At 68.0% G+C, this 56,464-nt stretch carries 53 protein-coding genes and 1 pseudogene; 40 read left to right on the top strand and 14 right to left on the bottom strand.

Features of this window, described 5'->3' with window-relative positions:
• Positions 1-51: 51 nt before the first annotated feature.
• Both V3B41_RS05795 and V3B41_RS05790 read right to left on the bottom strand, forming a co-directional pair.
• The gene (locus V3B41_RS05795) at positions 52-384 is read right to left on the bottom strand and encodes a hypothetical protein (RefSeq protein ID WP_049427242.1); all 333 of its coding nucleotides are present in this window, start codon (positions 382-384) and stop codon (positions 52-54) included.
• A 187-nt stretch (positions 385-571) separates the two neighbouring features.
• A complete protein-coding gene (locus V3B41_RS05790; RefSeq protein WP_197632586.1) occupies positions 572-961 on the bottom strand; it encodes a RidA family protein in 390 nt (129 codons plus the stop codon).
• Positions 962-1,070: 109 nt separating this feature from the next.
• Here V3B41_RS05790 and V3B41_RS05785 point away from each other — a divergent pair, with 109 nt between their 5' ends.
• The 9 genes from V3B41_RS05785 (at position 1,071) to V3B41_RS05745 (ending at position 9,680) form a co-directional block, all read left to right on the top strand.
• Positions 1,071-1,964, top strand: a complete 894-nt coding sequence (locus V3B41_RS05785) for a LysR family transcriptional regulator (RefSeq protein ID WP_197632587.1) — start codon at positions 1,071-1,073, stop codon at positions 1,962-1,964.
• Between the two features lie 56 nt (positions 1,965-2,020).
• Entirely contained in the window at positions 2,021-2,530 is a 510-nt protein-coding gene (dnaQ, locus tag V3B41_RS05780; protein ID WP_197619337.1) for a DNA polymerase III subunit epsilon, read from the top strand.
• Positions 2,531-2,854: 324 nt separating this feature from the next.
• The gene (rpmB, locus tag V3B41_RS05775) at positions 2,855-3,091 is read left to right on the top strand and encodes a 50S ribosomal protein L28 (RefSeq protein WP_005411638.1); all 237 of its coding nucleotides are present in this window, start codon (positions 2,855-2,857) and stop codon (positions 3,089-3,091) included.
• Between the two features lie 10 nt (positions 3,092-3,101).
• Complete coding sequence (gene rpmG, locus V3B41_RS05770) at positions 3,102-3,269, top strand: 50S ribosomal protein L33 (RefSeq protein WP_169411268.1); 168 nt, start codon at positions 3,102-3,104, stop codon at positions 3,267-3,269.
• A 231-nt stretch (positions 3,270-3,500) separates the two neighbouring features.
• Entirely contained in the window at positions 3,501-4,919 is a 1,419-nt protein-coding gene (gene cls / locus V3B41_RS05765; RefSeq protein WP_197632611.1) for a cardiolipin synthase, read from the top strand.
• 45 nt (positions 4,920-4,964) lie between these two features.
• Positions 4,965-6,386 carry an FAD/NAD(P)-binding protein gene (locus V3B41_RS05760; protein WP_329860396.1) on the top strand — a complete coding sequence of 474 codons (1,422 nt, stop codon included), beginning with the start codon at positions 4,965-4,967 and terminating at the stop codon, positions 6,384-6,386.
• Between the two features lie 9 nt (positions 6,387-6,395).
• A complete protein-coding gene (gene uvrD, locus V3B41_RS05755; RefSeq protein ID WP_197632590.1) occupies positions 6,396-8,588 on the top strand; it encodes a DNA helicase II in 2,193 nt (730 codons plus the stop codon).
• Between the two features lie 104 nt (positions 8,589-8,692).
• Positions 8,693-9,019: a low molecular weight protein tyrosine phosphatase family protein gene (locus tag V3B41_RS05750; RefSeq protein WP_329860393.1), complete on the top strand. Its 327-nt coding sequence runs from the start codon at positions 8,693-8,695 to the stop codon at positions 9,017-9,019.
• Positions 9,020-9,125: 106 nt separating this feature from the next.
• Positions 9,126-9,680, top strand: a complete 555-nt coding sequence (locus tag V3B41_RS05745) for a hypothetical protein (RefSeq protein ID WP_043399601.1) — start codon at positions 9,126-9,128, stop codon at positions 9,678-9,680.
• Between the two features lie 81 nt (positions 9,681-9,761).
• Here V3B41_RS05745 and V3B41_RS05740 read toward each other — a convergent pair whose 3' ends face one another.
• Positions 9,762-9,908, bottom strand: coding sequence for a hypothetical protein (locus tag V3B41_RS05740; RefSeq protein ID WP_180849133.1), 147 nt, complete (start codon positions 9,906-9,908; stop codon positions 9,762-9,764).
• Positions 9,909-10,091: 183 nt separating this feature from the next.
• Here V3B41_RS05740 and V3B41_RS05735 point away from each other — a divergent pair, with 183 nt between their 5' ends.
• Positions 10,092-10,538 carry a universal stress protein gene (locus tag V3B41_RS05735; RefSeq protein WP_049427255.1) on the top strand — a complete coding sequence of 149 codons (447 nt, stop codon included), beginning with the start codon at positions 10,092-10,094 and terminating at the stop codon, positions 10,536-10,538.
• 149 nt (positions 10,539-10,687) lie between these two features.
• Here the strand turns inward: V3B41_RS05735 and V3B41_RS05730 are convergent, their stop codons facing one another.
• Positions 10,688-10,972 (bottom strand): DUF2782 domain-containing protein, encoded by a 285-nt coding sequence (locus tag V3B41_RS05730; protein ID WP_005411628.1) that lies wholly within the window; start codon positions 10,970-10,972, stop codon positions 10,688-10,690.
• A 98-nt stretch (positions 10,973-11,070) separates the two neighbouring features.
• Here V3B41_RS05730 and polA point away from each other — a divergent pair, with 98 nt between their 5' ends.
• Together polA and V3B41_RS05720 are read left to right on the top strand one after the other, a co-directional pair.
• Complete coding sequence (polA, locus tag V3B41_RS05725) at positions 11,071-13,845, top strand: DNA polymerase I (RefSeq protein ID WP_329860390.1); 2,775 nt, start codon at positions 11,071-11,073, stop codon at positions 13,843-13,845.
• Between the two features lie 372 nt (positions 13,846-14,217).
• Entirely contained in the window at positions 14,218-14,697 is a 480-nt protein-coding gene (locus tag V3B41_RS05720; RefSeq protein WP_032129193.1) for a YetF domain-containing protein, read from the top strand.
• A gap of 75 nt (positions 14,698-14,772) precedes the next feature.
• Here the strand turns inward: V3B41_RS05720 and V3B41_RS05715 are convergent, their stop codons facing one another.
• From V3B41_RS05715 to V3B41_RS05680, 8 genes are all read right to left on the bottom strand, one after another.
• Positions 14,773-15,936, bottom strand: a complete 1,164-nt coding sequence (locus V3B41_RS05715; RefSeq protein WP_329860388.1) for a hypothetical protein — start codon at positions 15,934-15,936, stop codon at positions 14,773-14,775.
• A 94-nt stretch (positions 15,937-16,030) separates the two neighbouring features.
• Positions 16,031-16,927, bottom strand: coding sequence for an oxygen-dependent coproporphyrinogen oxidase (hemF, locus tag V3B41_RS05710; protein ID WP_329860386.1), 897 nt, complete (start codon positions 16,925-16,927; stop codon positions 16,031-16,033).
• A 74-nt stretch (positions 16,928-17,001) separates the two neighbouring features.
• Positions 17,002-18,267 carry a hypothetical protein gene (locus V3B41_RS05705; protein ID WP_329860384.1) on the bottom strand — a complete coding sequence of 422 codons (1,266 nt, stop codon included), beginning with the start codon at positions 18,265-18,267 and terminating at the stop codon, positions 17,002-17,004.
• A 132-nt stretch (positions 18,268-18,399) separates the two neighbouring features.
• The gene (locus tag V3B41_RS05700; protein WP_329860382.1) at positions 18,400-20,016 is read right to left on the bottom strand and encodes a hypothetical protein; all 1,617 of its coding nucleotides are present in this window, start codon (positions 20,014-20,016) and stop codon (positions 18,400-18,402) included.
• Between the two features lie 37 nt (positions 20,017-20,053).
• Positions 20,054-21,172, bottom strand: coding sequence for a hypothetical protein (locus tag V3B41_RS05695; protein ID WP_329860380.1), 1,119 nt, complete (start codon positions 21,170-21,172; stop codon positions 20,054-20,056).
• Between the two features lie 35 nt (positions 21,173-21,207).
• A complete protein-coding gene (locus V3B41_RS05690) occupies positions 21,208-21,765 on the bottom strand; it encodes a hypothetical protein (RefSeq protein WP_049431640.1) in 558 nt (185 codons plus the stop codon).
• A gap of 30 nt (positions 21,766-21,795) precedes the next feature.
• A complete protein-coding gene (locus V3B41_RS05685) occupies positions 21,796-22,215 on the bottom strand; it encodes an NUDIX domain-containing protein (protein ID WP_329860377.1) in 420 nt (139 codons plus the stop codon).
• The gene (locus V3B41_RS05680) at positions 22,212-24,581 is read right to left on the bottom strand and encodes a S9 family peptidase (protein ID WP_197619357.1); all 2,370 of its coding nucleotides are present in this window, start codon (positions 24,579-24,581) and stop codon (positions 22,212-22,214) included. Before V3B41_RS05680 ends, V3B41_RS05685 begins: the two co-directional genes overlap by 4 nt.
• A gap of 167 nt (positions 24,582-24,748) precedes the next feature.
• Here V3B41_RS05680 and V3B41_RS05675 point away from each other — a divergent pair, with 167 nt between their 5' ends.
• The 26 genes from V3B41_RS05675 (at position 24,749) to V3B41_RS05550 (ending at position 49,492) form a co-directional block, all read left to right on the top strand.
• On the top strand, positions 24,749-25,078 hold the full coding sequence (locus V3B41_RS05675; protein WP_049431652.1) for a hypothetical protein: 330 nt from the start codon (positions 24,749-24,751) through the stop codon (positions 25,076-25,078).
• Positions 25,079-25,114: 36 nt separating this feature from the next.
• The gene (locus V3B41_RS05670; RefSeq protein WP_049431655.1) at positions 25,115-25,759 is read left to right on the top strand and encodes a sigma-70 family RNA polymerase sigma factor; all 645 of its coding nucleotides are present in this window, start codon (positions 25,115-25,117) and stop codon (positions 25,757-25,759) included.
• Positions 25,756-25,971 (top strand): hypothetical protein, encoded by a 216-nt coding sequence (locus V3B41_RS05665; protein ID WP_049431658.1) that lies wholly within the window; start codon positions 25,756-25,758, stop codon positions 25,969-25,971. Before V3B41_RS05670 ends, V3B41_RS05665 begins: the two co-directional genes overlap by 4 nt.
• 250 nt (positions 25,972-26,221) lie before the next feature.
• Complete coding sequence (locus V3B41_RS05660; RefSeq protein ID WP_049431660.1) at positions 26,222-27,619, top strand: cytochrome ubiquinol oxidase subunit I; 1,398 nt, start codon at positions 26,222-26,224, stop codon at positions 27,617-27,619.
• Position 27,620: 1 nt separating this feature from the next.
• Entirely contained in the window at positions 27,621-28,634 is a 1,014-nt protein-coding gene (cydB, locus tag V3B41_RS05655; protein ID WP_197619359.1) for a cytochrome d ubiquinol oxidase subunit II, read from the top strand.
• 216 nt (positions 28,635-28,850) lie between these two features.
• The gene (locus V3B41_RS05650) at positions 28,851-29,594 is read left to right on the top strand and encodes a beta-ketoacyl synthase chain length factor (RefSeq protein ID WP_049431668.1); all 744 of its coding nucleotides are present in this window, start codon (positions 28,851-28,853) and stop codon (positions 29,592-29,594) included.
• Positions 29,587-30,384, top strand: a complete 798-nt coding sequence (locus tag V3B41_RS05645) for a lysophospholipid acyltransferase family protein (RefSeq protein WP_049431672.1) — start codon at positions 29,587-29,589, stop codon at positions 30,382-30,384. Before V3B41_RS05650 ends, V3B41_RS05645 begins: the two co-directional genes overlap by 8 nt.
• The gene (locus V3B41_RS05640; RefSeq protein WP_005411610.1) at positions 30,371-30,628 is read left to right on the top strand and encodes a phosphopantetheine-binding protein; all 258 of its coding nucleotides are present in this window, start codon (positions 30,371-30,373) and stop codon (positions 30,626-30,628) included. The genes V3B41_RS05645 and V3B41_RS05640 overlap by 14 nt, the downstream gene beginning before the upstream one ends.
• Positions 30,629-30,645: 17 nt before the next feature.
• The gene (locus V3B41_RS05635; RefSeq protein WP_005411609.1) at positions 30,646-30,903 is read left to right on the top strand and encodes an acyl carrier protein; all 258 of its coding nucleotides are present in this window, start codon (positions 30,646-30,648) and stop codon (positions 30,901-30,903) included.
• Positions 30,904-30,925: 22 nt separating this feature from the next.
• Positions 30,926-31,477, top strand: a complete 552-nt coding sequence (locus V3B41_RS05630) for a membrane protein (protein ID WP_049431675.1) — start codon at positions 30,926-30,928, stop codon at positions 31,475-31,477.
• Positions 31,470-33,155 (top strand): AMP-binding protein, encoded by a 1,686-nt coding sequence (locus V3B41_RS05625; protein ID WP_049431678.1) that lies wholly within the window; start codon positions 31,470-31,472, stop codon positions 33,153-33,155. The genes V3B41_RS05630 and V3B41_RS05625 overlap by 8 nt, the downstream gene beginning before the upstream one ends.
• Entirely contained in the window at positions 33,145-33,915 is a 771-nt protein-coding gene (locus V3B41_RS05620; protein ID WP_049431681.1) for a glycosyltransferase family 2 protein, read from the top strand. The genes V3B41_RS05625 and V3B41_RS05620 overlap by 11 nt, the downstream gene beginning before the upstream one ends.
• A 1-nt stretch (position 33,916) precedes the next feature.
• On the top strand, positions 33,917-34,858 hold the full coding sequence (locus V3B41_RS05615; RefSeq protein ID WP_295550318.1) for an acyltransferase: 942 nt from the start codon (positions 33,917-33,919) through the stop codon (positions 34,856-34,858).
• Entirely contained in the window at positions 34,848-36,398 is a 1,551-nt protein-coding gene (locus V3B41_RS05610) for an aromatic amino acid ammonia-lyase (RefSeq protein ID WP_106549976.1), read from the top strand. The genes V3B41_RS05615 and V3B41_RS05610 overlap by 11 nt, the downstream gene beginning before the upstream one ends.
• Entirely contained in the window at positions 36,385-36,816 is a 432-nt protein-coding gene (locus V3B41_RS05605) for an acyl-CoA thioesterase (RefSeq protein WP_197632603.1), read from the top strand. Before V3B41_RS05610 ends, V3B41_RS05605 begins: the two co-directional genes overlap by 14 nt.
• A 2-nt stretch (positions 36,817-36,818) precedes the next feature.
• A complete protein-coding gene (locus V3B41_RS05600) occupies positions 36,819-37,442 on the top strand; it encodes an outer membrane lipoprotein carrier protein LolA (RefSeq protein ID WP_329860444.1) in 624 nt (207 codons plus the stop codon).
• Positions 37,420-39,789 carry an MMPL family transporter gene (locus V3B41_RS05595; RefSeq protein ID WP_329860369.1) on the top strand — a complete coding sequence of 790 codons (2,370 nt, stop codon included), beginning with the start codon at positions 37,420-37,422 and terminating at the stop codon, positions 39,787-39,789. The genes V3B41_RS05600 and V3B41_RS05595 overlap by 23 nt, the downstream gene beginning before the upstream one ends.
• A gap of 53 nt (positions 39,790-39,842) precedes the next feature.
• Complete coding sequence (locus tag V3B41_RS05590) at positions 39,843-41,093, top strand: NAD(P)/FAD-dependent oxidoreductase (protein ID WP_049431695.1); 1,251 nt, start codon at positions 39,843-39,845, stop codon at positions 41,091-41,093.
• Complete coding sequence (locus V3B41_RS05585; RefSeq protein ID WP_049431699.1) at positions 41,081-41,638, top strand: DUF3261 domain-containing protein; 558 nt, start codon at positions 41,081-41,083, stop codon at positions 41,636-41,638. The genes V3B41_RS05590 and V3B41_RS05585 overlap by 13 nt, the downstream gene beginning before the upstream one ends.
• Positions 41,635-42,819 (top strand): beta-ketoacyl-[acyl-carrier-protein] synthase family protein, encoded by a 1,185-nt coding sequence (locus V3B41_RS05580; RefSeq protein WP_049431701.1) that lies wholly within the window; start codon positions 41,635-41,637, stop codon positions 42,817-42,819. Before V3B41_RS05585 ends, V3B41_RS05580 begins: the two co-directional genes overlap by 4 nt.
• Positions 42,816-43,271: a hotdog family protein gene (locus V3B41_RS05575; RefSeq protein WP_049431704.1), complete on the top strand. Its 456-nt coding sequence runs from the start codon at positions 42,816-42,818 to the stop codon at positions 43,269-43,271. The genes V3B41_RS05580 and V3B41_RS05575 overlap by 4 nt, the downstream gene beginning before the upstream one ends.
• Positions 43,268-43,999 (top strand): 3-ketoacyl-ACP reductase FabG2, encoded by a 732-nt coding sequence (locus V3B41_RS05570; protein WP_049431705.1) that lies wholly within the window; start codon positions 43,268-43,270, stop codon positions 43,997-43,999. The genes V3B41_RS05575 and V3B41_RS05570 overlap by 4 nt, the downstream gene beginning before the upstream one ends.
• On the top strand, positions 43,999-45,237 hold the full coding sequence (locus V3B41_RS05565; protein ID WP_100443721.1) for a beta-ketoacyl-ACP synthase: 1,239 nt from the start codon (positions 43,999-44,001) through the stop codon (positions 45,235-45,237). The genes V3B41_RS05570 and V3B41_RS05565 overlap by 1 nt, the downstream gene beginning before the upstream one ends.
• Positions 45,238-45,299: 62 nt before the next feature.
• On the top strand, positions 45,300-45,740 hold the full coding sequence (locus V3B41_RS05560; protein WP_049431708.1) for a hypothetical protein: 441 nt from the start codon (positions 45,300-45,302) through the stop codon (positions 45,738-45,740).
• A 160-nt stretch (positions 45,741-45,900) separates the two neighbouring features.
• On the top strand, positions 45,901-46,161 hold the full coding sequence (locus V3B41_RS05555) for a YcgL domain-containing protein (RefSeq protein ID WP_049431711.1): 261 nt from the start codon (positions 45,901-45,903) through the stop codon (positions 46,159-46,161).
• Positions 46,154-49,492, top strand: coding sequence for an ankyrin repeat domain-containing protein (locus V3B41_RS05550; protein ID WP_329860365.1), 3,339 nt, complete (start codon positions 46,154-46,156; stop codon positions 49,490-49,492). The genes V3B41_RS05555 and V3B41_RS05550 overlap by 8 nt, the downstream gene beginning before the upstream one ends.
• Before the next feature lie 95 nt (positions 49,493-49,587).
• Here the strand turns inward: V3B41_RS05550 and V3B41_RS05545 are convergent, their stop codons facing one another.
• Positions 49,588-51,366 (bottom strand): monovalent cation:proton antiporter-2 (CPA2) family protein, encoded by a 1,779-nt coding sequence (locus tag V3B41_RS05545; RefSeq protein ID WP_049431716.1) that lies wholly within the window; start codon positions 51,364-51,366, stop codon positions 49,588-49,590.
• Positions 51,367-51,710: 344 nt separating this feature from the next.
• On the opposite strand from V3B41_RS05545, the pseudogene mgtE reads away from it, so the two are divergent.
• Both mgtE and V3B41_RS05535 read left to right on the top strand, forming a co-directional pair.
• Positions 51,711-53,057 (top strand): annotated as a pseudogene (gene mgtE, locus V3B41_RS05540) (magnesium transporter); the annotation flags it as partial.
• Between the two features lie 141 nt (positions 53,058-53,198).
• Positions 53,199-55,919 (top strand): bifunctional acetate--CoA ligase family protein/GNAT family N-acetyltransferase, encoded by a 2,721-nt coding sequence (locus tag V3B41_RS05535; RefSeq protein ID WP_049426730.1) that lies wholly within the window; start codon positions 53,199-53,201, stop codon positions 55,917-55,919.
• Between the two features lie 60 nt (positions 55,920-55,979).
• On the opposite strand, the gene V3B41_RS05530 is transcribed toward V3B41_RS05535, so the two are convergent.
• Positions 55,980-56,360 carry a YbjQ family protein gene (locus V3B41_RS05530; protein WP_049426729.1) on the bottom strand — a complete coding sequence of 127 codons (381 nt, stop codon included), beginning with the start codon at positions 56,358-56,360 and terminating at the stop codon, positions 55,980-55,982.
• Positions 56,361-56,464 lie beyond the last annotated feature (104 nt).

Here is a 56,464-nt window from a genome sequence, read left to right as displayed (position 1 = left end):
GATTCCGGTTGTGAGTGAAACGGGAGCCCGCAATCGCGGGACGCGCTCAACTCACGCCCGGGGTGGACGCGTCAATTCATCCTGGGCAACCGCATAGGCCGCCGCATCGCCCGCACTCATCCAGCGCGCCGGCAGTGGCGCCCCGAACGCGGCCAGCGTGTGTGCCGGCAGGCTCAGGTTGGAATGGTGGCAGTGGTTGTGGCCACAGGCACCGACATGCTTGCCGTCGCTGTCGCCATCGGAATCCGGTGCGGACTCCACATGCACCGTGCTGGCGTGCGGTTCCACCGTGCACGCCAGCGCGTCGGCCACCGGCACGACCACGAATGCCGCCATCAGCAGCATCAGCAGGGTCGAACGGAGGTGGCGGGTGATCCAGCGCATGAAGGGGAGGCTAGCAAGCGGTTTTCGCCGGATACAATATCAATGGCCGCTTCGGGAATTCGTCGGAATCTCCCGTTCAGGTGGGGCGGCCCTTTCGGCCCACCGGGCTGCGCTTCTGTAGAGCCGAGCCCATGCTCGGCTGCTGTTGCGCGCTCAGCCGAGCATGGGCTCGGCTCTACAGCGAAGGTCACGGCAGCTTCGCGATCACCTTGATCTCGAACTGGAACCCGTACAGCCAGGTCACACCGATGCCGGTCAGGGTCGGGTGCGGCGCCTGGCCCCAGTACTCGGGCACGATCGCCCAGGCCTTCTCGAAGTTCTTCTCCGGATCGACCAGGAACACGGTCACGTCGATCACGTCATCGAACGTGCAGCCTGCGGCAGCCAACACCGCATTGAGATTCTCGAAGGCGCGGCGCACCTGGGTTTCGAAGTCCGGCTCGGGCGAACCGTCCTCGCGGCTGCCGACCTGGCCGGAAACGAACAGGAAGCCATCGGACCGGATCGCCGGCGAGTAGCGGTTGTGCGCGTACAGGGCCTGCCGCCCGGCGGGGAAAACGACATCACGCTGTGACATGGGGAAGATCCCGTGGGAGAGAACGCCATCCTCCGCGCCAGCGCTGTCTGGATAAACCGCGATGATCGGCCTAGATTGATTGTCAATTCCAAACAATCATGGCAGTTCGATGGACCGCTTCGAGGCGATGCGGGCGTTTGCCCGGGTGGTGGAAACCGGCAGCTTCACCCGTGCGGCGCACACGCTGCAGATCAGCCGCACCACGGTCACCCAGCTGGTGCAGCAGCTGGAGGCACACCTGCGGCTGCGCCTGCTCAACCGCACCACGCGCCGGGTCAGCGTCACCGCCGACGGCGCGGCCTACTACCCGCGCATCGCCCGCCTGCTGGCCGAGCTGGAAGAGGTGGAGGGCGGGCTGGGCGACGCGGCCGCCCAGCCGCGCGGGCGCCTGCGCGTGGATGTGCCCGGACCCTACGCGCGACTACGGCTGGTGCCGGCGCTGCCGGAGTTCCAGGCGCGCTACCCGGAGATCCAGCTGGACGTCGGCGTGAGCGACCGCGAAGTTGATGTCATCGCCGACAACGTCGACTGTGTGATCCGGGGTGGCACCCCGACCGACCCGGCACTGGTGGCGCGACCGCTGGCGGCGCTGCCGATTGGTTTCCACGCCAGCCCCGGGTATGTGCAGCGTTTCGGCCTGCCGACCGATCCGCGCGCGCTGCAAGGGCCCGATCACCACATGGTCGGCTTTCTCAGCCCGCGCAGTGGCCGGGCGCGGGTGTTCAGCGCGCAGCGCGGCGATGAACGCGTTGAGGTGCAGGGCCGCTATACGGTCGGCTTCGATGACGGAAACGCCTATCTGGCCGCTGCGTTGGCCGGACTCGGCGTGGTGGCGCTGCCCAGCTACATGGCCGAACCGCACGTGGCGCGCGGCGAGTTGCTGCCGCTACTGGAGGACTGGCAACTGCCGTCGATGCCGATGCACGTGATGTTCCCGCCGAACCGGCACATGAGCCAGCGGTTGCGGGTGTTCATTGATTGGGTGGTGGAAGCGCTGGGGTGAGTGCATCGGTCGCGTGCGAAAATCACCACCGCACGTAACAGGAAACATCGCCACGCATGAGCCGCATCGTTGCACTGGATACCGAAACCACCGGCATCTCCCACCGCCTGGGGCACCGGGTGATCGAAATCGGTGCCGTCGAACTGATCGACGGCCAGCTCACCGGGCGCCAGTTCCACACCTACCTGCAACCGCAGCGCAGGGTCGACTGGGGCGCACAGCGCGTGCATGGCATCAGCGATGCGATGCTGGTGGGCAAGCCGCTGTTCGCCAGCAAGGCCGCCGAACTGCTGGAATTCCTGCGCGGCAGCGAGATGGTCGCGCACAACGCCACGTTCGATGTGGGTTTCCTCGACAACGAGCTGCGCCTGGCCGGCATTCCCGCCACGCTGGCCCAGCACTGCCGCATCACCTGCAGCCTGAAGCTGGCGCGCGGGCGCTGGCCGGGGCAGGGCAACAAGCTGGACGATGTACTGCAGCGACTGCGTATTCCCGGCAATCGGGGCCTGCACGGTGCATTGAAGGATGCCCATCTGCTGGCCCAGGTCATCCCGCACCTGCGCTGAGCCGGCCCGGTCGTTGTTGTAGAGCTGAGCCCATGCTCGGCTGCTGTGTCCCGGAATGCCAGAGCCGAGCGTGGGCTCGGCTCTACAAGGGCTCCCGCCGCCGTGTTCAGCCGCAGCCTGTGGGTAACTTGCGCAAGTGCTTGAGCCCGTGCATAATGCGCGGCTCGCTGTGTCCGGTTTTCTACCGGGCGGCGCCCCCGGGAGCACGTCCCCGGCCGCCCAACGCCAGCGTAACCCTTTGATTCTCTTGACGTGTGGTGGGCAACCATCGAGGCCGCCGTCTCCCGGGCTACGGGCTGACAACTACTACTATCGAGGTGCGCAATGTCCCGCGTATGCCAGGTTTCCGGCAAGCGAGTGCAGACGGGTAACAACGTCTCGCACGCCAACAACAAGACCCGTCGTCGTTTCCTGCCGAATCTGCACGAGCGCCGTTTCTGGGTGGCCAGCGAGAACCGCTGGGTCAAGCTTCGTGTTTCCGCGCATGCACTGCGCACCATCGACAAGAACGGCATTGATTCCGTTCTGGCTGAGCTGCGTGCGCGCGGCGAAAAGGTCTGAGGAGTAAAGCATCATGGCAGGCAAGCGCGATAAGGTCCGTATGATTTCCTCGGCCGGTACCGGCCACTTCTACACGACCGACAAGAACAAGAAGAACACCCCGGGGAAGATGGAATTCCTGAAGTACGATCCGGTCGTGCGCAAGCACGTCCTGTACAAGGAAGGCAAGATCAAGTAATCCGCAAGGATTGCTGGTCCCCGCGAAGAAACCCGCCCATGTGGCGGGTTTTTTCATGCCCGATGTTCCCGTGGTGGGTGCCTGTGGGTTCCGACCGTGGGTCGGCGCGCTGTCCCCGCGCCTGGTAGGTGTCGACCTTGGTCGACACGCTGGTTCAAGGCCGTCCAGCGCGGCTCGACTCTACACACCCTGCTGGGCAGAATGGCCCATCACCTCCCGACGGGCGACGCGATGCTGTTCGAGTGGTTGCTGGGTTCGTATCTGCTGCTGATCGACTGGCTGATCCGGCTGGTCGCGCTGTGCTGGATTCCCACCCGCACCACGCCGGGGGCGGCGCGCAGCTGGCTGCTGCTGGTCGGCTTCGTGCCGCTGCTGGGCCTGCCGCTGTACCTGCTGTTCGGCCACCCGTGGCTGTCGCGCGAGCGCATCCGCCGCCAGGCCGAAGCCTCGCAGGTGATCCGCGAGGAACAGGCGCTGCAGCACCGCCTGCGCTGGACCCCGCAGCCGGACACCGCCAGCGCCGAGATCGTGCCGCTGGTGCAGCGCCAGGGCGATTTCATGCCGGTGCACGGCAATGCGGTCGATCTGCTGACCGACTACGACGAATCGCTGCACACGCTCATCGCCGACATCGACCAGGCCGAAGACCGCGTGCACCTGCTGTACTACCTGATGTTCGACGATGCGGTGGGCGAGGCGATCGTCGAGGCATTGCAGCGCGCTGCCGCGCGTGGCGTGCAGTGCCGCGTGCTGCTCGATGCGGTGGGCGCCAAGCGCGGTCTGCGCGCCTACCGCAAGCGCCTGGAAGCGCGCGACATCGAAGTGCGCGCAATGCTGCCCGGTGGCCTGCGCTGGCGCCGCAGCGGGCGCATGGACCTGCGCAACCACCGCAAGATCGCGGTGATCGACAACGAAGTGGCCTATGTCGGTTCGCAGAACCTGGCCGGCCCGCAGTTCGTGCCCGGCCACCCGAACCGCGAGCTGGTGGCGCGCGTGCGTGGCCCGGCGGTGGCGCATCTGGAAGCGGTGTTCGCCAGCGACTGGTACATGGAAACCGGCCAGCGCCTGGACGTGATTGCCGATGTGCCCGAGTGCAGCGACGACATCGCCACCCAGCTGCTGCCCAGTGGCCCGGCCTACCCGTACAGCAACGCGCGCGATGCGGTGGCGGCGCTGATCCACCTGGCACGGCGACGGCTGGTGATGGTCACGCCGTACTTCGTGCCCGACGAGGCCACGCTGAGCGCGCTGCGCATTGCCGCGTTGTCCGGCGTGGAGGTGCAGCTGATCCTGTCGGCCAGCAACAACCAGCGGCTGACCTCGTGGGCACAGGAGGCCTACTACGACGAGCTGCTGCGCTGTGGCGTACGCATCGCGTTGTACGAGCCGCAGTTCCTGCATGCCAAGCACATGAGCGTGGACGAGGACATCGCCGTACTCGGTTCGATCAACATGGATATCCGCTCGTTTGCGCTGAATGCCGAAATCGGCCTGATCTGCTACGACCGCGCGCTGGTGCAGCAGCTGTATGCGATCGAGGATGGCTATCTGCGTGAATCGCGGCAGCTGGATCTGCAGCAATGGCGCAAACGGCCTGCCTGGTGGCGCAGCCGCGAGGGCATCGCACGCTTGGCCGATGCGTTGATGTAAGGCAATGCCGGCCGCCCGTTTCGGCAATCCGGCCTGTCATCGCCGATGGCCTACAATCGGCGCATGACTGATTCACCGCGTAATGGCGAACTGGACCTGGCGATCATCGGTGGTGGTGCGGCCGGGGTGCTGGTGGCGATCCAGGTACTGCGCCAGGCCCACGCGCCGCTGGTGCTGGCCCTCTTCGAACCCGCCTCGCAGCTGGCCCAGGGCATCGCCTATGCCACGCCATGGCCGGAGCACCTGCTGAACGTACCGGCGGCAAAGATGAGTGCGTTTGCCGACCAGCCCGGCGATTTCCTCGACTATCTGGTGGCTGCCAACGCCTACCCGGGAGAGGCGCGCGAGGTGCTGGGCGAGCGTTACGTGTGTCGCCATTACTTTGCTGCCTACCTGCAGCAGCGCCTGCAGGAGGCCGTGGCCGCCAGCCCCGCACAGCTGCAGGTGATCGCGCAGCCGGTGCTGGGCCTGCAGCCGGATGACCACGGCTACCGGCTGACACTCGGCGATGGCCACATGTTGCATGCCGCACAGGCGGTGCTCGCTACCGGCAACAGCATGCGCCCGCTGCCGGTGGCCGGCGCCGATGCGCTGCCCGCCGATGACGTGATCGAGGCTTGGGACTACGACGGCGTGCGGACCCTGGCCGGCAACCATGCCGTGGCCATCGTCGGCTCCGGCCTGAGCATGGCCGACACCGTGCTGGCGTTGGTTGCCGCCGGCCACACCGGCCCGCTGCACGTGATCTCGCGCCATGGCCTGCTGCCGCTGCCGCATGCGCATGGCGGCCTGCCCACGTTCGACCCGGCCACGTTGCTGCCGATGCGCCTGCGCCAGCGCCTGCGCGCATTGCGCGGGTTCGCTCGCCAGGCGCAGGCCGACGGGCTGCCGTGGCAGGGCGTGATGGACCGCATCCGTCCGCACGGACAGGCGCTGTGGTGCAGCCTCGACGCGGCCGACCAGCGCCGCTTCCTGCGCCATGTTGTGCGCTACTGGGACGTGCATCGCCACCGCATCGCCGAAGAGGTCGACGCACAGCTGCAGGCGCTGATCGAAAGCGGCCAACTGCGCATTCACCGGTCCCGCCTGCAACGCGTCGGCCGCGAAGGCGATGCCCTGCGGCTGTCTGGCCGCGATGCCAACGGCAATGAACAGCACTGGACGATCGGCGGCGTGATCAACGCCACCGGCGTGGAGACCCGCGCCAGCGCGTTGCGCAATCCCTTGCTGCAGCAGCTGCAGGCAGATGGACTGGCCCGTCCCGGTCCGCATGGGCTGGGTCTGGACAGCACGGTGCCGGGCGACCGCCTGTGCGCCGCCGGTGGCCAGCCGCAGGCGCGGCTGGGCGTGCTCGGCAGCCTGCGCATCGGCAGCCTGTGGGAAAGCCTGGCGGTGCCTGAACTGCGTCAGCAGGCGCAGACGCTTGCCACCGAAGTGGTCGCAGGAGCCGCGACGGCGATGCCGTAAAATGGGGGCATGGATGTCTCCCACCTGCTTGATGGCCTGAACCCGGCCCAGCGCGAAGCCGTCTCCGCTCCCCCCGGCCACCACCTGGTGCTGGCCGGTGCCGGTTCCGGCAAGACCCGCGTACTCACCCACCGCATCGCCTGGCTGCATGAAGTCGACGGCGTGCCGACCCACGGCATCTTCGCGGTGACCTTCACCAACAAGGCGGCCGGCGAGATGCGCCACCGCATCGACGCCCAGCTGCCCAATGGCAGCCGCGGCATGTGGATCGGTACCTTCCACGGCCTGGCCAACCGCCTGCTGCGCCTGCACTGGCAGGACGCCAGGCTGCCCGAAGGCTTCCAGGTGATGGATTCGGACGACCAGCTGCGGTTGGTCAAGCGCGTGGTGCAGGCGCTTGAACTGGACGACGGCAAGTACCCGGCCAAGCAGATCGCGTGGTGGATCAACGCGCAGAAGGACGAAGGCCGCCGCCCGCAGCACATCCAGCCCGAGCCGCACGATGCGTGGCTGGAAACCATGCGCCAGGCCTATATCGAGTACCAGGCGCGATGCGACCGCGCCGGCCTGGTCGACTTCGCCGAGCTGCTGCTGCGCGCGCATGAACTGCTGCGCGACAACCCGGCGCTGCTGTCGCATTACCGCGCCCGCTTCCGCGAAATCCTGGTGGACGAATTCCAGGATACCAATGCCATCCAGTACGCCTTCGTGCGCGTGCTGGCCGGCGATTCCGGCCACGTGTTCGTGGTCGGCGACGATGACCAGGCCATCTACGGCTGGCGCGGCGCCAAGGTCGAGAACGTGCAGGGCTTCCTGCGCGACTTCCCGGGTGCGCAGACCATCCGCCTGGAGCAGAACTACCGCTCCACCGCCAACATCCTGGGCGCCGCCAACGCGGTGATCGCGCACAACCCCGACCGCATCGGCAAGCAGCTGTGGACCGACAGCGGCGACGGCGAACCGATCGACCTGTACGCGGCGTACAACGAAATGGACGAGGCGCGCTACATCGTCGAGCGCGCCCGCCAGTGGGTGCGCGACGGTGGCAGCTACACCGAAGTGGCCGTGCTCTACCGCAGCAACGCGCAGTCGCGCGCGCTGGAAGAAGCGCTGCTGAGCGAACAGGTGCCGTACCGCGTGTACGGTGGCATGCGCTTCTTCGAACGCGCCGAGATCAAGGACGCGCTGGCTTACCTGCGCCTGCTGTCCAACCGCAACGATGACGCGGCGTTCGAGCGCGCGGTCAACACGCCCACCCGTGGTATCGGCGACCGCACGCTGGATGAAGTACGCCGCGAGGCGCGCGCGCAGGGCATCTCGCTGTGGGAAGCGACCATGCTGGTCACCCAGGGCAGCGCACTGGCCGCGCGCGCGCGCAATGCGCTGGCCGGCTTCCTGGTGCTGGTCAATGAGCTGCAGGCGCAGACCCTGCACATGACCCTGGCCGAGCGCGTGGACCACGTGCTGGCCCGCTCGCAGCTGCGCGAGCACTGGAGCAAGGAAAGCCGCAACGCGCTGGACTCGGAATCGCGCACCGACAACCTCGACGAACTGGTCTCGGTGGCCTCGCGCTTCGTGCGCCGTGCCGATGACATCGAGGAAGTGGGCGAGGACATGGACGAGCTGGTCGCGTTCCTGGCCTATGCCGCGCTGGAGGCCGGCGAAGGCCAGGCGCAGGCCGGCGAGGAAGGTGTGCAGCTGATGACGCTGCATTCGGCCAAGGGCCTGGAGTTCCCGCTGGTGTTCCTGGCCGGCCTGGAAGAAGGCCTGTTTCCCAGCGCACGTTCGCTGGAGGAAAGCGGGCGGCTGGAAGAAGAGCGCCGCCTGGCCTACGTGGGGATCACCCGCGCACGCCAGAAGCTGGTGCTGAGCTATGCCGAATCGCGCCGCATCCACGGCCAGGACAACTACAGCCTGCCGTCGCGCTTCCTGCGCGAGATCCCGCGCGAGCTGCTGCACGAAGTGCGCCCGAAGGTGCAGGTCTCGCGGCCGGCCTCGATGGGCGCCAGCCGGGTGATGGGCCATGCCTCGATCGAGGCGCCGCCAGTCAAGCTCGGCGCGCTGGTCACCCATCCCAAGTTCGGCGAAGGCATGGTGACCGACTACGAAGGCAGCGGCGCGCACGCCCGCGTGCAGGTCGAGTTTGCCGACGCCGGCAGCAAGTGGCTGGTGATGGCCTACGCCAACCTGACGGTGATCTGATCACCGTCGAGGGGCGGGAACTCCTGTAGAGCCGAGCCATGCTCGGCTGCTGTTGGCGGGGAAAACCAGCCGAGCATGGCTCGACTCTACAAAGGCGAGTATGCATGACCCGCAACGTGCTCTTCCTCTGCAGCCAGAACCGCCTGCGCAGCCCCACCGCCGAGCAGGTCTTCGCCGATTGGCCGGGCATCGAGACCGCCTCGCCCGGGCTGCTGGCCGACGCCGAAGAGGCGCTCAGCCCCGAGCTGCTGCAGTGGGCCGACCTGGTGTTCGTGATGGAGCGCGCCCACCGCAGCCGGCTGTCCAGCCGCTACAAGGCATGGCTGAACGGCAAGCGGTTGATCTGCCTGGATATCCCCGACGACTACGAGTACATGGACCCGGTGCTGGTGGAACTGCTGAAGCGCAAGGTCACGCCGTTCCTGCGCTGACGGGCTGTTGTAGAGCCGAGCCCATGCTCGGCTGCTTCTGGCGGAAAAAGCAGCCGAGCATGGGCTCAGCTCTACAATAGGCGGCGACATCTTCCAGGAACGCCCCATGACCGAACCCACGCTGCACGTCACTGTGAAGTTGAACGCCCGGCTGCAGCCGGAGCATCGCCACGAGCTGTTCGAGGATCCGCTCGACGCGCTGCTGCAGGCGGCCCAGGTGGGCGAGCTCACCGGCGGCGGCACCGCGATGTCGGACCTGGGTGAGGTCGAGTACGGCGATATTGAAGTTGCCCTGGTGGACGCGGCCGGCGTGCCGAAGCTGATCGATCTGCTGGAACAGCTGGGCGCGCCGAAGGGTTCGCAGCTGCAGGGGGCTGGCGAGGCTGATCGCAGCTTCGGCGTGACCGAGGGCCTCGGCATCTACCTGGATGGCCTGAATCTGCCGGACGAAGTCTACGAACAGTGCGATTCCAACCACGTATTCGAACAACTGTCGGAGAACATCGACGGCCTGGGCGAGATCTGCAGCTGGTGGCAGGGCCCGACCGAAACCGCGCTGTACATGTATGGCGAATCGTTCGAGGCGATGCGTGATGCGATTGCCGAATTCGTGGCCAGCTACCCGCTGTGCCAGAACGCACGCGTGGTGCAGATCGCCTGAGCATGGGCCTGATGTAGAGCCGAGCCCATGCTCGGCTCCTCCATCCGCAGCCGAGCATGGGCTCGGCTCTACAGAAGCAACTTACTTGCCTGCTGCTTGGCGGGCGTTGTCACGCAGCGCCATGTCCTTGCCCAGATGATAGCCGCCGTAGAACAGCACGAAGGCGGCGATGAGGCTCCAAAGGATGATCCTGAGGGGGCTTCGTGATGTCGGCTTGCTGTCCTGCATGCATGTTTTCCTGGCGCGGCCCGATACCGCCTGGCCAGCATGCTTGGGGGTAAGCGGGCGCGCAAGCCGGCGATGCGCACGGGCCGCTGCTCTGCGCCGGATTGATCCTGCTCAAGGCGCAGCCTGCACATCCGGTGTGCAATGGTGTTGTTCCCATCTGGCAGATCGCTACGGAGCCCCACCATGTACAAGCGCATCCTGATTGCCACCGACGGGTCCGAGCTGGCCGACAAAGGCCTGGCCAAGGGCCTGGAGCTGGCCAAGGACCTCAATGCCGAGGTCGATATCGTGACCGTTTCCGAGCCGTGGGCCGTCGGCATGTACGACGCCATGGGCTGGAGCGTGGGCTACATGAACAGCCCGGAGTACAAGGCCGACCGCGAGGAAGGCGCGCAGAAGGTCCTTCAGCCCGCGCTGGCCAAGGCGGCCGAGCAGGGCATTACCGCCAACCCGATACACGTGCTGGACCGCTATGCGGCCGATGGCATCATCGAGACGGCGGGCGAGCGCAACAGCGATCTGATCGTGATGACCTCGCATGGCCGTCGCGGCGTGACCCGCGTGCTGCTGGGCAGCCAGACCGCGGAAGTGCTGGCGCGCAGCACGCTGCCGGTGCTGGTCATCCGCTGATCCACACCCACTGATTCAAGCGTTCCCGGGGAGGGGACCCGACGCCGGCCGCAGGATGCGCGCCGGCGTTGTTTTTTGTGGTGGCCGTGCCGTTTGCCATGATGGGGTCAGAGCCCTTTCCTGCGGAAAGGGATCCGGCCCCGGTCACCTCACCAGCTGTACAGCTTCCAGTACACCGGCGAGACGCCGTCCTTGTCGTTGTCGAAACGGCCGTCGCCGTTCTTGTCGTACATGTAGAACGGAGCACCGCGCGACGGGGTCACCTTGACCATGCGCAGCTGGCCGGACACGCGGTATTCCTCGATGACATCGCCGTTGTCCATGGTGCGCTTGGAGACATCGGCGCCCTTGACGTCCACCGGGGGAGCACCTGCGCCACCCATGCTGGCGCAGCCAGCGAGCAGGAGCAGGGAAGCCAGCATCAGGGTCTTCATCGGCGGGGGCCTTTGCCTGGATAGAGCCTTGATTATGCCCCATCGCCGCGCGTGTGCCGTGTCGTCGCGGTGCAGGCACGGGCGCGTAGAATCGACCCATGAGCAGATTAGTCCTGATCGACGGGTCCAGTTACCTGTACCGCGCGTTCCACGCGCTGCCGCCCCTGTCCAATGCACAGGGCGAACCCACCGGCGCCCTGTTCGGCGTGGTCAACATGCTGCGCTCGACGCTGAAGGAGCGCCCGGCCTACGTAGCGTTCGTGGTCGATGCGCCCGGCAAGACCTTCCGTGACGACCTGTACGACCAGTACAAGGCCAACCGCCCACCGATGCCCGATGAGCTGCGCAGCCAGGTCGAGCCGATGTGCCGCATCGTCGAGGCGCTGGGCATCAGCATCGTGCGCATTCCCGGCGTGGAAGCCGACGATGTGATCGGTACGCTGGCCCTGCAGGGCCTGGCGCAGGACCTGAAGGTGACCATTTCCACCGGCGACAAGGACTTTGCCCAGCTGGTGCGCCCGGGCATCGAGCTGGTCAACACCATGACCGGCAGCCGCATGGATTCGGCCGCGGCGGTGATGGAGAAGTTCGGCGTGCGCGCCGACCAGATCATCGACCTGCTGGCGCTGATGGGCGACGCGGTCGACAACGTGCCGGGCGTGGAGAAGTGCGGGCCGAAGACCGCCGCCAAGTGGCTGGCCGAGTACCAGCACCTGGACGGCGTGATGGCGGCCGCGCCGACCATGAAGGGCAAGATCGGCGAGAACCTGCGCGCTGCACTGGAACGGCTGCCGCTGAACCGCGAGCTGGTGACCATCCGCACCGACGTGGCGCTGGACGCCAGCCCGACCACGCTGGCCCTGCGCGAGCAGGACGTACCGGAGCTGACCGAGCTGTATACGCGTTACGGCTTCACCCAGGCGCTGAAGGAACTGGGTGCACCGCTGCCGGCACCGGCAGTGGCCAGCGAAGCCACCCCGAGCCTGCGCGGCACCGCCGCCGGCTTCGCCCGTGGCAGCGCCGAGGTGCCAGCCGCTGGCGCGCTGGATCCTGCGCTGTCCGAGCCGGGTGAATACGAGACGGTGTCGACCCCCGAGCAGCTGCAGGCCTGGGTGGAGCGCCTGCAGCAGGCCGAGCTGATCAGCTTCGATACCGAAACCGATGCGCTGGACGCGATGCGCGCGCGCCTGGTCGGCGTCAGCCTGGCGGTCGAGCCGGGCAAGGCCGCCTACATTCCGGTCGGCCACGATTACCCGGGGGCGCCGGCCCAGCTGCCGCTCCAGCAGGTGCTCGATGCCCTGCGCCCGGTGCTGCAGGACCCGGCGAAGAAGAAGCTGGGCCAGCACGGCAAGTACGACCTCCACGTGCTGCGCCGCCATGGCGTGGACGTACAGGGCTACCATGACGACACGATGCTGGAGAGCTTCGTGCTCAATTCCACCGCCACCCGCCACGACATGGATTCGCTGGCCCTGCGCTACCTGGGCTACAGCACCATCAAGTTCGAGGACGTGGCCGGCAAGGGCGCCAAGCAGATTCCGTTCTCGCAGGTGGGCATCGACGAAGCCAGCCGCTACGCCGCCGAGGACGCCGACATCACCCTGCGCCTGCACCACGCGCTGCAGCCGCAGCTGCTGGCCGAGCCAGCGCTGGACAGCGTGTACCGCGACATCGAGATGCCGCTGGTGCCGGTGCTGACCACGATCGAAGCCAACGGCGTGCGCATCGACACCGACGAACTGCGCCGGCAGAGCCAGGACCTGTCCTCGCGCATGCTGGCCGCGCAGCAGAAGGCCACCGAACTGGCTGGGCGCAGCTTCAACCTGGATTCGCCCAAGCAGCTGCAGGCGGTGCTGTTCGATGAGTTGAAGCTGCCGGCGGTGGTGAAGACCCCGAAGGGCCAGCCCAGCACCAATGAAGAGGCACTGGAGGCGATTGCTGACCAGCACGAGCTGCCGCGGGTAATCCTCGACTACCGCGGCCTGGCCAAGCTGCGCAGCACCTACACCGACAAGCTGCCGGAGATGGTCAACCCCGACACTGGCCGCGTGCACACCAGCTACCACCAGTCCGGTGCCGCCACCGGCCGCCTGTCCTCGTCGGACCCCAACCTGCAGAACATCCCGATCCGCACCGAAGATGGCCGCCGCATCCGCCGCGCGTTCATCGCCCCGGAGGGCTTCCAGCTGCTGGCCGCCGACTATTCGCAGATCGAGCTGCGGATCATGGCCCACCTGTCCGAGGACCCGGGCCTGGTGCGTGCCTTCGAGCAGGGCGCCGACGTCCACCGTGCCACCGCCGCCGAGGTGTTCGGGCGTGCGCTGGAAGAGGTGACCCCGAACGAGCGCCGCGCTGCCAAGGCGATCAACTTCGGCCTGATGTACGGCATGAGCGCCTTCGGCCTGGCCCGCAACCTGGGCATCGACCGGGGCCAGGCGCAGGACTACGTGGCGCTGTACTTCAGCCGCTACCCGGGCGTGCGCGACTTCATGGAGCGGATGCGCCAGCAGGCCCGCGACCAGGGCTATGTAGAGACCCTGTTCGGCCGCCGACTGTACCTGAACGACATTCATGCACGTAACCAGGGCCTGCGCGCCGGTGCCGAGCGTGCTGCGATCAACGCGCCGATGCAGGGCACCGCCGCCGATATCATCAAGCGCGCGATGGTGGACGTGGACCAGTGGTTGCGTGACAGCGGTGCACCGGCGCGGATGATCCTGCAGGTACACGATGAACTGGTGTTCGAAACCGAAAGCAGTTTCGTCGAGGAGTTGCGTTTGCAGGTGGTCGAGCGCATGTCGCAAGCGGCCAAACTGCGGGTGCCGCTGGTGGTCGATACCGGCATCGGCAACAACTGGGACGAAGCGCACTGAGGGTGTTTCAGGCTGAAAACGACGTGAATTCGTTCATTCGTCAGAGGTTTCTGACTCGATCATGAATGTTGCCCTGATCGAGGTTCATTAAATTGGGCCCCTTCACGAACCGTTAGTGTTCGGAGTGCTTCTATAACTCTCGACAGGCGCAACGCCTGTTGTGGATCTCTCCCATCCCCTGGAGCAGATCTCGGAACGGGGACTCCTCCCCAAGTGCCCGTTCCCCGGCCCCGTTGACCTCCCCCTGGTCAGCGGGGCTTTTTATTTGTGCCGCCGGAACACTTCGCATGGGGTCAGATCCCTTTGCCCACCGGGCAAAGGGATCTGACCCCAGGTGCTAGGCTGGGCCACTGTCCAGCAGGGGAACCCGCAATGCCCGATCTGTTCGCACTGGCGATGCCGTGGTGGGAATTCATCCTGCGCGCGGTGGTGGTGTATGTCGTGGTGCTGGGCATGGTCCGGCTCAGCGGCAAGCGCCCGCTGGGGCAGATCACCCCGTTCGACGTGCTGCTGGTGGTGCTGCTGGGCAATGCGGTGCAGAACGCGCTGCTGGGCACCGACACCTCGCTGGGCGGCGGCCTGCTGCTGGCGGCGACGCTGATCCTGCTCAACTACGGAGTGGGCTGGGTGAGCACCCGCAGCCGCCGTATCGAGCGCCTGGTCGAGGGCGAACCGGTGGTGATCGCGCGCGATGGGCGCCTGTTCGACGCCGTTCTGCGCCGTGAGCAGGTCACCCGTGCGGATTTCGAGGCCGCCATGCGCCAGCAGGGCTGCCTGGGCGTGGAGGATGTGGAGCTGGCCCTGCTGGAGATCAACGGGCACATCACCATCATCCCCCGGAAGAGCACCTGACGACATAGAGCCGAGCCCCTGCTCGGCTGCGCTGGTTCATCAGTCGAGCGTGGACTCGGCGCTACATCACGCTGCTCAGGGAGTGCAGCGGACGTTGCCCGCAGTCGCCTTGCGCTCGTAGTAGGCGAAGCGGTTGCCGTTGTCGACGCCCACCAGACTGCCGTTCTGCAGCAGCTGCAGAACGAAGTCACTGCCGACATCGCGATGCAGGACGATCTGGCCGTCGCGCAGGCTCGCGCGCAGGCGCACGTCCTCGCCACCGGCTTCCACGATGCCGCCATCGAGGAAGCGCAGCTGCGACAGCACGCTGCGTTCGGCGACAAAGCTGCCGCAGGGCAGGGCGGTGGCGGCGATCGGTTCGAGTGCCGCTGCGGTTGCACCGGCAACAACAGCGAGGTCCTTGGCCGGTCCGCAGGACGGCGCATCCGCGCGCTGTGCGCAGGCCAGCTGCAATGCCTCGCGGGCCTGCTGCAGGCGCCCGCCGCTCCACAGCGACTCGGCCGCCGCTTCACAGAAGGTCTCGCCGTGCTGTTCGCGGCAGAGTGCCGCCAGCTCATCCAGCTGCACCGGCGGCAAGGGCGCATCGACCGAATGCCGCAGGCCCAGCATTGCCTCCCCTGCCATCTGCGAGGCGACCTTCCTGGCTGCCGCCATGCAGCCTTCGGCGTCGAAGGAAGGTGATTCCTCCTTGCAGATCTCAGGCATCGGCGGGTCCGTCACTTTCGGTGCCGCTGCGTTGGCGTGTTCCTGGTAGGTCTCCAGCAACCGCATGCAGGCTGCGCCCACGCCCTCGGCACACCAGGCGTGCAGTTTCACGGGTGCGGCCTCCGGCAGCGCCTCCAGGCACTCGGAGGTGTTCATCACGCAACCGTCTTCGACGGGCTCTGGCATCGCCTTGCAGGCGGCGGCGCGCTCACGGGTGAACTCGCGATAGGGCGTGCTGATCGTGCGGTCGTTGTCCGAGAAGTACCAGTTCTCCAGCTGGCCGGTGGACAGGTTGCCGGTACCGAGCACGTCCTCCTGGCGGGCGATGCGCAGGTTCTCGGTGGCCTGGTAGGGGCCGGACAGGGAGCCGTGGCCTTCACTCTCGAGGGTCAGCGTGGTGTTGCCGCTGCTGTCCTTGTAGGTGCCACAGGCCATCGACTGCGCGGCAGCCGGCAGGCTGGCCGAGACCAGGGCCAGCAACAGCAGGGAACGCCAGCCCGCAGCGCGGGGGCGAAGGAAAACAGCAGCAGACATTGGTTCGTCCTTGAAGGAGGTGGAACAGGGCCTGTCCGGTGCAGGGCGCACCACAGGCAACGGAGGCGCCACGGTCATCCGTGGCACCGGAACTTCAGAGCCAGTCGCGCGGCACCAGGTAGTCGGCCAGGCGCGCCTCGGCGCTGCCCGCTTCCGGGGTGAAGCCGTATTCCCAGCGCACCCGCGGCGGCAGGCTCATCAGGATGCTCTCGCTGCGGCCACCGCTCTGCAGGCCGAACAGCGTGCCGCGGTCGTACACCAGGTTGAACTCCACATAGCGGCCGCGGCGGTACAGCTGGAACTCGCGCTCGCGCTCGCCATGGGCGGTGTCCTTGCGCTGCTGCACGATCGGCAGGTAGGCATCGAGGAAGCCATCACCGACCGCCCGCAGGTAATCGAAATCGCGTTCGAAGTCGCCGTGCAGGTCGTCGAAGAACAGCCCGCCGACGCCACGTGTTTCATTGCGGTGGCGCAGGAAGAAGTACTCATCACACCAGCGCTTGTGCGCGGCATAGCGTTCGTCGCCGAACGGCGCGCACAGATCGCGTGCGACCCGGTGCCAGTGCTGCACGTCCTCGTCGAACGGATAGAACGGGGTCAGGTCGAAGCCGCCGCCGAACCAGCTGGCCACCACTTCACCGTCGCGCTGCGCCTGGAAGAAGCGCACGTTGGCATGGGTGGTCGGCACGTAGGGGTTGAGCGGGTGGAACACCAGCGACACGCCGGTGGCGCGCCAGGAGGCGCCGGCCAGTTCCGGACGGTTGGCCGAGGCCGACGGCGGCAGGCGGCTGCCGGCCACGTCGGAAAAGCCGATGCCGGCCTGCTCGAACACCGCACCATCGCGCAGCACGCGGGTGCGCCCGCCACCGCCCTCGGCACGCTGCCACAGGTCTTCCTGGAAGCGGGCCTGCCCATCGGCAGCCTCAATCTCCGCACAGATGCGGTCCTGCAGGTCGGTGAGGTAGGCGCGCACGCGCTCGAATTCGTTCATGGCGCGTACTTTACCGCAACGGCCACGCACCGCTGGAAGGCCCCGTCCCTTGGAGACGCGGCCATCAGCCCCTCCTACTCGGTCGCCCTGAAGTAGTCGAATCCAACGTGCTGCCCGATGCCGAGCAGATCTCCGTTGAGCAGCGGCTGGAGGATCAGCTCTCCAACCCTTGCATGCTTGAGATGGATGCGGTCATTTTCCAGCCGGGCCTGCAGTTGGCCGAACGGCGCGGAGACACTGCCGTCTTCAGTGAAGGTCAGGGAGCTTATGATGCCGCCCGAAGAGACGAACGTTCCTTGCGGAAGCTCCACGCCCTTGGCCGGCTGCAGGTCCGGGCCCAGTCCCCGAAGTGGTTCCAGCAATGCGCAGTCGAGGCTCCGACCACCGGTGCATGCCAGTTCCAGGGCCTCCGTTGCCCGTCCAAGGTCGCCTGCCGAAGCATGCAGATCGGCAACTTTGTGGCAGAACGCACCATCAGGCGTCTTCGTGCAGAAGTCATGCAACGTTTCCCTGTGATCCTTGGGAAGGGTGGCGGTGGCCACAGTGGCTGCATGCAGCCCCAAAGAAGCGGCGACAATCGCGTTCCTGAATGAACTCAACAGCTCGGGTTCTTCCTCGAGCTGAGCCAGACACGCTGGCCCCGAGGTAGTGCTGTCGGGATCCAGGCACTCGGCGGGCAGCGGCATCGCGGCCAGCTGCCTCTCCAGCGTCGCCCGCATTCTGGTGGCCAGTTCCCCCGGCGGAGCAATGGTGCCGGTATCGATCAGATGCTCGATGTACTTCTCCGGCAATGCCATGCACATGTAGGGCACGCCTTCCGCACATGCATTCTCAAGAGCGGTGGTTTCCATGGAATGCCGCATGTCCAAGCATCGCTTGGGATCTGCGAGACAGCTGTCTGCGGGATGCCTGAGTGCGGCCGAGCACTGCGACGGTTCGATCAGCGAGTAGTGCGTTCCATCGTCGTGAAGGGCCTGTCCGCCCTGATCTGTACCCACGGAGCGGGCATAGCCGGTGCTGAGGTTGACGATGATCACGTCGTCCCCGGATTGTTGCAGGGCGAATCGAGAGTGACTTCCGCTGTAGGAGATGGCATGTCCTCTATCCGGTGCCTCGACAACCATCTTCGAACTTCCGTGCTCGTCACTGAAGACGCCACACGCGACCCCGGTTGCCAAGGTTGGGAAGGAAAGGAACAGCAGAAGGGCACCGGTCACGGGCGACCAGGCAAGCAAACGCGGAGCATCTAGCGGCATTTCGCCTTCCCAGCATGAGTGGAGATACTGGAGCCCGCATTGGGCGATGACCTGGGCATGCCCGCCAGTTCCAGTGAAATCCATGATAGGGAGCCGCTCGGACGCAGCAGTGATTTCCGTCGGAAACCCTTGCAGGCTGGTGGGAACAACCCGCCCGAGGTGTGTCGATCACGACAATCAGGGCCCGCCCGAAGCTGCGGACAGGCCCTGGCCGGCTCAGCGCTTGCGGTTGGAGTTGCGCGGCGTCGAAGCGTTGTCCACGGCCGCCTCATCGACTGCCTTCTGCAGGGCACCGCCCAGCGTGATCAGCTCCCAGTTCTGGGTTTCGAGCACGTCACAGGCCACGTGCAGGCCGCTGCGGTCGGCCTTGCACAGCTGTTCCAGGATTCGACGCGCGTCCACCTCCGCACCGTTGCCCTGCGCGGTGACCAGGTTCTCGCACCCTTCGCGGACACCGGCGCGGCAGACCGTGGTGTAGTGCTCGACGGCCTGCAGCCAGTGCCCGGACAGCGCAAGGCGGTTGCCGAGAATGTTGCAGCCCTGCAGCTTGCCCTGCGCACAGCAGGCGTCGGCACCGTCCTCGTTGGCCAGCGCCAGCGGGCAATCCTGCGGCAGCGGCAGTACCGTGTATTGCTTCGGTGCGCTGCAGCGGGCCGGGCCCTCGCCGGTAGGGGTGAACACCTGGAAGCGGGTCCAGGTGTCCAGGCCCAACAACTGGCCGCCGGGCAGCGGGCGCAGCACGAAGTCGCCGCCCCGGTCGTGGCGGATGCGGATGTCGCCCTCTTCGACGCGCGCGCGAAGATGGCTGCTCCAGCCAACGCCGACCAGGCCGTTGTCACCGAAGTCCAGCGTGTCCATCAGGCCGCCGTCGGCCCGGTAGTTGCCACAGGGCAGGGCAGTTGCTGGCTGCGGCTGCAACGATGCACCCACCGCCTGCAGCGCAGGCAGGCGTTCGCAGGTGGCGGCGTCGTTGCCGGGTGTGCAGGCCGCAGCCAGGGCCTGCACCGCCTGCTGGGGATCTCCCGCCTCCCAGGACAGTTCAGCCACGCGGGTGCAGAAGCCGCCATGGGATACCTCGCGGCACAGCTGCAACAACTTATGGCGCCGCTCAGCCGGAATGATCACCGGCGCGGTCGGCGCTGCCATCGTCACCACGGCTTCGGTCATGGCTGCCGTCATCGCCGCCTTGACCAGCTGCTCCTGCACAGCGGGGTCCGCCTCCAGCGCAGCGGCACACGCTGGTGTGGCTTGTTCGAAGCCACCGCCATTGCAGGCGGCGGGGAGTTTGATGCCGGACAGGGCGGCGTCCAACGCTGCCTTTGCCAGAGCGGGATCGGCCTCGACCGTAGGTTTGGCTTCCTCGTGCCAACGATCAGCCAGTTGCAGGCACATGCCGGGCACGCCCTCCCGGCACGCCGCTTCCAGAGCGGCCGGGTCCGCTTCGCGACGGTTGTCCAGGCACGCCGCCGCATCGGCCAGGCAGCTGCCTTCAGCCGGCGCGGCGGTTGCGGCGCACTGTGCGGGGGCCTGCAGGATGTAGACCGTGCCATCGACCTCGACCGTCCGGCCACGATCGCGCACCTGCAGCGCGCTGGGCAGGCCGTATTCCAGGTTCACCAGCTGCAGCTTGCCGTCGATCTGCTGGAAGGCGACCGGCGTCGGTGCACTGCCGAAATGCTTCTGCTCGCCGCGGTTCGGCGAGCTGATGCGCAACGTACCGCTGCCTTCATCGGCCTTGAACAGGCCGCATTGTGGTGACTGTGCGGCGGCCATCGGCGTGGCCAGCAGCAGCGCCCAGGCCAGCCATCGGCGGCGCGGTGCGGGTGAATGCATGTCGTCTCCTTGACGATCGAACGGGAAGCTCCAGGCGCTACGGCGAACCGCGGCCCTCGCGCGGGGGTGTGCATTGTGGCGTGCCGGGCACCGGCTGGTAACGCTGATATCCCGTCTGCGCATCCATGCCGAGCAGGTCGCCATTGCCGAGCTGGCGCAGCACAAGGTTTTCGCCGTTCTGCTGCAGGTGGATCGCGCCGTCATGCAGACGGCCACGCGCGCCATCGCCGAAGTCGAGCCTGTCGATCACGCCACCGTCGGCCTGATAGCGGCCGCACGGCACCTGCTGGGCCGGCACCAGGCGCAGATCCGCGCCGAGATCGCGCAGCGGTGCGATGCGTTCGCAGGCACTGATGCGGCCTGCATCGCAGACCACCTGCAGGGCCTGCACCGCCAACGCGGGTTCCAGCGCGATCAACTGCTGTTCGGCCACTTCGACGCAGAAGCGACCACTGCGGTGCTGCAGACACAGTTGCTGCAGACGGTCGCGTGCAGCGGCCGGAAGCGGTGAATCCAGTGTGTCTTCGTCTTCCTGTTGCAGGCGTTCACCCACCCGCTGCATCGCGGCGGCCAGCGCATCACCGGTCAGCGCCTCGCAGGCCTGCGGGTCATGCCCGGGCGTGTGTTCGCGGCAGGCGGACGGGCGTTCGAAGAGGGCGGCGCCGGTGTCACCAGCGGCTGCGGCGTTGCCATCGCGCAGTTGTCGCAACAGCGCCGAGCAGCCCGCGCCAACGCCTTCGCCGCACGCGCGCTGGGCCTGGCCGGGAGAGGCCGTGGGCAGCTGCGCAATGCAGTGGCTGCCGGCGGCGCGACAGCTGCCGGCAATCGCTCTGGGCTCGGCGGCGCAGGTGCGGGGCTGGCGCAGGGTGTAGACCAACGGCACATCGTCTTTGATGCGTTGCCCGTCTGCACTGATCCGGATCGGCTCTGCCACGCCATCGTCGAGCATGACCAGGCGCGTCTGCGCCGCACTGCGATCAACCCACAGCGGCTGCGGCTCGCTGACGTCGTTGTGGCGGTAGCCGGTGCTGGGGGTGGTGAACACCAGCGCCATGCCGCCATCGGCACTGCGGTACTCGCCGCAGTGCAACGCGTCGGCGGCTACAGGCAGTGCGGCGAACATCAGTAGTGCAGGGAGAAGAGCCAGCAAGCGCATGCGACGGTCCTTGTCGTGCGGGAAAGGGATGGGGCTCAGTGGAAACGCGAGCGGATATCCTGCCGCAGCAGGCGCCAGGCCAGCCAGCCCTGCAGGCCGAGGAACAGGACCGACGTGCCGAGCAGGGTCAAGGTCATCATCCAGCGCCGCGGCTGCAGCGATTGCTGCATGTCCGGATCGTCGGCAAGCAGCACGATCATGTCGCGCATGAACACGTCCAGCCACCAGGTGATCGCGAAATTGGCCAGCGCGCTCAACAGCAGCATCACCACGAAGCTCCACAGGCCCCAGCGGCGCTCCCGCAGCAGGCCCCGGCTGGCCACGGCCGAGAGCAGGCAGAGCAGTGCGGCGATCATCGAGGCACCCACAGGGTGTGCCAGCAGCCAGGTCAGGCTGTGCATCTGCCGATGCTGTACTTCACCGGCCAGCAGTTGCCAGAGTGGAACGTCGTGCAGTGGCCATACCAGCAGCCCCTGCAGTACGAAGTAGCCGGTCAGCAGTGCGGACAGCCAGAAGGAGGCCTGGACCAGCGGCCGAATCCACGCGTGGTAGGGCGAAGGCTGCAACGAGGGGGGTGGAAGCGGCACTGACATCCGGTGTCCCTGCAATCGGTGCCCACGCGGTCAGCGGGCCGTCACCCGGGTGGCGACGGCCGGCAGGATATGGTGTTCGCTCAGCGGTGCCAAGGGCAGGCCATGCGGCGGCTGCAGCGGCACCCAGGCCAGTTCGGCGATCTCGGCGCGCGCCCGTGGCGTGCCGTCCACCTGTACCCACCACGCCTGTGCCTGCACGCGGTGGCCGGGCTCATTCACCGCCCAGTCCTCGAACGTGCCCAGCGCGATGGCAGCCCCGGCGCGCAGCTGCACACCGAGTTCCTCGTCCAGTTCGCGGGCCAGTGCCTGCAGTGGCGTCTCGCGGGGGTCGGGCTTGCCACCGGGCTGGATGAAGCGGTTGGCGCCGTGCTTGCGCACCACCAGCGCCTGGCCGCGGTCATCCAGGATGACCGCAGCCACGATGCGGATCGTGGCTGCGGCGTTGCTCACTTCAGGTTCTGCTCGAACAGCTTGAGGATGCGCTTGTACTGGTCCAGCCAGGAATCGGCGCGCACGTAGCCGTGGCGCTCCAGCGGGTACGGTGCGATCGACCAGTTGTCCTTGTGCAGTTCGATCAGGCGCTGGGTCAGGTTCACCGAGTCCTGGAAGAACACGTTGTCATCCATCATGCCGTGGGCGATCAGCAGGTTGTCCTGCAGGTTCTGCGCGTACTCGATCGGCGAGGACACGCGGTACGCCTCCGGATCGATGTCCGGGGTGTTGAGGATGTTGCTGGTGTAGCCGTGGTTGTATTGGTGCCAGTCGACCACCGGGCGCAGCGCGGCGCCGGCCTTGAAGGTGCCCGGCGAGCGGAACAGCGCCATGAAGGTCATGAAGCCGCCGTAGGAACCGCCGTAGATGCCGGCGTGGTCGCGGTCACCCTGCTGGGTGTCGACCAGCCAGTCCAGGCCGTCCTTGTAGTCTTCCAGTTCCGGGTGGCCCATGTTGCGGTAGATCGCCGTGCGCCAGTCGCGGCCGTAGCCCTCGCTGCCGCGGTAATCCATGTCCAGCACGATGTAGCCCTTCTGCACCAGAAGGTTGTGGAACATCTGCTCGCGGAAGTAGGCCGGGTAGCGCTGGTGCACGTTCTGCAGGTAGCCGGCGCCGTGCACGAACATCACGATCGGGTACTTCTTCCCCGGTTCCTTGTTTTCCGGTTCGTAGTACTTGGCCCAGACCACGCCGGCACCGTGCTTGGACGGCACCGCCACCAGCTTCGGCTGGATCCACTGGCGTGCCTTGTAGTCGGCGGTGCGGGTGTCGGTCAGAACACGGGCCTGGCCACCGGCGCTGGGCAGCACGGCCAGCTGCGGCGGCAGGTAGGCACCGGAGTAGCGCACCAGCAGCTGCTGGCCGTCCGGCGACAGCGAGAAGTCTTCCACGCCATTGAGGCTGGTCAGCTCGCGCACCTGGCGGGTGCCGGTATCGACCGCGCAGACTTCGTAGTCATGCGGGGCCTGCTGGTTGCACAGGAAGTAGAAGCCCTTGCCATCGGCCGACGGCACCGGCGCCGAGGTTTCCCACTTGCCGCTGGTCAGCGCCTGCGGCTTGGCGGTACCGGCCTGGGTGTACAGGTGCGAGAAGCCGGATTCCTCGGACAGCAGCCACAGCGTGCGGCCATCGGCCATCCAGCCGAAATCGTTGAAGCCCCAGTTGATCCAGGCGTTGTCGGTCAGGCGGTGGCGGTTCTGCACGCGGCCGTCGGCAGCGTTGACGCTGATGATCCAGCGGTCCTTGTTGTCGTTGGCACGCAGCATCACTGCGGCCTGCTGGCCGTCGGCGCTCCAGCGGATGCCGCCGCCCATGAAGTCGCTCATCACCTGCACGCTGCGTTCGCCCTTCAGCGCGTCCTTGCCGGCCTTGCGGCGCAGTTCGGCCAGCGGGTCGGTGCTGATGCCCGGCAGGCCGGCCAGCGAGACCTTCTCGGCCTTGCCGGTGCGCACGTCCACGTACCACAGGGTGTGCGGTTCGAAGCCGTTGCGGCCGACGCGGGTGCGCGTGTCCTCGGTTTCCTCGTAGCCCGACTCGGTCACATACAGCGGCATCTTGCCGCCGCGGCCGTCATCGAAGTCCTTAGGCTTGGTCACCACGATCAGGTGGGTCAGGTCGGGCGACAGCACGCTGTCACCGATCTCCACGTCGGCGCCCAGGTACACCGGGCCCGGTGCGCGGGTCGGGTCGGCCTGGCGCCAGCGCTGGTCCTGGTCCTTCAGGGCTTCGCGCTGGTCACGGTCGCGGCGCAGGGTCTCCAGCGTGCGCAGCTGCTGGTCGCGCAGCACGTCGGCCTTCGGCGGCGTGCGGGGATCCTTCTCGGCCTTCAGGCTGGCCACCTGCTGCACGCCGCTGGCGGCGGTCCAGTGGAACCAGTTCTGGCCGACCCGCCAGATCACGCCGTTGTCGGCGGCGAAGTTCACGTTGCCCGCGCGCTCGTTGCTGCGGGTCAGCTGGGTCAGCGCGCCGCTGCGCAGGTCGCGCACGAACACGTCGCCATTGCGCACGAAGGCGCTGCGGCTGCGGCTGCGGTCGTAGACCGGCTCGGCCACGTCCAAGGTGCCGCGCTGGTCATCGGCCACCTGCGCGGCCACGCCACCGGCCAGCGGCTGGCGGAAGGTATCGCGCACCGGGCTGCCGTTGCGCTTGAGCTGGTATTCCACCTGCTGGCTGTTCCACGACCACCAGGCCTTCTCGACCGGCGGACCGATCCAGTCCGGGTCGGCCATGGCCTGTTCGATGGTGATCGGCGTCGGCGCGGCATGCGCAGCCGGTGCGGCCAGCACGGCCGACAGCAGGAGGGACAGGGGCAGCACTCGGGACATGGGCGGACGGCACCAGAAGAGGAAACCGGGCAAGCGTAGCAGCCGCAAGGGCCCGGGGCAGGGGCCACAGGTCATGGCAGCGGAATCGGCAAAATCCTGCAACCGGTGGCCGTGGTCGCGCATCCATTCTCCTGAACCCGCATCATCCACCGAACAGGAGCCCGACCATGCAGGAACTGATTCCGATCACCCTCTTCATCTGCATCGCCTACGCGATCCACGCCATTGCCGATGCCCGCGCGCGCAGCAAGCTGGTGGCCCCGCACGTGCCGGAGGAAGTGATCCGCTCATTGGCCGTGCTGGAAGAAGAACGCCGCCGCCAGGGCGCGCTGCGCTGGGGCATCAGCCTGGTCAGCCTGGCCGTGGCAATGGGCCTGCTGGAGGCGATCGGTGCACGCGAACTGACCTTCGGCGCCGCCGCCGCGATGGTCGGCAGTGCCGGCCTCGGCCAGCTGCTGGCCTGGCACTTCACCCGCCCCGCCACGCGCAAGGGCTGAGGCAGGCATGCCACGGGCACAGGGGACGCCCCGCGCATGAGTCTGCTGGGTGGAGCACTGGCTGCATTGCGGGGGCGTCGCCGCGACGTCGCCCCCGGGCCCATACCCGACGCGGATGACGACCGCGCCCTGGTCCGCGCCATCATCGATGGTTCGCAACCGGCGTTCGCGCAGCTGGTGCAGGCGTATCAGCGTACCTGCGCGCACGTGATCGGTCGCATGGTCGGCGACCGCGACCAGGTGGCCGACCTGCTGCAGGAAACCTTCCTGGCGGTGTTCCGTCAGTTGCACCGGTTCCGATTTGAATCTTCGTTGCGTACCTGGGTTTCGCGGGTGGCCTACACCACCGCGTTGCAGCACCTGCGACGGCGACGCCTGGAAGCGCAATGGATGGTAGCGGTGGAGGTGCCGGAAGAACTTGGCATCGGTGATGAAGGCCCGGGCCCGGCGGAACTGAGTGAGGTATTGCAGGCCGGGCGCCAGCTGGGCGCAGCACTGGAACGGCTGAGTGCGCCGCAGCGGCTGATCGTCGGGCTTCATTATCTGGAAGATTTCGATCTGGCCGAGATCGAACAGGTGACCGGGCTGGCACGCGGTACCATCAAGAGCCACCTGTTCCGCGCACGCCAGGTCCTGAAACAGGAACTGACGCGGCACGCCACCGCCGGAGAACTGCTGTGAACCCACCGACCGATCCCCGCGATGCGGAAGCGCGCGCGCTGGCACAGGCGTTGCGTGAGCCAGCGCAGCAGGAAGACGTGCCGGATGTGAGCGAGGCGCTGCAGAAGCGCATTGCCGCCGAGTCGCGCGACAGCGGTGTGGGCTATGTGGTGGTGCAGGTGCTGTTGTTTGGCGCACTGCTGGCTGCAGCGGCCTGGTATTTCTGGCACTGAGGCGCCTGCCGGGCGATGGGTCGCTCCAATCGCGGTGGTTGGATGCCGACCGTAGTCGGTGCCTGGGTGCGTGTGCCAACCAAGGTTGGCAGCTACCGGAGCGGACAATCGGTAGCGCTGGGCCGTGTCCGGCGGCCTTCACGCCGCCCTGCGACAAAGTGAAGCAGCGCGTCACCCGGTCGCATCCCACCTTGACGAAATCCTCCTAAAGTGGTCCGGTATCCCACCGGTCGCAGGCAGGAGGCGTCCCTTGGACGCGTTGTTGTTGTCCCGGATCCAGTTCGGATTCGTCATCAGTTTCCACGTGCTGTTCCCCGCCTTCACCATCGGTACGGCCAGCTGGTTGGCCTTCATCGAGTGGCGCTGGCTGCGCACGAAGTTGCCGGTGTGGCGCGAGCTGTATTTCTTCTGGCAGAAGATCTTCGCAGTGTCGTTCGGCATGGGCGTGGTCAGCGGCATCGTCATGGCCTTCCAGTTCGGCACCAACTGGCCGCGGCTGAGCGAGGTGGCCGGCACGGTCATCGGCCCGCTGCTGACCTACGAAGTGCTGACCGCGTTCTTCCTGGAAGCCAGCTTCCTTGGCGTGATGATGTTCGGTTGGGGCCGGGTCTCGCCGCGCCTGCATTTCCTGTCCACCTGCATGGTAGCGCTGGGCACGCTGTTCTCCACGTTCTGGATCCTGTCGTCCAACAGCTGGCTGCATACGCCGGCCGGCTACGAGATGGTCAACGGCATCGTGCATCCTGTGGACTGGTGGCAGGTGGTGTTCAACCCCTCGTTCCCGTACCGGCTGGCGCACATGGCGCTGGGCTCGTTCATCACCACCTGTTTCGTGATCGGTGGCGTGGGTGCGTGGTACCTGCGCAGGGGAACGCATGTGGAAGCGGGCCGACGCATGCTGATCGCGGCGGTGGCGTTCGCGGCGCTGACCGTGCCGGTGCAGATCTTCGTCGGCGACATGCATGGCCTGAACACGCTCAAGCACCAGCCGATGAAGATCGCGGCGATGGAAGCGCACTGGCATGAAACGAAGGAGGGCGAGGGCGTACCCCTGGTGGTGTTCGCGCTGCCCAACGAAAAGGAAGAGCGCAACGATTTCGAGGTGGCCATCCCGAAGCTGGGCAGCGTGATCCTCACCCACAGCCTGGACGGCACCTTCGATCCGCTGACCTCGGTACCGGCCAGTGAACGGCCGCCGGTGACGCCGGTGTTCTTCGCCTTCCGCATCATGGTTGGGCTGGGCACGCTGATGCTGCTGCTGGCCTGGGTGTCGGCCTTCCAGTTGTGGCGGAGGAAGCTGCTGGATTCGCCATGGCTGCTGCGCGGCTGGAACTGGATGCTGCCCAGCGGCTTCATCGCGCTGCTGTCGGGTTGGTTCGTCACCGAGATGGGCCGCCAGCCGTGGGTGGTGTATGGCGTGCTGCGCACCGCTGATGCGGTCGGCCCGCAGAGTGCATGGATGACCGCGCTGTCGCTGGGCGTTTACGTGGTCGGCTACGCGTTCGTGTTCGGCTGGGGCATCTGGTACCTGGTGAAGATCCTGCGTCATGGACCGCAGCCGCATGCCGAAGGACCATCGCTGGACCACGGCAGCCATACCCCGGCGCGCCCGTTGTCGGCGGCCGACGAACCGCTGGAGGAGCGCTGACATGGACCTGATGACCTGGCTGCCGGTGGCATGGTTCGCGGTGATCGGTTTCGGCGTACTGATGTACGTGGTGCTGGACGGCTTCGTGCTCGGCATCGGCATCCTCGCTCCGTTCGCCGAGGACGAGGAACAGCTGGACCTGATGATGAACACCGCCGCGCCGATCTGGGACGGCAACGAGACCTGGCTGGTGCTGGGCGGTGCCGGGCTGCTGGCGGCCTTCCCGAAGGCGTATGCGGTGCTGCTGTCGGCGTTGTACCTGCCGGTGCTGCTGCTGGTGGTGGCGCTGGTGTTCCGCGGCGTCGCCTTCGAGTTCCGCTTCAAGGCGCATCGATCACGCCGGCTGTGGAGCGTGGCGTTCGGCCTTGGCTCACTGCTGGCGACCTTCGCCCAGGGCGTGATCCTCGGCACCCTGGTGCAGGGCATCCCGCTGGTGGACGGTGTCTATCAGGGCGGACCGTTCGCCTGGTTCAGTCCGTTCGCGATGCTTACCGGCGCCGCGCTGGTGGCCGGCTACGCGTTGCTGGGCAGCACCTGGCTGATCCTGAAGACCGGAGGGCGCGTGCAGGCGCTGGCGCGACAGATGACCCGGCCGCTGGTGGTGGCGGTGATCGCGGCGATGGGCCTGGTCAGCAGCTGGCTGCCGTTCCTCGACTCGCGGTTGATGGCGCGTTGGTTCAGCGACGGCAACTTCTGGTGGCTGTCGCCGGTACCGCTGCTGACCCTGGCAGTGGCGGCCGCGCTGTGGCGCAGCGCCACCCATCCACGCCGTGACCTGCCGCCGTTCCTGCTCAGCCTGGCGCTGTTCGTGCTCGGCTTCCTCGGCTTGGTGCTGGGCATGTGGCCGTACCTGCTGCCGCCGTCGATGACGCTGTGGCAGGCGGCCGCGCCGGCCTCCTCGCTGGGCTTCACCCTGGTCGGGCTGGTCGTTCTGCTGCCGGTCATCCTCGGCTATACGGCATGGTCCTACCGGGTATTCCGCGGCAAGGTGCACGCCGATACCGGTTACCACTGATCGATTGAAGGCGGGGCCGGCTGTTGCCCGGCCCCGCGTTGGGGAATGTGAAACCTGCACACCCTGCGCGGGACGTGCTAGCGTGCGCTCCTTTCCGGCGGCCAGGGGGGCAGCCGGCGACGTCCTGGACGGACGCACGGCTGCAGGAATGGGGGCCGCCGCGCGTCGCCGTAATGGCTCGTGCCTATCGTTCTCCCGTTGAAGCACCAACGCTAAATGATTGAATTCTCCATCGTCGACTGGGCCGCGTGGGCGCCCGGCCTGAGCGAGCGTAGCCAGTGGCTGGGCTGGGCCGATGCGCCGTACCTGCCGCATGGCGGGGATACGCCGGCATTGGCGGAGGTTCCGGCAATGCAACGCCGTCGTATCGAGCGGTTGGGCCGCATGGCGATCCAGGCCGCGTGCTGGTGCGAGGATGGGCAGGGGGCCGACAGCGACGTGCCGCTGGTGTTCGCCAGCCGCCATGGCGACGTCGCACGTTCGATGGACCTGTTGGGTGCGCTGGTCGGCGACCAGCCGTTGTCGCCCACTGGATTCGGCCTGTCGGTGCACAACGCGATCGCCGCGCTGTATTCCATCGCCCGCGGCCATCGCGGCAACTACCTGGCATTGGCTGCCGGCCAGGCCACGGTCGAGGCCGCGTGCCTGGAGGCCGTTGGCCTGCTGGCTGATGGCGCCCGCGAGGTGCGGGTGGTGGTCTACGAATCTCCGCTTCCTGAAATTTACGCGACGTTCGCCGACGAACCCGACCCGTTCTTTGCGTGGTGCTGGCGGTTGACCGCGCCCGCCGCGGGCCACCCGACGCTTTCTCTGCAGTGGCAGCCGGCCGAAGAACAGGCCACTTCTGCGCCGGGCTTGCTGCCGCATGCGCTGGACCTGCACCGCTTCCTGTTGTCCGGCGCGTCGGCGCTGGAGCACGTGGCCCACGGCCAGCGCTGGCGCTGGGGCCGCCGTGAGTGAGCTGCTGCGCCGCCTCGATCACGCCTGGCGGGTGTTCGGCACCGGCCTGAGCTTTGCTGCGTTTGGCCTCGGCGGGCTGCTGCTCGGCGTCCTGGTGATGCCGGTGCTGCTGCTGATGCGGGACCCGGTGGCCCGTCGCCGGCGCGCCCGGCGCGTGGTCCAGGCCGCCTTTGCCAGCCATGTCCGGCTGATGTGCCGGCTGGGGGTGATGACCCTGCAGATCGAAGGCCGGGAACGCCTGCAGCGCGACGGTTTGCTGGTCCTGGCCAATCACCCGACCCTGATCGACGTGGTCTGCCTGATTTCGTTGCTGCCCAACGCCGATTGCGTGGTCAAGCGGGCCGTGGCCTGCAACCCGTTCATGCGTGGTCCGGTGCGCGCGGCCGGCTACATCTCCAACGATGACGGCGCTGGCCTGGTGGACGATTGCGTAGCGGCGGTGCAGGCCGGCGGCACCCTGGTCATCTTCCCGGAAGGCACCCGCAGCGTGCCCGGGCAGCCGCCGCGGCTGCAGCGCGGCGCGGCCAACATCGCCGTGCGTGGCCGGCTGGACATCACCCCGGTGCGGATCACCTGTACCCCCCCGACCCTGACCAAGGGGCAGAAGTGGTATCGTGTCCCCTCACGTCGCTTTCACGTTCGGCTGCAGATCGGCGAAGATATCCCGATCGCGCCTTTCCTGGCCGAAGACGACTCGCCAAGGGGGGATGCCTTGGCGGCACGCCGCGTTACCGAGCACCTTTCTCGTTATTTCGACCTGTCTGGAGAGCCGCCCCGTGCAAGCACTTGAGCACGAGATCAAGGAATTGATCATTTCCTCCCTTTCGCTGGAGGACATCACGCCGGAGGACATCGATCCGACCGCGCCGTTGTTCGTCGAAGGCCTTGGCCTGGATTCGATCGACGCGCTGGAGCTGGGCCTGGCGCTGCAGAAGAAGTACGGTGTCAGCCTCTCGGCCGACTCGGAAGAAACCCGTCGCCATTTCTCCAGCGTGCGCGCGCTCGGCGAGTTCGTCGCCGCCCGCCAGTCGTAACGGCGCCAGGAATTGCCATGACCAAGAATGAACTGTTCGAACGCATCGTCAGCATCCTGACCGACAGCTTCGAGATCGAAACCGCCCGGATCACCCCCGAGGCCCGCCTGTACGACGACCTGGATATCGACAGCATCGATGCGGTCGACCTGATCGTGCAGCTCAAGCCGCTGCTTGGCCGCAACCTGCAGCCGGAAGCGTTCAAGGCCGTGCGCACCGTACAGGACATCGTCGATGTCGTGCACGGGCTGCTGCCGGACCAGGCAGCCGCCTGACCGCAGCGCCGGCGGCTCCGCCATGGCACGCGCACGCACGTTCGTGGTGGCTGCGATTTCGCTGGCCTACCCGGTGCTGGTGTACCTGGCGATGGGCCGTTTCGAGCCACGCTGGCTGTCGCTGCTGCTGTTCACCCTGGCCCTGCTGCGTGCGCTGAGTACGCGCCAGCCGCTGTGGTGGGCCGCTGCCGCGGGTACCGGCCTGCTGGCCGTGCTGGCCACCGTGCTCAACCAGGCCCTGCCGCTGAAGCTGTACCCGGCGTTGGTGAACGTGGTGATGCTGGCGGTGTTCGGCACCAGCCTGCGCTTCGGCCCGCCGCTGGTGGAACGCCTGGCGCGGTTGCAGGAGCCGGACCTGCCGGCGTTCGCGGTGGCCTATACCCGCCGCGTTACCCAGGTGTGGTGTGGCTTCTTCGTTCTCAACGGCAGCCTGGCCCTGCTGACCGCGCTTTACGCGTCGGACCGGGTCTGGATGCTCTACAACGGATTGTTGGCGTACGTGATGATGGGCGTGTTGTTTGCAGGTGAGTGGCTGGTGCGGCGGCGGGTCAAGGCGGCGCACGCGCATGGCTGAGTGGATCGCCCTGGACCGGCTGCTGGTGGACCCGCAGCCGCAGCGCCGCATCGGCCTCTGCGAAGGCGAGGTGATCGATCACCCCCACTTCCGCCAGCGGGTGCTGGCCTGGCGCGCGGCCTTTGCCGCCGCCGATGGTCGCGACTGGGCGCTGTACTTCGATGACGCGGTGGCCTTCGCGGCGGCGCTGTTCGGTGCCTGGCATGCCGGCAAGCGGGTGTTCCTGGCCGCCGACAACCTGCCGGCCACGCTGCAGGCGCTGCAGCCACAGGTGAGCGGTTTCGCCGGTGATGTTTCCGCCGACTACCGACCGCTGGTTGCCCCCGCCGTTGGCGTGGACGGCGAACTGCAGGTGCTGGACGAGCGCGCCTGCGAGCTGTGCGTGTTCACCTCCGGCAGCACCGGCCAGCCCAGTGCGATCAACAAGCGCATGGACCAGCTGGCGCGCGAAGTGGATGCGCTGCAGGCTGCGTTCGGCGCGCAGCTGGAAGGCGTGCAGGTGCATGGCACGGTGTCCCACCAGCACATCTACGGCCTGCTGTTCCGCGTGCTGTGGCCGCTGGCCGCCGGCCGCCTGATCCATCCGCGCCGGTTCTTCCACGAAGACCTGGTAGGCGCGCTGGCTGGTACCGACACGGTGCTGGTGGCGACGCCAGCCCACCTCAAGCGCCTGCCTGAGCAGCTCGACTGGGCCAGCCTGCACGGCCGCCTGCGCGCGGTGTTCTCCTCCGGTGGCCCACTGCCGGAAGAAGCTGCACGCCAGGTACGGCAGTGGCTGGGCGTGGCACCGACCGAGGTTTACGGCAGCAGCGAGACCGGTGGTATCGCCTGGCGCCGCTGGGACACCGACCTGCCGCCGTGGCAGCCGCTGCCGGGTGTGCGGTGGCGCATCGAGGATGGCTGCCTGGCCGTCGCCTCGGCGCATCTGGAAACCCTCGACTGGTGGCGCACCCAGGACCGCGTGGAAGCCTTGACCGATGGCCGCTTCCGCCTGCTGGGCCGTGCCGACCGTATCGTCAAGATCGAAGAGCGCCGCGTTTCGCTGGATGCGCTCGAACGCGCGCTGCGCGAAGACGCCGAAGTGGACGACGTGCGCGTGCTGGTCCTGCCAGGACAGCGTGAGCAGCTGGCAGCCGTGGTGGTACCGGCCGATCCGGCGCTGCTGGAAGGCGGTGACGTCGCGCGCCGTGCGCTGGGCCAGCGCCTTGGCGCGCGCCTGGCACAGGCACATGACGCGGTCACCCGGCCGCGCCGCTGGCGCTTGGTGCAGGCGCTGCCAATCAACGCACAGGGCAAGGTCACCCAGGCGGCACTGGCGGCGCTGTTCCAGCCGCTGATGCCGGTGCCGGTCTGGGACCGCCGCGATGCCGCCAGCGCCACCCTGCGCATGACCCTCGACCCGGCGCTGCGGCCGTTCCAGGGCCACTTCCCGCAGGCGGCGATCCTGCCCGGCGTGGCGCAGCTGGACTGGGCCGTGCGTTTTGGCCGCCAGGTGTTCAGCATGCCGGCCGGATTCCTGCGCATGGATGCGGTGAAGTTCCAGCACGTGGCACGCCCGGGTGATGAGCTGACCCTGCAGCTGGACTGGGATGCCACACGCAATGTGCTGGCCTTCCGCTACACCTCCAGCCACGGTGTGCACGCCAGCGGCAAGGTGGTCTTCGCCGATGCGGACTGATCCGGCCGTTGCCGGTGCCGCGTTCGCGCCACTGGTGGTGATCCCCGTCTACGACCACGAGCACGCCATCGCGGCGGTGGTCGACGGTGTGCAGGCCGCCGGCCTTCCGTGCCTGCTGGTCGACGATGGCTCGCATGAGGCGTGCGCGGCGGTGCTGCGCTCGCTGGCGCAGCGCCATGGCGTCGACCTGCTGCGCCTGGACATCAACCAGGGCAAGGGTGGTGCGATGCTGGCCGGTTTTGCCGAAGCCGCCGCGCGTGGCCACAGCCACGTGCTGCAGATCGACGCCGACGGCCAGCACGATACCGCCGACCTGCCGCGCTTCATCAAGGCGGCGCGTGCGCACCCGGGTGCGGTGATCTGCGGCATTCCGGCCTACGACGCCAGTGTTCCCAAGGCGCGCCTGTATGGCCGCTATGCGACCCACGTCTGGGTCTGGATCAACACGCTGTCGCTGCACCTGCGCGACACCATGTGCGGCTTCCGCGTGTATCCACTGCCGCCGGTGCTGCGCCTGGTCGATGAAGAGACCATCGGCCGACGCATGGATTTCGATACTGAAGTGATGGTTCGCCTGTACTGGCGGCAGGTGCCGGTCGAACACCTGGCCACGCGTGTGACCTATCCCGCCGATGGCGTATCGCACTTCGATGTGTGGCGCGACAACGTGCGTATCAGCCGCATGCACACCCGCCTGTTCTTCGGCATGCTCTGGCGCGCACCGCGCCTGCTGTGGCGCCGCCTGCGGGGGCAGTGCTGAGATGGCGGCCGCGCAGGGCGCCCCGCACTGGGCCGACATCGGCGAATCGACGTCGGTGGCCGGCGTGCTGCTCCTGTGCTGGGTGCACCGCTGGTTCGGGCGCTGGCCGTTCCGCCTGTGCGTGTGGCCGGTGGTGGCCTGCCATTGGCTGGGCAACCGTGTTGGCCGCCAGGCCTCGATGCAGTACCTGCAGCGCCTGCAGGCACACAGCGGTGTGCTGGGCCGCGCGCCGACCCGGCGCGACAGCCTGCGCCACTTCTTCGCCTTCGCCGACACGATGCTGGACAAGATCCTCGGACTGGGCGGGCGCTATCCGGCCGAACGCATCCACCTGCATCGCGACCTGGTGCTGCAGAAGATCGCGCGCCGTGAAGGCGGGCTGATCCTGACCGCACACATCGGCTGCCTGGAACTGTGCCAGGTGCTGGCCGAGCAGGTGCCGGGTTTCCGCATCACCGTGCTGGTGCATACCGCACATGCGCAGCGCTTCAACCGCCTGCTGCAGCGGCTCGACCCGCTGGCGGCGGTAGAACTGGTGCAGGTGACCGAAATGGGACCGGCCACCGCGATGATGCTGGCCGAGCGGGTGGCGGCCGGTGGCTTCGTCGCCATTGTTGGCGACCGCACGCCTGTGCAGGGCGGCCGCAGCGTCACCGCCGATTTTCTCGGCCATCGCGCCCCGTTCCCGATCGGTGCCTATGTGCTGGCCGCAGCGCTGGGCTGCCCGGTCTACACCATGGCCTGCCTGCACCAGGGTGAAGGCTATCGCGTGGCATTCGAACAGTTCGCCGAACGCATCGTGCTGCCCCGTGGCTCGCGCGACGCGGCACTGGCCGAACAGGCACAGCGCTTCGCGCGTTGGCTGGAACTCCAGGTCATCCAGTCCCCGTTGGACTGGTTCAATTTCTTCCCCTTCTGGGATCAGGCTCCGCATGACGACTGACGCCGTACCCGTGTGCCGCTTTGGCGATGCACCGTTGACCATCGAAGACGTGGTGGCCCTGGCCCAGCGCCAGTGCGAGGCCGCACTGAGCGACGCGCCGGCGTTCCGCGCGCACATCCAGCGCGGCGCCGATTTCCTCGACCGCCTGCTGCGCGAGGATGGCGTGATCTACGGCGTGACCACCGGCTATGGCGATTCGTGCACGGTGAACATCCCGCCGGCACTGGTGGCTGAGCTGCCGCACCATCTGTACACCTATCACGGCTGCGGCCTGGGCCGTTACCTGGACCCGGTTGAAACCCGCGCGGTGCTGGCGGCGCGCCTGGCCTCGCTGGTGCGCGGCATGTCCGGCGTCAGCGTGCCGCTGCTGGAAGGCCTGGCCACGCTGCTGCAGCACGACGTGCTGCCGATGATTCCGGCCGAAGGCTCGGTGGGTGCCAGTGGTGACCTGACCCCGCTGTCGTACGTGGCGGCGGTGCTGTGCGGTGAGCGCGAGGTACTGTTCGAAGGCCAGGTGCAGCCGGCCGGCCCGGTGCTGGCGAAGATCGGCATGACCCCGCTGAAGCTGCGGCCGAAGGAAGGCCTGGCGATCATGAACGGCACCGCGGTGATGACCGGCCTGGCCTGCCTGGCCTGGCAGCGTGCCGATTACCTGGCCCGCATGGCTACGCGCCTGACCGCGTTCAACGTACTGGCCAGCGACGGCAACGCGCACCACTTCGACCAGACCCTGTTCGCGGCCAAGCCGCACCCGGGCCAGGGCCGCATCGCCGCGCGCCTGCGCAGCGACCTGCACAGCGAGCGTCCGCCGCGCAATGAACAGCGCCTGCAGGACCGTTACTCGCTGCGCTGCGCACCGCACGTGATCGGCGTGCTGGAGGACAGCCTGCCGTTCCTGCGCCAGCTGATCGAGACCGAGCTGAACAGCGCAAACGACAATCCGCTGATCGACGCCGACGGCGAGCGCATCCTGCACGGTGGCCACTTCTACGGCGGCCACATCGCGCTGGCGATGGACACCCTGAAGAACACCGTGGCCAATGTTGCCGATCTGCTCGACCGGCAGCTGGCACTGGTGGTCGATGCCCGCTACAACCATGGGCTGCCTGCCAACCTGTCGGCGGCCACCGGCCCGCGCGCGGCCATCAACCATGGCCTGAAGGCACTGCAGATCAGCGTGTCGGCGTGGACCGCCGAAGCGCTGAAGCAGACCATGCCGGCCTCCGTGTTCTCGCGTTCGACCGAATGCCACAACCAGGACAAGGTCAGCATGGGCACCATCGCCGCGCGCGACTGCCTGCGTGTGATCGAACTGACCGAGCAGGTGGTGGCCGCGATGCTGATTGCCGCGCGCCAGGGCCTGGCCCTGCGCGAGCGGGTTGGCCTGAATGCGCAGCTGCATGGCAGTCTGGCCGACATGTACGCCGACCTGGGGCAGCGCATCGCCCTGGTCGAAGAAGACCGCGCGCTGGATCGCGAACTGCGGGAACTGCTGGTGGAGATCCGCGCGCAACGCTGGGAACTGTATGCCGGTGAATGAACACTCGGAAATGGTCGGGGAAATCACCCTGACCCCCGCTTTCCATGACTGCGATCCGATGAACGTGGTCTGGCATGGCAACTACTTCAAGTACTTCGAGATCGCGCGCTGCGCGCTGCTCGGCCGCTACGACTACGACTACCCGCAGATGCTCGAATCGGGCTACCTGTGGCCGGTGGTCGATGCACGGGTGAAGTACGTGCGCCCGCTGCTGTTCAACCAGGCGCTGCGCGTGGTCGCGCGCATCGTGGAATGGGAGAACCGGCTGAAGATCGAGTACGAGATCCTCGATGCGGAAAGCGGCCAGGTGCTGACCCGCGCGATGACCATCCAGGTCGCGGTGGACGCGGCCAGCAAGGAAATGCTGTACCAGTGCCCGCCGGTACTGTGGGAACGCCTGGGAGTGCCTGCGCCGTGACGATGCTTGCCCGTGTTTCGAGCGTGCTGCTGTGCGCGCTGCTGCTGGTGGCCGTACCGCGTGTACAGGCGGCCGACCCCGCCGTCGATGCGATCACCCAGGCAGTGGCGCGGCCCGACGTGCTGCGTGGCCAGTTCAGCCAGGGAAAACAGGTCAGCGGCTTCAAGAACCCACTGCACTCGCAGGGCCGGTTCGTGGTCGCGCGCCAGCACGGCGTGATCTGGACCACGCTCAAGCCCTTCCCTTCTGAAGTGGTGGTCACTGCCGACCGCATCCTCAGCCGCCAGCGCGATGGCAGCACCCGCGTCGAGCTCGACGCGCGGCAGCAGCCGGCGATGCGCTCGGTCAACGCGATCATGTTCGCGCTGATGAGCGGCGACGTGCAGGCGCTGTCCAGCCAGTTCAATGTTGCTGCCAGCCGCGAAGGGCAGGGCTGGCGCCTGCGCCTGACACCGAAGTCGGCAATGCTGGCCAAGGCCTTCGAATCGCTGACCTTGCAGGGTGACCGCTATGTGCGCCAGGTGGAGATCGTCGAGGCCAACAAGGACCGCACGCAGATCCAGTTCAGCGCGTTGAGCGAGGCCCCGGCCACGTTGAACCCCGATGAGGCACGCCGCTTTGAGTGACGCCGTGGCGTTGAACGCGCCGGACCGGTTGCGGCGCTGGTGGCACTGGCTGGGCATCGCCTGGCTGGTGCTGCTGCTGGCGCTGGGCGCGCAGCAGTGGCACCTGTGGAGCCAGCAGTCGCGGATCGACACCGACATCCTCGCGCTGCTGCCGCAGGATGCGCATGACCACCTGTTGAGCGATGTCACCCGGCGCATCGCCGATGGCAGTTCGCGGCAGGTGGTGGTGCTGCTCGGCAGCCAGGATGGCACCGCCGCCAAGCGCGCGCAGGCGGCGTTCGCCGCGGCGATGGCTGCCGATGCCGACAGCGCGTTGCTGGTGCCCAGCGGGTCCATCGAGGGCTGGTTCGATGAGGCGCGCGCGTTCTACGCGCCGTACCGCGATCGCCTGCTGACTCCCAGCCAGCGCAACCAGCTGCAGAACAGCGAAACCGGGGCACTGGCCGAGCAGGCACTGGCTGCGCTGTACGGCCCGATGGGCGCGCCGCGCCTGACCGACTGGCGGCAGGACCCGCTGTCGCTGTGGCCGCAGTGGTGGCAGCAGCAGGCGCAGGGGTCGGGCCTGCGCCTGGGCGATGACGGCCTGCTCGAGGCCGAGGGCAAGCATTGGGCGGCGCTGCAGTTCGATACGCCGGGTTCGGCGTTCCAGCTTGATGGCGAGCGCCATCTTGATGGCCTGCTGGAACGTGCCGGGAAGGCGGCCAAGGCGGTCGCGCCGGAGCTGGAAATCCTGCATGCCGGCGTGCCGTTGCACGCCGAAGCCGCTGCCGTACAGGCCAACCGGGAGATCAACACCATCGGCTGGGGCTCGCTGGCCGCGGTGCTGCTGCTGGTGTGGCTGGCGTTCCGTTCGCTGCGCCCGATCCTGCTGGTGGCCGCCTCGCTGCTGATCGGCTGCGGCGTGGCGCTGGCGGTCACCGTGCTGGTGTTCGGCAAGGTGCACGTGCTGACCCTGGTGTTCGGCGCGTCGCTGGTGGGCGTGGCCGAGGACTACGGCATCCACTGGTTCGCCTCGCGCCAGGCCGAGCCGGCCGATCGCCGCTGGAAACTGCTGCGGCACCTGTTGCCGGGCCTGTGGCTGGCCCTGCTGACCAGCGCGCTGGCCTATCTGGCGCTGGGCCTGGCGCCGTTCCCGGGCCTGCGCCAGATGGCGCTGTTCTCGGTGGTCGGCCTGGCCGCCGCCTTTCTCACGGTGATCTTCTGGTTCCCGTGGCTGGATGGCGGCGAGATCCGCCAGACCCGTTTCTCGCAGTGGCTGGGCAATACGCTGGAGCGATTCCCGCGCCTGCACGGCCGCCGTCCGGTGGCGATCTTCGTGGTGGCTGCGCTGGCGCTGTCCGCAGTGGGCATCGCGCGCCTGCAGAGCAACGACGACCTGCGCAGCCTGCAGTCGTCGCCGCCGGCGCTGATGGCCCAGCAGATCCGCCTGAGCCAGCTGCTGGGCATGCCCAGCCCGGCGCAGTTCTACCTGGTGCAGGGCGCCGATGCGGCGCAGCTGCTGCAGCGCGAAGAGGCATTGACCGAACGCCTGCGTGCACTGGCTGACGACAAACGCATCGGCGGCTACCGCGCGATCAGCGACTGGTTGCCGTCGCCCGCGCGCCAGCAGGCCGATGCGGCGCTGACCGCGAAGGTGGAACCGGGCGTGCTGGATGCCGTGTCCGAGGCGGTGGGCGAGCCGCTGCAGCGACCGCAGTTCGCGGCTGCGCCGCTTACTGCCGAGGCCTTCCTTGCCTCGCCGGCGTCGCAGCCGTTCCGCCACCTGTGGGTGGGTGAGGTCGGTGGGCAGATGATCAGCGTGGTGATGGTTGATGACCTGTCGCGCGCCGATGCCCTGGCCACGCTGGAAGGTGCCGCCGAAGGCCTGCCCGGCGTGCGCTGGGTAGACCGCACCTCTGATTTCTCCAAGCTGCTGGGCCACTACCGCAAGCTGATGGGCGGGCTGCTGCTGGTCGGCATTGCACTGGTGTTCGGTGCGCTGTGGCTGCGCTACCGCCGCCAGGCCTGGCGCGTGTTTGCCCCGACCCTGATTGCCGGCGCGCTGACCCTTGGGCTGCTGGGCCTGTTCGGCCAGCCGCTGCAGCTGTTCAACGTACTGGCGCTGATGCTGCTGCTGGGCATGGGCATCGACTACGGCATCTTCCTGATCGAGCACCGTGGCGATGCCAGTGCATGGCTGGCGGTGTGCGTGGGCGCGGCCAGCACCTGGCTGTCGTTCGGCCTGCTGGGCCTGTCGCAGACCCCGGCGCTGCGCGCGTTCGGCCTGACCCTGCTGTTCGGCATCGGTCTGGTCTGGCTGATCTCGCCGCTGTTCCGGCCGCCGCCGCACGATCTGCCGCCAGCCTGAGCCCGCCTTCCGCTTTTCTTCTTTCCCTCTGATCGAGCAACAAGGACGCCCCGATGAGTACTGCTGTGGATGCTGTCGAACGCACTGAAATCCTGATCATCGGCGCGGGCCCGGCCGGCTCCGTCGCCGCGGCGATGCTGCGCCAGCAGGGCCGCCAGGTGCTGATGCTGGAGCGCCAGCAGTTCCCGCGCTTCTCCATCGGCGAAAGCCTGCTGCCGCAGAGCATGGAGTACATCGAAGCGGCCGGGCTGCTGCAGGACGTGGTCGAGGCCGGTTTCCAGTACAAGAACGGCGCGGCTTTCGTGCACGGTGAAGCACGTACCGCCTTCGATTTCCGGAAGAAGTTCTCGCCGGGCTGGGGCACCACCTACCAGGTGCAGCGCGCCGACTTCGACAACGTGCTGGCACGCGGCGCCGAGCGCATGGGAACCACGCTGCGCTTCGGTGATGAAGTGCTGTCGGTCGAACCCGGTGAACAGCCGGCGGTGAACGTGCGCCGCCCGGATGGCAGCGAATACCGCATCGAAGCCGACTTCATCCTCGATGCCTCCGGCTTTGCGCGCCTGCTGCCGCGCCTGCTGCAGCTGGAGTCGCCGTCCAACTTCCCGGTGCGCGGCGCGATCTTCTGCCACGTGCGCGACAACATCCCGGCCGAAGCGGACTTCGACCGCAACAAGATCCTGATCACCACCCACCCCGAGCACATCGACGTCTGGTACTGGACGATTCCGTTCTCCAACGGCTGCTGCTCGCTGGGCGTGGTCGCCGAGCCGTCGTTCTTCGAGCGCTACCAAGGCGACGACCTGCAGAAGCTGCAGGCCATCGTCGGCGAGGACCCCAACCTGACCGGGCTGCTGGCCAATGCCGAATGGGCGGTGCTGCCGGTGCGCCGCATCACCGGCTACTCGGCCAATGTCAGCTCGCTGTGGGGCCCGGGCTATGCGCTGCTGGGCAACGCCGGCGAGTTCCTCGACCCGGTGTTCTCGTCCGGCGTGACCATTGCCTTCAAGTCCGCGCAGCTGGCCAGCGAGTGCCTCAAGCGCCGCTATGCCGGTGAAACCGTGGACTGGGAGGCGGAGTTCTCCAGGCCGCTGCGCGCGGGCGTGAAGACCTTCCGTCGCTTCGTGGAAAGCTGGTACCAGGGCGGCTTCCAGAAGATCATCTACCACCCGCAGCAGCAGCCGGAAGTACGCAACATGATCAGTTCCATCCTGGCCGGATACGCCTGGGACACCAACAACCCGTATGTGGCCGACGAGAGTGGCCGCCGCATGCGCGTGCTGGAGGAACTGTGCAGCGCCTGATCTTCCGTACTGCGGCCCTGCTGCTGTGCCTGCTGCTGGCCGCCTGTGCCGGGCGCATGCCCAAGCCACAGGTGGAGCTGCCGCCGCTGCGCCTGTCGCCGACCAGCCTGCCGGCGCCGCTGGCGCTGCAGCAGCAGCTGCACTTCCGCTTCGGCAGCCACGAGCGCGACCTCGATGCGCTGCTGGAAGCCGACACCCAGCAGGTACAGCTGGCGGTGCAGGCGATGGGCCAGACCGGCGTGCGCCTGCAATGGGACGGCCGACAGCTGACCCAGCAGCGTGCGCCGTGGTTGCCGCCGCAGGTGCGTGCCGAGCGTGTGCTCGATGACCTGCAGTTCGCGCTGTGGCCGACCGCCGCCATCGCTGCCGCGCTACCGGCCGGCTGGCAGGTCAGCGACGACGGCCAGCAGCGCAGCCTGTCGCGCGATGGCGTGGTGTGGCTGCAGCTGCAACGGCTGGACGATGGCAGCGTGCAGCTGGAGAACCGCGCCGAAGGCTATGCACTGCGCATCGAATCGATCGACATGGCCGGGCAGGACCGATGAGTGCACCGATCTACCTGAACGACCTGGGCGTGGTCTGCGCGCTCGGCGAGGGCCGCGCCGCGGTGGCGTCGGCGATGTTCGCCGACGTGCCGGGCGGGCTCAGCGACAACGACCACCTGCTGCCGGGGCGCACCCTGGCGCTGGGCGAAGTGCGCACGCCGCTGCCGGCGCTGGAGGACCTGCCGGCCGCCCTGCGCGGGCGCAACAACGCGCTGCTGGAGGTGGCCCTGGTGCAGATCGCGCCGGCGGTAAGCGCCGCCATCGCCCGCCACGGTGCCGAGCGCGTGGCGGTGGTGCTGGGCACCAGCACTTCGGGCATCGGTGAATCCGAGCAGGCGCTGCGCACCCACGCCGAACAGGGCCAGTGGCCGCCGGGGTTCGACTACGCCCAGCAGGAAATGGGCACCGCCGCGCAGTTCGTGCGCCAGCGCAGTGGCGCGCAGGGGCCGGCCTGGACCCTGTCCACTGCCTGCTCGTCCAGCGCCAAGGCGCTGATGTCGGCCGCGCGCATGCTGCGCGCCGGCATCGTCGATGCGGTCATCGCCGGCGGTGCCGACTCGCTGTGCCGCTTCACCGTGGCTGGCTTCAGCGCGCTGGAATCGGTGTCGGCGTCGCGTTGCAACCCGTTCTCGCAGCACCGCGCCGGCATCAACATCGGCGAAGGCGCGGCACTGTTCCTGCTCACCCGCGAGCCGGGTCCGGTGTGCCTGGCCGGGTGGGGCGAATCGGCCGACGCCCACCACATGTCGGCGCCCGATCCGCAGGGCCTGGGCGCCATCGATGCCCTGCAGCAGGCGCTGCAGCGCGCCGGCTGGGCCACCGATGAAGTGGACTACGTGAACCTGCATGGCACCGCCACCGGGCACAACGATGCGATGGAAAGCCTTGCGGTTTCGCAGGTGCTGGGCAACGGCGTTCCGGCCAGTTCGACCAAGCCGCTGACCGGCCATACGCTGGGCGCGTCAGGCGCGATCGAAGCCGCACTGTGCTGGATCCTGCTGGCCGAGAATCCGCAGCAGCAGCTGCCGCCGCACTGGTGGGACGGCGTGGCCGATCCCGCGCTGCCGACGCTGACGCTGGTCGCACCCGCCACGTGCCTGGCACAGCCGCCGCGGCGGGTGCTGAGCAATTCGTTCGCCTTCGGCGGCAGCAATGCCGTGCTGGCGCTGGAGCGCCGATGAACATGCTGTATGCGATTGAAGAGGTGGTGCCGCACCGCCAGGACATGTGCCTGCTGGAGCGCATCACGCACTGGGACCAGGACGCCATCGAGGCCGAACTGGTGGTGCCCGAGGCCGGCCTGTTCGTGGAAAACCACGAAGTGCCGGCTTGGGTGGGCATCGAGTACATGGCGCAGGCCATCGCGGCCTGGGCCGGCTGCCGTGCGCGTGCGGCCGGCAAGCCGCCGCAGCTCGGTTTCCTGCTCGGCAGCCGCCGCTACAACAGCGCGCGCAGCAGCTTCCCCAGCGGCTCGCGACTGCGTGTACAGGCGCGCTGCGAGCTGTTGGGTGACAATGGATTGGGGATGTTCGCCTGCCGCATCCTGGCGGGCGAGGACGAATGGGCGACAGCCAACGTGTCGGTGTTCGAACCGTCCGATGCGATGGCCTATCTGGAGAGTGGACAGGCATGACAGGGAATCGAAGTGTGCTGGTGACCGGCGCCAGCCGGGGCATCGGCCGGGCCATTGCGCTGCGCATCGCGCGCGATGGCTTCGACGTGGTGGTGCATTGCCGCAGCCGCCTGGATGAGGCACAGGCCGTGATGGCCGAGATCCACGCATTGGGCCAGCAGGCCCGCGTGCTGATGTTCGACGTGGCCGATCGAGAGGCCGCACGCGCCGTGCTGGAGGCCGATGTCGAAGCGCACGGCGCGTATTACGGCGTGGTCTGCAATGCCGGCATCGCCCGCGATGGCGCCTTCCCGGCACTGTCGGCCGACGATTGGGACCAGGTCATCCACACCAACCTGGATGGCTTCTACAACGTATTGCATCCGCTGATCATGCCGATGGTGCGGCGGCGCAAACCGGGTCGCATCGTCACCCTGTCGTCGGTGTCCGGCCTGGCCGGCAACCGCGGGCAGGTCAACTACAGTGCCGCCAAGGCCGGCATCATCGGCGCCACCAAGGCCCTGGCGCTGGAACTGGCCAGCCGCCAGATCACCGTCAACTGCGTGGCCCCGGGCCTGATCGAGACCGAAATGCTCAACGACGAAGTGGTTGAACACGCGCTCAAGCTGATTCCGGCCGGCCGTGTCGGCCGTCCCGACGAAGTGGCGGCCACGGTGGCGTTCCTGCTGTCCGAGCCGGCCGGCTACATCACCCGCCAGGTGATCTCGGTGAACGGAGGCATGCTCTGATGGCCGCCGATCGTCGCGTAGTGGTGACCGGCGCGTCCGCGATCAGTCCGCTCGGCCATGACTGGCCGACCATCGAAGCGCACCTGCGCAGCTGCCGCAACGCGGTGCGCACGATGCCCGAATGGGATGTCTACGCCGGCCTGAACACCAAGCTGGCCGCGCCGGCGCAGGACTTCGAGCTGCCGCCGAACTACAACCGCAAGACCACCCGCTCGATGGGCAAGGTGGCGATCATGTCGGTGCGCGCCACCGAAGTGGCGCTGCGCGAGGCCGGCCTGCACGAGCACCCGGTGCTGCGCAGCGGCCGCACCGGCGTGGCCTACGGTTCCTCGTCGGGCAGCCACGAAGCCACCGGTGAGTTCGGGCGCATGCTCAACGAGTTCACCACCGATGGCATCAGCGCCACCACCTACCTGAAGATGATGAGCCACACCGCGCCGGTCAACATCGGCGTGTTCTTCGGCCTGTCCGGGCGCGTCTACACCACCTCCAGCGCCTGCACCTCGGGCAGCCAGGGCGTGGGCGCGGCCTATGAAGCGATCCGCAGCGGCAAGCAGACGGTGATGGTCGCCGGCGGTGCCGAGCAGCTCGACGCCACCGCTGCGGCGGTGTTCGACACCCTGTTCGCCACCAGCGTGCGCAACGACGCGCCGCAGACCACGCCGCGCCCGTTCGATGCCGGCCGTGATGGCCTGGTGCTGGGCGAGGGTGCCTGCACGCTGATCCTGGAAGACCTGGAGCACGCGCAGGCACGCGGCGCCACCATCCTTGCCGAGGTGGTCGGGTATGGCACCAACAGCGATGGCCAGCACGTCACCCAGCCCAGCGCCGACACCATGGCCACCGCCATGCGCCTGGCGCTGGAAGATGCAGGCCTGGAGCCGGCGCAGATCGACTACGTCAATGCCCACGGCACCGCCACCGATCACGGCGACATCGCGGAGACCCAGGCCACCGCGCAGGTGTTCGGAAGCCGCGTGCCGATCAGCTCGCTGAAGAGCTACGTCGGCCACATGCTCGGTGCCTGTGGTGCGTTCGAGGCCTGGCTGAGCATCGAAATGATGCGCGCCGGCTGGTTCGCGCCGACCCTGAACCTGGCCGAGGTCGATCCGCGCTGCGGCCAGCTCGACTTCATCACCGGGCAGGGCCGCGAACTGCAGGCCGAGTACGTGATGAGCAACAACTTCGCCTTCGGCGGCATCAATACCTCGCTGGTGTTCCGCCGCTGGAGCGAATGATCCGCCGTCCCATCCCGCCTTTTTCCGCAACCCACCCGCACCCTCGACAAGGAGATGTTCCGATGCGCCGCACCCTGATGATCGCCACGGCCACCGCACTGCTGGCCCTGACCTCCACCGCTTCCGCCCGCGATACCCGCCTCGAGCAGTCCCTGCAGGAGCTGGTCAGCTCGCAGGCCGCCAGGGACGCCGGCATTGACGGCAGCGTGCGCTTCTACCTGGCCGGCCAGCCGGTCGGCGTGCAGCAGCGCCTGGGCGAAGACGTGACCAACAAGAAGACCAATGCCGCCAACAAGAGCGACGCCGAAGCCTGCCGCTGGGTCGCGCTGTCGGCGCTGCGCGCGCTGCAGGATGGCGCCAGGTCGCGCGGTGCAAACGCGGTGGTGGACATCGTCAGCTACTACAAGAAGAACGAGTTCAAGAGCAGCACCAACTACGAGTGCTGGGCCGGTACCTTCGTCGCCGGCGTGGCGCTGAAGGGCACCTACGCCAAGGTCAAGTAAGCGACCGCAGGGCGGTGGCGTTGCCTGAACGCCGCCGCCACATTGCTGAACCCCGTCGGGGAAACGCCGTTGATCCCGCCGCCATCGTCGGCTGACGGCTTTCCCCGGTGTCGGCTTTCCGACACAATCATGGCTCTTCCCGGGTTATCGTCCCGCGGACATGCACGCCTACGTCTATAAAAGCCAACTCAAGCCTGACACCTACGTCTACGTTCCCCGACGCGATGATTTCAGCGCGCTGCCTGCGCCGCTGCTCACCTCGCTGGGTGCGCTCACTTTCGTCCTGGACGTGGCTCTGGATGCCCAGCGCCGCCTGGCCCAGGCCGACCCGGACAAGGTTCGCAGTGAAATGAGCGAGCGCGGGTTCTACCTGCAGGTGCCGCCGTCGGTGGCCAGCCTGATGCCGCGCCACTATGACTGACGCCTCCCGTCCGCGCGCCCTGTCGATCGCCTTCGCTGCCGGCGCCCTGCTGGCGCTGGGCGCTGCCGTGGGCGGCGTTGCCGGTGCCGTCCTTGCCGCATTGGCACAACCGGTGTTCGCGCTGGGCGTGTCGTGGTGGCGGCGCAGCCGCGCGCTGCTGCCGTTGAAGGTGGTTGCACGCCAGGACCTGCCGGCGCTGCTGGCGTTGTGGTCGGCGGCGCCGGTGTTGCTGGCGCTGCTGCTGGCCTGGCCGCTGGCCGCACTGCGTGACAGCGGCAGCCTTGCGGCGGTGCTGGGCCTGAGCGTGCTGGTCAGTGCCGGCCTGCTCGCGGCCTGGCGCACCTGGCCGTTGTGGAACGATGTCGAACGGCTTGATGGCAGCCTGGCCCACCATTGGCAGGCGCTGGCCGGTCGCGACCTGACCGCCTGGCGCGGTCTTGGCGTGGCCGCGCTGGTGATCGCGCTTGCCGCGCTGGTGGTGCTGCCCGCCTGGCCGGGCCTGCTGCCGGAAAGCGCACGCTGGCCCACCGCGCTGGCGGTGGTGCTGCTGTCACCGCTGCTGCATCTGCTGCTGCAGCGGGTCAAGCCGGCACCGCTGGTGGCGTTGCGCTCCAGCCCATTGGCGACGTCCAGCCACGCACACGAACCGATGTTCGCCGCCGCGGCCGAGACCGCGCCGCTGGAGGCGATGGCACCGCAGGAGCTGACCCCGGCACTGTATGAAGCCGCCCGCCATGGCCGCATCGACCGTGGCCTGCAGCTGCTGCAGGCCGGCGCCGATCCGTATGCGCTGCCCGACCCGAACTGGCGCGACCAGCGCAGCCTGGCAGTGCTGGCCGCGGTGTTGCCGGACCTGCGCCTGCTGCGCGAACTGATCGCCCGCGGCGTTGACGTGAACGCGCCGCACCGCGGCATGACGCCGTTGCTGGCCGCCACGCGTGACAGCTGGCATGGCCGCCCCGAAGCGGTGATGACCCTGCTCGCCAACGGTGCCGACTCGCGTGCTACCGACAGCGATGGCAATACGCCGCTGCACCATGCCGCGCGCAGTTCCGACCCGGGTGTGGCCGCGCTGCTGCGCGATGCCGCCGCCGAAGTCGACGCGCTGAACCGCGATGGCTGGTCGCCGCTGGCGGTGGCCTGCCAGGTTGGCAACTGGCGCCTGGCCCGCTTCCTGCTCGAACGCGGTGCACGCAGCGAACCGGCAGAGGGCACCCCGGTGCTGCTGGCCGCCGCTGCCACCGAAGACGACGATCCGGCTGGCGTGCAGCTGCTGCTCAAGCACAAGGCACGTGCCGACGCCCGCGACCGCCAGCGCCGCAGCGCGCTGCACGAGGCGGCGCTGGCCGGGCATGTGGAGATCATCGGCGTGCTGTTGGCCGCCGGTGCCAACCTGGAAGCGCGCGATGCACTGGGGCGCACGCCCTGGCTGGAAGCCGCCCGTGCCGGGCGTGCCGCGGTGGTCGAACACCTGCTGCCGCACAAGCCGGACCTGGTTGCCGTTGACGGCGAAGGCCGCAACGCGGTGCAGCTGGCGGTGATGGCCGAGGATGTCTCGCCGTTGCTGATCAAGCGCCTGGTGGAGCTGGGCATCGCCGCCGACGCGACCGATCCGGTCGGTCGCCGCGCGGTGGACTACGCTGCCGAAGCCGGCCGCTGGGCGATCGTCGCGCTGCTGGATCCCTCCTATCCGTTGCCGGCCGCGGTCAGTGACGGCCTGGCCGAGCGTGGCGAAGCCGCCGGTGCCAGTGGCCTGCTGCCGGACCGCCCGCCGCTGACCCTGCTGCGCGAAGCGCTGGGCTTCGGCAACACCGAAGGCATGGCCGCGCTGGCCAAGCTGTGCCAGCCGGAAGAACTGGGTGGCCTGCTGCTCGATCCGGAACTGGCGCTGGAGCCGCGCGCGGTTGATTGGCTGCTGGGCCACGGCGCCGATCCCTACGTGCGCGACGCCTGTTCCGATACGCCGATGTTCGCCCTGCTGTCGCGCGGCATCGATGCGGTGCCGGCGCTGCAGGTGATGTTGCAGCGTGGCCTGTCGCCGGCCGGCCGTGGCGGCCTGGCGCGCTTCCTTGCCGCCTGCGCCCAGCACGACCAGGCGGCGCGCGGCCTGGAACAGCTGGCGCTGGAACTGCTGGAGCGTGGCGCCGATCCGTTCGCAGCTTCGCCGGCCGGTGATCCGCCGCTTTCGCTGGCGGTGCGCCTGGGCTGGCTGCGCCTGCAGCAGGCCCTGCTGAAGGCGGGCGTGGATCGCGAAGCGCGCGACAGCCACGGCATGACCGCATTGCATCTGGCCACTGCGCTGGCCCGCGAAGGTGCGCTGAAGCTGCTGGTGCAGCACGGCGCCTCGCCGGAAGCCCGCGCCGCCGATGGCCAGACGCCGCTGGGCGTGGCGCTGTCGATTGGCCGCCGCGATCTGGCCGACTGGCTGGACTGGCGGGTGTGGCCGTTGCCGCGCCGCACCCTGCGCGAGGCCGATCTGCCGGCCGCCGCAATGGCCGGTGACGTCGATGCGGTGCGCCGCCTGATCGATCTGGGCTTTGCCGTTGATGCGGTCGATGCACAGGGCTGCACCGCGCTGCTGCGCGCCGCCGGTGGCGGCCATCTGGCGGTGACCGACCTGCTGCTGGCGCGTGGCGCTGATCCGCAGCACGCGGCGGCCAGCGGTGCCACGCCGCTGTCGGCGGCGGTCAGCATGCGCCAGGTGGATATCGTTTCGGCCCTGCTCGACGCCGGCGCCAAGCTGGAACACCGCCTGCCGGGCGGCGTGACCGTGCTGATGCTGGCCTCGGCGCTGGGCCTGCCGGACATCGTTGCGCGCCTGCTCACCGCGGGTGCCGATGTGCACGCCGGTGACGCCCAGCAGCTGGGCCCACTGCACTGTGCCGCGCTGTATGGCTTCAGTGCCCGCGACCGCTCACGCCTGCTCGCGCTGCTCGACACCCTGCTGCTGGCCGGTGCCGAACCGGACCAGGCCGCGGCCGGTTCGGTCACGCCGCTGCTGCTGCTGCTGGGCGCCCGCGCCGAGCCCGGGACCGCCTGCGACGAGCAGGTGGTGATGGCCGCGGTGGAACGCCTGCTGGACGAAGACGTGAGCCTGGACGTGCGCGACCCGCGCGGCTTCGGTCCACTGCACCTGGCGGCGCTGCATGGCCTGCCGCTGCTGGTGCAGCGCCTGCTGCGCGCTGGCGCCGATCCGGAAGTGCGCGACAGCCTCAACCGCAGCCCGCGCGAGATCGCGGTGATGCGCGGCTTCATCGACGTGGCCGGCGAGTTCGAACCGCGCGTGCCGGGTGTTTCGTCGATGGCGCGGTTCCTGCGCGACAACGGCTGAGGATCCGGGGTCGGATCCCTTTCCAACGGAAAGGGCTCTGACCCCAAGACTTTGGGATCCGGTCTCGGGAGGGCGCCGGCCGCTGGCCGGCACGCCTACTTGTCGTCGCTTTCCGCGTCGGCCTCGAACAGGTGCATCAGGTCGTTGCGCGCATCGCGCGAGGTCTGGATCACCGCCGCCTCGTCGTCGTAGACCAGGTACTGGTCGCGCAGCAGCTGTTCGTCGTGCTCGCGGAAACGCTGCACGTGGCGCTCGGCCACGTTCGGCGCAATGCCCAGCGCGGTCAGCACGCGGCCGCTCATCTCCAGGCTGGTGCCGAACACCTCGCGGAACGGCTCGGCCGACATGTCCATCAACCGCCACGCATGCTGGCGGTTGCGCGCACGCGCCAGCACCGTCGCGTCCGGATACAGCCGGCGCACCATGCGCACCGCGCGCAGGTTGGTTTCCGGGTCATCCACGGTGATCACGAACACATCGATGTGCTCGCCGCCGGCCGCGCGCAGCATCTCCGGCCGGGTCGGGTCGCCGTAATACAGCTGGTTGCCGAAGCGGCGCAGGTCGGCCACGGTATCCGGGTTCGCCTCCAGCGCCACGAACGGTACCTTCTGCGCGGTCAGCAGGCGCGCGATCACCTGGCCGAAGCGGCCCATGCCTGCGATCAGTACCTTCGGCCGGTTGTCCGGTGCCACCTTGTCGGCGTCGGCCGGCTCGCGCGGCGCGGCTTTCTCCTGGCCGAGCAGTTTCAACAGCGCAATCATCAACAGCGGCGTGATCGCCATCGACAGGCCGACGATCGCCACCAGCCGGTCGTGGTTGGCGTTGCCCAGCAGGTGCGCGCGCTGCGCCTCGTTGAACACCACGAAGGCGAACTCGCCGCCCAGCCACAGCACGCTGCCCAGCAGCAGCGATTGCCGCGGGCTGAGCCGGGCGACGCGGCCAACCGCGTACAGCAGGCTGAACTTGACCACCAGCAGGATGCCGACACCCGCGGCGATCAGCCAGGGCTCGGCGGCAATGCGGTCCAGGTCGATGCCCATGCCCACCGCGATGAAGAACAGGCCGAGCAGCAGGCCCTTGAATGGTTCGATCTGCGATTCCAGTTCGTGCCGGAACTCCGAGTCGGACAGCAGCACGCCGGCCAGGAAGGCACCGAGGCTGGGGCTGAGGCCGGCTTCCTGCATGAACCAGGCGGTGCCCAGCACCACCAGCAACGCGGTGGCGGTGAACACTTCCGGGCTGCGGGTGCGGGCAATGGTGCTGAACACCCGGCGCAGCACCGGCCGCCCGCACAGGATCACCACCGCCAGCGCACCCAGCGCGACGGCCGCATCTTCCCAGCGCAGGGTTTCATTCTTGACCCCGCCCAGCAGCGGAATGGCCGCCAGCAGCGGGATCGCGATCAGGTCCTGGAACAGCAGGATGGCAAAGCCCAACCGGCCGTGGTCGCTGTTGATCGCCTTGTGCTCGGACAGCAGCTGCAGGCCCACCGCCGTGGATGACAGCGCCAGTGCCACGCCCACCACCAGCGCGCTCTTCCACTGGAAGTGGTCGAGCAGCAGCAGGCCGCCCAGCACCAGCCCGGACAGCGCCACCTGCGCCGCACCGGCACCGAACACCGAGCGCCGCATCACCTTCAGGCGTGCCGGCGACAGCTCCAGTCCGATCACGAACAGCAGCATCACCACGCCGATCTCGGCGGCGCCAAGGATGCGGTCGGCGTCCTGCACGAAGCCCAGCCCGTCCGGGCCCAGCACCACGCCGGCCGCCAGATAGCCCAGCACCGCGCCGAAGCCGAATTTCTTGAACACCGGCACGGCGATGACCGCCGCCAGCAGCAGCACCAGGGCCAGTTCCAGACCACCGCTATGCATGGGAATACCTGGTCATCGGGGGAGCCCGCTGTGCGTCCGTTCGGGTGGAGAAAGCGTGGCGAACACCACCGCGCCATTATGCGCGCCGGTCTGTGTACGCACGAGAACAACCTGCGGGGCAGGGTGCTGCCGTTGCGGGACCGGGTTGACCTGCATGGCCCACGGGTCCAGACTGCCCGCCGCTGGCGGCGCGTCCGCCAGTACACGCATCCCGGAGTCCCCAACCCATGTCCAGCGACAGTAGAAGTCGACCTCGTTCGACGCCAGCGATGGCCACCGCCTGACATCGGGACGGTTTGCCTGCGTTGGCGTTGCGCGAGGTCGCACCCCACAAGGCAAACCCGATGAACCAGAAGCAATTGCTGCGCCCGGTGGCCGATGCCGCCGCCCTGGCCGCGCCGCTGGCGAACTACAACACCGCCGACGCGGTGGAATTCCTCAACACGCTGGAACTGGTGCGCGCCGCGGAAACGCTGGCTGCGCTGCCGTTGCCGCGTGCGGTCAAGATGCTGGAAGCGCCGGAGCTGCACCGCAGCGGCGAGCTGGTGGCCGCATTGCCGCCGGCCCGCGCCGCCGCACTGCTCGGGCTGATGGCTGATGACCGGGCCACCGACATCGTCCACGAGCTGGACGAAGAAGAACGCGCACGGCTGATCCCGCTGCTCGGTACCGATGCCCGCCAGACCATCCAGAAGCTGCTCAGCTATCCGCCGAACACCGCCGGTGCGCTGATGACCACCGAGTACGTGGCCGTGCCCGCCAGCTGGACCGTTGCGCAGACCCTGCAGCACATCCGCCAGGTCGAGCGCACCCGCGAGACGGTGTACGCGATCTACGTGCTGGACCCGGCCACCCAGCAGCTGCAGCAGGTGGTGACCATGCGCCGGTTGATCACCGGCCTGCCGGAGGAGTCGATCCTGGACGTGGCCCAGGTCAATCCGCCGGTCACGGTGGACGCGCTGTTGGACCAGGAAGAAGTGGCACGGCTGATCCGTCGCCACGACCTGCTGGCGATCCCGGTGGTCGATGCGCAGCAGCAGATGCTTGGCATCGTCACCGTCGATGACGTACTGGATGCGCTGATCGAGGAATCCACCGAGGACGCGCACAAGTTCGGCGGCATGGAAGCGCTGGACAAGCCGTACATGCAGATCGGCTTCTTCGAGATGCTGCGCAAGCGCGCCGGCTGGTTGAGCGTGCTGTTCCTGGGCGAGATGCTGACCGCCAGCGCGATGCAGCACTACGAGGACGAACTGGCGCGCGCGGTGGTGCTGACCCTGTTCATTCCGCTGATCATGAGTTCCGGCGGCAACTCCGGCTCGCAGGCCACCTCGCTGCTGATCCGCAGCCTGGCGCTGCGCGAACTTCGCCTGCGCGACTGGTGGAAGGTGGCCATCCGCGAGATCCCCACCGGCATGGTGCTGGGCGCCATCCTCGGCTGCCTGGCGATCGTGCGCATCGTGATCTGGCAGCTCGGCGGCCTGCATGATTATGGCGAGCACTGGATCCTGCTGGCGATCACCATCGGCGCGGCGCTGGTCGGCATCGTCACCTTCGGCTCGCTGTCCGGTTCGATGCTGCCGTTCATCCTCAAGCGCCTCGGCTTCGACCCGGCCAGTGCCTCGGCCCCGTTCGTGGCTACCCTGGTGGACGTGACCGGCCTGGTGATCTATTTCAGTATCGCCGCGATCCCCCTCCCCGCCCCCCTGCTGTACGTGCTCGGGTCGGTCCCCCCCTGGGGGGCCCCGCGCCACGGTCACGCGGGGGTCAGATCCCTTTCCTGAGGAAAGGGATCTGACCCCATCGCCCTGGAATTTGGTTACCGTAGGCGCATGAGTACCTACCACCTGCAGTCCGTGTTCCGTCCGCAGTCGGTCGCGGTGATCGGCGGCAGCCCGCGCGAGCGCTCGGCTGGCCGCGCGGTGATGCGCAACCTGCGCGGCACCGGCTTCCCCGGCAAGGTGGCGTGGATCAACCCGCGGCATGCCGAGATCGATGGCATCCGCACGGTCAAGCGGCTGAAGGACGTGGACTGGGTGCCGGACCTGGTGGTGATCACCGCACCGGCGGCGATCGTGCCGCAGGTGGTGCGCACCGCCGCCGAACGCGGCGTGCAGGCGGCGATCATCCTCACCGCGCATCTGGGTGAAGGCCCGGGCTCGCTGTCGGCGCAGGTGGAAGCGGTGGCACGCAAGCATGGCCTGCGCATCCTCGGCCCGCATTGCCTGGGCGTGATCGCGCCGCACGCGCGGCTCAATGCCAGCATCGCCGCGCATTTCCCGCAGGCCGGCGATCTCGCATTGATCTCCGAATCTTCCGCCATTGCCGCGGCGCTGGTGGAGTGGGGCGTGGCCCGTTCGGTGGGTTTCTCCGCCGTGGTGTCGCTGGGCGACACGATGGACGTCGACTTCGGCGACCTGCTCGACTACTTCGCCACCGACTACCGCACCCGCGCCATCCTGCTCTATGTCGAGCAGATCAAGGATGCGCGCAAGTTCATGTCGGCCGCACGTGCCGCCGCGCGTGCCAAGCCGGTGGTGGTGGTGAAATCCGGTCGCGCCGAACGCGTGCAGCCGGGCAGTCGTGATACCCATGTACAGGCACTGGCCCGCGCCGACGACGTGTACGGCGCCGCGTTCAACCGTGCCGGCCTGCTGCGCGTGGGCGCGCTGGACGAACTGTTCACCGCCGCCGAATCGCTGGGGCGGTTGGGGACGTTCCCCGGTCGTCGCCTGGCGATTCTCAGCAATGGTGGCGGTGTCGGCCGCCTTGCCGTGGACCAGCTGGTCGCATTGCGTGGGACGCTGGCCAACCTGTCCGACAGCACGGTCGAAAAGCTCGACGCCGTGCTGCCGCAGGGCTGGTCGCGCAGCAATCCGGTCGACATCGTGGTCGACGCCGATGGTGAGCGCTATGCCGCCGCCATCGATGCGCTGCTGGCCGACAACGAGAATGATGCGGTGATGGTGGTCAACGTGCCGACCGCATTCACTTCATCCGCAGACGCCGCACAGGCACTTACCCGCACGCTCGGCCTGCGCCCACGCCATCACCGCGACAAGCCGGTATTCGCGGTGTGGCTGGGCAACGACGACCAGGCCACCGCCACGCTCAACGCGGCACGGGTGCCGACCTATCCGACCGAGGCCGAAGCCGTGCGTGGCTTCCAGCATCTGGTGCGCTACCGCGAGGCGCAGAACGCGCTGATGGAAACACCTCCCAGCCTGCCGCAGGACTTCAGTGTCGACGCGGTGGCCGCACGCGCGCTGGTCGATGCGGCATTGGCCAACGGCCAGCAGTGGCTGGATCCGTTGGCTACCCACGAATTGCTCAAGGCCTACGGCATTCCCTCCGCGCCGGTGATGCACGCGCGCGATGCGCACGAGGCGATGGACCTGGCACAGCCGCTGCTGGAGCGTGGTGCCAGCGTGGCGCTGAAGATTCTGTCGCCGGACATTCCGCACAAGTCGGAAGTCGATGGCGTGCGCCTGAACCTTGCGACGCTTCCGGCAGTGCAGAGCGCGGCCAACGCGATCCTCTCGCGTGCGCGGCAGCTGCGACCAGACGCGCGCATCGATGGCCTGCTGGTGCAGCCGACCATTGTTCGCCCGAAGGCGCGTGAACTGATTGTCGGCATTGCCGATGACGCAACGTTCGGCCCGGTGATCGTGGTCGGTCGTGGCGGTACTGCAGTAGAAGTAATCAACGACAAGGCGCTGGCGTTGCCGCCACTCGATCTGCGCCTGGCCCATGAACTGATCGGACAGACCCGGGCCTCGCGCATCCTCAAGGCCTACGGCGATGTACCGGCTGCCGACGAGCGCGCGCTGGCCCTTGCACTGGTTAAGCTGGCACAGCTGGCCGCCGACATTCCCGAAGTGCGCACGCTGGACATCAATCCGCTGCTGGTCGACAGCAAGGGCATTCTTGCCCTCGACGCACGCGTGGCGGTGGCACCGTCGCGCATCCTGCACAAGGGACGTGGCCATCCGCGCTTCTCGGTATTCCCGTATCCGAAGGAGTGGGAGCGCACCATCGAACTGTCCGATGGCGGCCGTGCGTTCGTGCGGCCGGTGCGACCGGAAGACGATGCACTGTTCCGTGCGTTCTTCGCCCGGGTCAGCGACGAAGACCTGCGCCTGCGCTTCTTCCAGTCGGTGAAGCACTTCAGCCACGAATTCATCGCGCGCCTGACCCAGCTGGACTATGCGCGCTCGATCGCACTGGTGGCGATCGAACCGCGCAGTGGCGAAATGCTCGGCGCGGTACGCCTGCACGCCGATGCCGATTACCACCGCGGCGAGTACGGCATCCTGATCCGCTCGGACCTGAAGGGCCACGGCATCGGCTGGCGGCTGATGGCGATCATGATCGAGTACGCCAAGTGGCTGGGCCTGGATGTGGTCGAGGGCCAGGTGCTGCGCGAGAACAGCACCATGCTGGCGATGTGCCAGAGCCTGGGCTTCAAGACCAGGCTCGACCCGGACGACCCGACGGTGATGATGGTGACCCTGCCGGTGCAGCAGGTCGAAGTGCCTGAGACCCCTCTGTAGAGCCGAGCCCACGCTCGGCTGTCTTGCGCCTGAGCCGAGCATGGGCTCGGCTCTACAGCATCAACGCACCGGCTCCACCACCACGGCCGTGCCGTAGCACAGCACCTCGGTCAGCCCGGTCATCACATCGGTGGCGTCGTAGCGCATGCCGATGATCGCGTTGGCGCCCAACTGTCGCGCGTGCTTGACCATGTCGCGGTAGGTTTCCTCGCGCGCCTGTTCGCACAGTTCGGTGTAGATGGTGATGTTGCCGCCGAACAGGGTCTGGATGCCACCGAGGAAATTGCCGACGATCGAGCGCGAGCGCACGGTGATGCCGCGTACCACGCCGAGGTTGCGCACGACCCGGTGGCCGGGAAGCTCGAAGGCGGTGGTGACCAGTGAATCGTCGAAACGTGCCAGTGAGGTCGTCGGGTTGCCGCTGTTGTAGGGGTCTGCCATGGTCGCATCCTTGTCGCTGCCTTATGTAGAGTCGGGGGGGGGGGGGGGGGGGGGGGGGGCCGGGGGGGGGGGGGGGGGCCGCCACCCCCCCCCCCCCCGGGGCG

It is taken from the genome of Stenotrophomonas sp. SMYL89, assembly GCF_036319985.1.
GTDB classification, from domain to species: Bacteria; Pseudomonadota; Gammaproteobacteria; order Xanthomonadales; family Xanthomonadaceae; genus Stenotrophomonas; species Stenotrophomonas maltophilia_Q.
Note: the sequence above shows the minus strand (reverse complement) of the source record. Positions and strands in the feature narration are given on the sequence as shown.

Bases quoted from the DNA above. Each gene is read 5' to 3' on its own strand.
- V3B41_RS05730 (WP_005411628.1), bottom strand. From the start codon at position 10,972: ATGAAGACCCTGATGCTGGCTTCCCTGCTCCTGCTCGCTGGCTGCGCC.
- V3B41_RS05630 (WP_049431675.1), top strand. From the start codon at position 30,926: ATGGCACGCGCACGCACGTTCGTGGTGGCTGCGATTTCGCTGGCCTAC.
- V3B41_RS05580 (WP_049431701.1), top strand. From the start codon at position 41,635: ATGAGTGCACCGATCTACCTGAACGACCTGGGCGTGGTCTGCGCGCTC.
- V3B41_RS05595 (WP_329860369.1), top strand. From the start codon at position 37,420: ATGAGGCACGCCGCTTTGAGTGACGCCGTGGCGTTGAACGCGCCGGAC.
- V3B41_RS05625 (WP_049431678.1), top strand. From the start codon at position 31,470: ATGGCTGAGTGGATCGCCCTGGACCGGCTGCTGGTGGACCCGCAGCCG.
- V3B41_RS05720 (WP_032129193.1), top strand. From the start codon at position 14,218: ATGCCCGATCTGTTCGCACTGGCGATGCCGTGGTGGGAATTCATCCTG.
- V3B41_RS05700 (WP_329860382.1), bottom strand. From the start codon at position 20,016: ATGCATTCACCCGCACCGCGCCGCCGATGGCTGGCCTGGGCGCTGCTG.
- V3B41_RS05795 (WP_049427242.1), bottom strand. From the start codon at position 384: ATGCGCTGGATCACCCGCCACCTCCGTTCGACCCTGCTGATGCTGCTG.
- V3B41_RS05650 (WP_049431668.1), top strand. From the start codon at position 28,851: ATGATTGAATTCTCCATCGTCGACTGGGCCGCGTGGGCGCCCGGCCTG.
- V3B41_RS05605 (WP_197632603.1), top strand. From the start codon at position 36,385: ATGCCGGTGAATGAACACTCGGAAATGGTCGGGGAAATCACCCTGACC.
- V3B41_RS05705 (WP_329860384.1), bottom strand. From the start codon at position 18,267: ATGGATTTCACTGGAACTGGCGGGCATGCCCAGGTCATCGCCCAATGC.
- rpmB (WP_005411638.1), top strand. From the start codon at position 2,855: ATGTCCCGCGTATGCCAGGTTTCCGGCAAGCGAGTGCAGACGGGTAAC.
- V3B41_RS05680 (WP_197619357.1), bottom strand. From the start codon at position 24,581: ATGTCCCGAGTGCTGCCCCTGTCCCTCCTGCTGTCGGCCGTGCTGGCC.
- V3B41_RS05750 (WP_329860393.1), top strand. From the start codon at position 8,693: ATGACCCGCAACGTGCTCTTCCTCTGCAGCCAGAACCGCCTGCGCAGC.
- V3B41_RS05790 (WP_197632586.1), bottom strand. From the start codon at position 961: ATGTCACAGCGTGATGTCGTTTTCCCCGCCGGGCGGCAGGCCCTGTAC.
- V3B41_RS05670 (WP_049431655.1), top strand. From the start codon at position 25,115: ATGAGTCTGCTGGGTGGAGCACTGGCTGCATTGCGGGGGCGTCGCCGC.
- V3B41_RS05550 (WP_329860365.1), top strand. From the start codon at position 46,154: ATGACTGACGCCTCCCGTCCGCGCGCCCTGTCGATCGCCTTCGCTGCC.
- V3B41_RS05620 (WP_049431681.1), top strand. From the start codon at position 33,145: ATGCGGACTGATCCGGCCGTTGCCGGTGCCGCGTTCGCGCCACTGGTG.
- V3B41_RS05695 (WP_329860380.1), bottom strand. From the start codon at position 21,172: ATGCGCTTGCTGGCTCTTCTCCCTGCACTACTGATGTTCGCCGCACTG.
- V3B41_RS05560 (WP_049431708.1), top strand. From the start codon at position 45,300: ATGCGCCGCACCCTGATGATCGCCACGGCCACCGCACTGCTGGCCCTG.
- V3B41_RS05555 (WP_049431711.1), top strand. From the start codon at position 45,901: ATGCACGCCTACGTCTATAAAAGCCAACTCAAGCCTGACACCTACGTC.
- dnaQ (WP_197619337.1), top strand. From the start codon at position 2,021: ATGAGCCGCATCGTTGCACTGGATACCGAAACCACCGGCATCTCCCAC.
- hemF (WP_329860386.1), bottom strand. From the start codon at position 16,927: ATGAACGAATTCGAGCGCGTGCGCGCCTACCTCACCGACCTGCAGGAC.
- V3B41_RS05735 (WP_049427255.1), top strand. From the start codon at position 10,092: ATGTACAAGCGCATCCTGATTGCCACCGACGGGTCCGAGCTGGCCGAC.
- V3B41_RS05715 (WP_329860388.1), bottom strand. From the start codon at position 15,936: ATGTCTGCTGCTGTTTTCCTTCGCCCCCGCGCTGCGGGCTGGCGTTCC.
- V3B41_RS05610 (WP_106549976.1), top strand. From the start codon at position 34,848: ATGACGACTGACGCCGTACCCGTGTGCCGCTTTGGCGATGCACCGTTG.
- V3B41_RS05740 (WP_180849133.1), bottom strand. From the start codon at position 9,908: ATGCAGGACAGCAAGCCGACATCACGAAGCCCCCTCAGGATCATCCTT.
- V3B41_RS05760 (WP_329860396.1), top strand. From the start codon at position 4,965: ATGGCCTACAATCGGCGCATGACTGATTCACCGCGTAATGGCGAACTG.
- V3B41_RS05535 (WP_049426730.1), top strand. From the start codon at position 53,199: ATGAGTACCTACCACCTGCAGTCCGTGTTCCGTCCGCAGTCGGTCGCG.
- V3B41_RS05565 (WP_100443721.1), top strand. From the start codon at position 43,999: ATGGCCGCCGATCGTCGCGTAGTGGTGACCGGCGCGTCCGCGATCAGT.
- V3B41_RS05545 (WP_049431716.1), bottom strand. From the start codon at position 51,366: ATGCATAGCGGTGGTCTGGAACTGGCCCTGGTGCTGCTGCTGGCGGCG.
- V3B41_RS05600 (WP_329860444.1), top strand. From the start codon at position 36,819: ATGCTTGCCCGTGTTTCGAGCGTGCTGCTGTGCGCGCTGCTGCTGGTG.
- V3B41_RS05745 (WP_043399601.1), top strand. From the start codon at position 9,126: ATGACCGAACCCACGCTGCACGTCACTGTGAAGTTGAACGCCCGGCTG.
- cls (WP_197632611.1), top strand. From the start codon at position 3,501: ATGCTGTTCGAGTGGTTGCTGGGTTCGTATCTGCTGCTGATCGACTGG.
- polA (WP_329860390.1), top strand. From the start codon at position 11,071: ATGAGCAGATTAGTCCTGATCGACGGGTCCAGTTACCTGTACCGCGCG.
- V3B41_RS05530 (WP_049426729.1), bottom strand. From the start codon at position 56,360: ATGGCAGACCCCTACAACAGCGGCAACCCGACGACCTCACTGGCACGT.
- V3B41_RS05575 (WP_049431704.1), top strand. From the start codon at position 42,816: ATGAACATGCTGTATGCGATTGAAGAGGTGGTGCCGCACCGCCAGGAC.
- cydB (WP_197619359.1), top strand. From the start codon at position 27,621: ATGGACCTGATGACCTGGCTGCCGGTGGCATGGTTCGCGGTGATCGGT.
- V3B41_RS05675 (WP_049431652.1), top strand. From the start codon at position 24,749: ATGCAGGAACTGATTCCGATCACCCTCTTCATCTGCATCGCCTACGCG.
- V3B41_RS05785 (WP_197632587.1), top strand. From the start codon at position 1,071: ATGGACCGCTTCGAGGCGATGCGGGCGTTTGCCCGGGTGGTGGAAACC.
- uvrD (WP_197632590.1), top strand. From the start codon at position 6,396: ATGGATGTCTCCCACCTGCTTGATGGCCTGAACCCGGCCCAGCGCGAA.
- V3B41_RS05590 (WP_049431695.1), top strand. From the start codon at position 39,843: ATGAGTACTGCTGTGGATGCTGTCGAACGCACTGAAATCCTGATCATC.
- V3B41_RS05690 (WP_049431640.1), bottom strand. From the start codon at position 21,765: ATGTCAGTGCCGCTTCCACCCCCCTCGTTGCAGCCTTCGCCCTACCAC.
- V3B41_RS05635 (WP_005411609.1), top strand. From the start codon at position 30,646: ATGACCAAGAATGAACTGTTCGAACGCATCGTCAGCATCCTGACCGAC.
- V3B41_RS05615 (WP_295550318.1), top strand. From the start codon at position 33,917: ATGGCGGCCGCGCAGGGCGCCCCGCACTGGGCCGACATCGGCGAATCG.
- V3B41_RS05570 (WP_049431705.1), top strand. From the start codon at position 43,268: ATGACAGGGAATCGAAGTGTGCTGGTGACCGGCGCCAGCCGGGGCATC.